This is a genomic window from Escherichia sp. E2748, from assembly GCF_005781125.1.
Lineage (GTDB): Bacteria > Pseudomonadota > Gammaproteobacteria > Enterobacterales > Enterobacteriaceae > Escherichia.
This window is the reverse complement of record NZ_VATP01000028.1, coordinates 57,224-114,894: the sequence shown is the minus strand read 5'-3', so window position 1 is coordinate 114,894 and position 57,671 is coordinate 57,224. Positions and strand designations below refer to the sequence as shown.

The following is a 57,671-nucleotide window of genomic DNA, read 5'->3' as shown; positions in this document are numbered from 1 at the left end:
CCAGGAGAGATAACAGGTTCTGCTATTCTGTTTTAACGGCAGCGGTAATATCTGTAATTCTAAAGATTCGGCGAACTCTTCAGCCAGCCAACGAGGCGCAATAGCGACCAGGTGAGTCTGCGACACCACGCTAAGGACGCTCATCATTGCCATGCCCTGATAAGCAATACTGGCTTGCTTATCTACTGTGTCGTACCACGGTTGACTAAATGAGGCGAAACGATCAAGCGAAACCGCCGCATGTTGTTCGTTATAAACATCATGTTTCAGTAATGGACCTTTAATATGCGGATGGTTCTTACTGGCTACCAGCACCATTTCATCTTTAAATAACGGCACACTGGTAAATTCAGGGCGGTGGAAATCTTCATAACTTATAACGAACTCCGTTTCCTGATAGCGCAACTGATGTTCAGTGTTCTGATTTAATGAAGACTTGAACATAACATGTATATTTGGCGCAATCTGCTCAATGTGATTATAAATCTGCGAGGTCAGAATGCTGTCTAACGGGCTGCAAACACAGAGATGGAATACCCGCTCGCTACTGGCAGGCTCAAAACCTGAACCCGGTAATTCGTTTTGCACTAATTGCAGCGCCTGGCGCACAGAGCCAAAAAGCTGAAATGCGCGGGCAGTCGGTTGGATACCACGACCATAACGAACAAACAACTCGTCATTAAACATCACTTTCAGGCGTGCAACAGCGTTACTGACCGCAGGTTGCGACATTCCCAGAACATGAGCGGCACGAGTAATATTCTGCTCCTGCATCACGGCATCGAAAACAGTTAATAAGTTTAGATCGACCATGCGCAGCTGTGGCTTACTAAAATCTGCTGGTTCTGGATGATCTGTTTTTACCTCTGGCATACTTAACTCCACTGTCACACTTAACTCCCTTTTCCTTACCGGAATGCAGAAAAAAATAATCCTGAAAAATATGATTTACCATACATATAAAATAAGAAAAAGGAAAATGAGTAAAATTAGGAAAACATAAAGATAAGAGTTCTGTTTAAAACAAAACCCACCGCCGCGCAGAGAGTCATCCACCACAGCATGATTATCTATAATGTTTTTGTCACACAAACAATATAATCATAATCACCATGAATGCTCAATCATCCGTGATATGTATAAAATCGCCACTTTAATTAAAAATTTATATATTAATCACCCATATATTCCTTATTAACTTATCAATAATATAAGCCTCATCAATAATTAAACATTCATAAAATAAATAATTACAGAAAAATCATCAGGATGGGTTAGGTAATTGATACTATCTATATGCATATCACTTATTGATTAAATGCAATAAATTATGCTGAAGTATGTCAATTAATGAAAAGTGTGATCTGGCTGACAGAAATTAATATTGTTGGTTTATGTATACACAGCACAATTAGCTAATTTGATACATGCAAAATTACCGCTGAAAAGCCGCTTTTCTTACTACAGGGTTGACATCCGTTTTTGTATCCAGTAACTCTAAAAGCATATCGCATTCATCTGGAGCTGATTTAATGACTCACATCGTTCGCTTTATCGGTCTACTACTACTAAACGCATCTTCTTTGCGCGGTAGACGAGTGAGCGGCATCCAGCATTAAGCCAGCACGCAGTCAAAAAAAACCCGCGCCATTGCGCGGGTTTTTTTATGCCCGAAGCGAGGCGCTCTAAAAGAGACAAGGACCTAAACCATGAGCCAGCAAGTTATTATTTTCGATACCACATTACGCGACGGTGAACAGGCGTTACAGGCAAGTCTGAGTGCGAAAGAAAAACTGCAAATTGCGCTGGCCCTTGAGCGTATGGGTGTTGACGTAATGGAAGTTGGTTTCCCCGTCTCTTCGCCAGGCGATTTTGAATCGGTGCAAACCATCGCCCGCCAGGTCAAAAATAGCCGCGTATGTGCGTTAGCTCGCTGCGTGGAAAAAGATATCGATGTGGCGGCTGAATCTCTGAAAGTCGCCGAAGCCTTCCGTATTCATACCTTTATTGCTACCTCCCCAATGCACATCGCCACCAAGCTGCGCAGCACGCTGGATGAAGTGATCGAACGCGCTATCTATATGGTGAAGCGCGCCCGTAATTACACCGATGACGTTGAATTTTCTTGCGAAGATGCCGGGCGTACCCCGATTGCCGATCTGGCGCGAGTGGTCGAAGCGGCGATTAACGCCGGTGCCACCACCATCAACATTCCGGACACCGTGGGCTACACCATGCCGTTTGAGTTCGCCGGAATCATCAGCGGCCTGTATGAACGCGTGCCTAACATCGACAAAGCCATTATTTCCGTACACACCCACGACGATTTAGGCCTGGCAGTAGGTAACTCACTGGCGGCGGTACATGCCGGAGCGCGGCAGGTAGAAGGCGCAATGAACGGGATCGGCGAACGCGCCGGAAACTGTTCGCTGGAAGAAGTGATCATGGCGATCAAAGTTCGTAAGGATATCCTCAACGTCCACACAGCCATTAATCACCAGGAGATATGGCGCACCAGCCAGTTAGTTAGCCAGATTTGTAATATGCCGATCCCGGCAAACAAAGCCATTGTTGGTAGCGGCGCATTCGCACACTCCTCCGGTATCCACCAGGATGGCGTGCTGAAAAACCGCGAAAACTACGAAATCATGACACCAGAATCTATTGGTCTGAACCAAATCCAGCTGAATCTGACCTCTCGTTCAGGCCGTGCGGCAGTGAAACACCGCATGGATGAGATGGGATATAAAGAAAGTGAATATAATTTAGACAATCTGTACGACGCCTTCCTGAAGCTGGCAGATAAAAAAGGTCAGGTGTTTGATTATGACCTGGAAGCGCTGGCCTTTATCGGTAAGCAGCAAGAAGAGCCGGAGCATTTCCGTCTGGATTACTTCAGCGTGCAGTCAGGTTCTAACGATATTGCCACTGCCGCCGTCAAACTGGCCTGTGGCGAAGAAGTCAAAGCAGAAGCCGCCAACGGTAACGGTCCGGTCGATGCCGTCTACCAGGCGATAAACCGCATCACTGACTATAACGTCGAACTGGTGAAATACAGCCTGACCGCCAAAGGCCACGGTAAAGATGCGCTGGGTCAGGTGGATATTGTCGCCAACTACAACGGTCGCCGCTTCCACGGCGTCGGCCTGGCCACCGATATTGTCGAGTCCTCCGCCAAAGCCATGGTGCACGTACTGAACAATATCTGGCGCGCCGCAGAAGTCGAAAAAGAGTTGCAACGCAAAGCTCAACACAACGAAAACAACAAGGAAACCGTGTGATGTCGAAGAATTACCATATTGCCGTTTTGCCCGGAGATGGGATCGGGCCGGAAGTGATGACCCAGGCGCTGAAAGTGCTGGATGCCGTGCGCAACCGCTTTGCGATGCGCATCACCACCAGCCATTACGATGTAGGCGGCGCAGCCATTGATAACCACGGACAGCCGCTGCCGCCTGCGACGGTTGAAGGTTGCGAGCAAGCCGATGCCGTGCTGTTTGGCTCGGTAGGCGGCCCGAAGTGGGAACATTTACCACCAGACCAGCAACCAGAACGCGGCGCGCTGTTGCCTTTGCGTAAGCACTTCAAATTATTCAGCAATCTGCGTCCGGCAAAACTGTATCAGGGGCTGGAAGCATTCTGTCCACTGCGTGCTGACATTGCCGCTAACGGCTTCGACATCCTGTGCGTGCGCGAACTGACCGGCGGCATCTATTTTGGTCAGCCAAAAGGCCGCGAAGGTAGCGGACAATATGAAAAAGCGTTTGATACCGAGGTGTATCACCGTTTTGAGATCGAACGCATCGCCCGTATCGCGTTTGAATCTGCCCGCAAGCGTCGTCGCAAAGTCACCTCAATCGACAAAGCCAATGTGCTGCAATCCTCTATTTTATGGCGGGAAATTGTTAATGAGATCGCCATTGAATATCCGGATGTCGAACTGGCGCATATGTACATCGACAACGCCACCATGCAGCTGATTAAAGATCCATCACAGTTTGACGTTCTGCTGTGCTCCAACCTGTTTGGCGACATTCTGTCTGATGAGTGTGCGATGATCACTGGCTCGATGGGGATGTTGCCTTCCGCTAGCCTGAACGAGCAAGGTTTTGGTCTGTATGAACCGGCGGGCGGCTCGGCACCAGATATCGCAGGCAAAAACATCGCCAACCCGATTGCGCAAATTCTGTCGCTGGCGCTGCTGCTGCGCTACAGCCTGGATGCCGATGATGCGGCTTGCGCCATTGAACGCGCCATTAACCGCGCATTAGAAGAAGGCATTCGCACCGGGGATTTAGCCCGTGGCGCTGCCGCCGTTAGTACCGATGAAATGGGCGATATCATTGCCCGCTATGTGGCAGAAGGGGTGTAATCATGGCTAAGACGTTATACGAAAAATTGTTCGACGCTCACGTAGTGTACGAAGCCGAAAACGAAACCCCGCTGTTATATATCGACCGCCACCTGGTGCATGAAGTGACCTCACCGCAGGCGTTCGATGGCCTGCGCGCCCACGGTCGCCCGGTGCGTCAGCCGGGGAAAACCTTCGCCACCATGGATCACAACGTCTCCACCCAGACCAAAGACATTAATGCCTGCGGTGAAATGGCGCGGATCCAGATGCAGGAGCTGATCAAAAACTGCAAAGAATTTGGCGTCGAGCTGTATGACCTGAATCACCCGTATCAGGGGATCGTCCACGTGATGGGGCCGGAACAGGGCGTCACCTTACCAGGGATGACCATTGTCTGCGGCGACTCGCATACCGCTACCCACGGCGCTTTTGGCGCACTGGCGTTTGGTATCGGTACTTCTGAAGTTGAACACGTGCTGGCAACGCAAACCCTGAAACAGGGCCGCGCGAAGACCATGAAAATTGAAGTCCAGGGCAAAGCCGCGCCGGGCATTACCGCGAAAGATATCGTGCTGGCAATTATCGGTAAAACCGGCAGCGCTGGCGGCACCGGGCATGTGGTGGAGTTTTGCGGCGAAGCAATCCGTGATTTAAGCATGGAAGGTCGTATGACCCTGTGCAATATGGCAATCGAAATGGGCGCGAAAGCCGGTCTGGTTGCACCTGACGAAACCACCTTTAACTATGTCAAAGGCCGTCTGCATGCGCCGAAAGGCAAAGATTTTGACGATGCCGTCGCCTACTGGAAGACCCTGCAAACCGACGAAGGTACAACTTTCGATACAGTTGTGACTCTGCAAGCAGAAGAGATCGCCCCGCAGGTCACCTGGGGAACTAACCCCGGCCAGGTGATCTCCGTGAATGACAATATTCCCGATCCGGCTTCGTTTACCGATCCGGTTGAGCGCGCGTCGGCAGAAAAAGCGTTGGCCTATATGGGGCTGAAACCGGGTATTCCATTGACCGAAGTCGCTATCGATAAAGTGTTTATCGGTTCTTGTACCAACTCACGTATTGAAGATTTACGCGCGGCGGCGGAAATCGCCAAAGGGCGAAAAGTCGCGCCAGGTGTACAGGCACTGGTGGTTCCCGGCTCTGGCCCGGTAAAAGCTCAGGCGGAAGCGGAAGGTCTGGACAAAATCTTTATTGAAGCCGGTTTTGAATGGCGCTTGCCTGGTTGCTCAATGTGTCTGGCGATGAATAACGACCGTCTGAATCCGGGCGAACGTTGTGCCTCCACCAGCAACCGTAACTTTGAAGGCCGCCAGGGGCGCGGCGGGCGCACGCATCTGGTCAGCCCGGCAATGGCTGCCGCCGCTGCTGTGACCGGACATTTCGCCGACATTCGCAACATTAAATAAGGAGCAGACCATGGCAGAGAAATTTATCAAACATACAGGCCTGGTGGTTCCGCTGGATGCCGCCAATGTCGATACCGATGCGATTATCCCGAAACAGTTTTTGCAGAAAGTGACGCGTACAGGTTTTGGCGCGCATCTGTTTAACGACTGGCGTTTTCTGGATGAAAAAGGCCAACAGCCAAACCCGGACTTCGTGCTGAACTTCCCGCAGTATCAGGGCGCTTCCATTTTGCTGGCGCGGGAAAACTTCGGCTGCGGCTCCTCGCGTGAGCACGCGCCGTGGGCATTGACCGATTACGGTTTTAAAGTGGTGATTGCGCCGAGTTTCGCTGACATCTTCTACGGCAACAGCTTCAACAACCAGCTGCTGCCGGTGAAATTAAATGATGACGAAGTGGATGAGCTGTTTGCGCTGGTGAAAGCCAATCCGGGGATTCATTTCGACGTGGACCTGGAAGCGCAAGAGGTGAAAGCGGGTGAGAAAACCTATCGGTTTAGCATCGATGCCTTCCGCCGCCACTGCATGATGAACGGGCTGGACAGCATCGGTCTGACGCTGCAGCACGACGACGCTATTGCCACTTATGAAGAGAAGCAACCAGCGTTTATGCGTTAGTTTGTACGCCGTCCGGCACTCAATCGCCAAAAAGAAAAAAGCCAGCAGGTATTCACTGCTGGCGTGGCGATTAACACCAATACTCAGTCACACATGATGTCCGCAAATCAGTATTCAGAATCACTCCCCTCCCACTGCATCAGCTCTTCAAGCATGGTTAATCGTTGTGGAACGCTTAACCAACGCAGCCAGCACAACGTCGCTGTCGCGGTAAAGTAGTGCTGATAAAACTGACACATGGGACACCTCCTTGCTTCATCGTTAAGAATTATTGACTTAATATAGGGAAAATAAAATTGCTGACTTTTGCGCAGGAGTTCCCCTTTTATGCCATCAGCTCGTCTGCAACAACAATTCATCCGCCTGTGGCAATGCTGCGAGGGTAAATCGCAGGACACGACGCTCAACGAACTGGCGGAGTTATTGAGCTGCTCCCGTCGTCATATGCGCACCCTGCTCAACACCATGCAGGATCGCGGCTGGTTAACATGGGAAGCTGAAGTTGGGCGCGGTAAACGTTCACGTTTGACCTTCCTGTATACCGGGCTGGCGCTTCAGCAACAGCGGGCAGAAGATTTGCTTGAACAGGATCATATCGACCAACTGGTGCAACTGGTTGGCGACAAAACGGCTGTGCGGCAAATGCTGATTTCCCATCTGGGGCGTAGCTTCCGCCAGGGGCGGCACATCCTGCGCGTGCTCTACTATCGTCCGTTGCGTAATCTGTTGCCTGGCAGCGCATTACGCCGTTCCGAAACGCATATCGCCCGGCAAATCTTCAGTGCGTTAACCCGCATAAATGAGGAAAATGGGGAACTGGAGGCGGACATCGCCCACCACTGGCAGCAAATTTCCCCACTCCACTGGCGCTTCTTTTTGCGCCCCGGGGTCCATTTTCATCATGGTCGTGAACTGGAAATAGACGATGTGATCGCCTCGTTGAAGCGGATCAATACGCTGCCGCTCTATTCCCACATCGCTGAAATTGTGTCGCCGACGCCCTGGACGCTGGATATTCATCTCACTCAGCCAGATCGCTGGTTGCCGTTACTGCTGGCGCAAGTTCCGGCGATGATCCTGCCGCGTGAATGGGAAACCCTCAGCAATTTTGCCAGCCACCCTATCGGTACCGGTCCGTATGCGGTAATGCGTAACAGCACTAACCAACTGAAAATTCAGGCATTCGATGATTTCTTCGGTTATCGGGCATTAATCGACGAAGTTAACGTCTGGGTCTTGCCGGAAATTGCCGATGACCCCGCTGGAGGCCTGATGCTGAAAGGGCCGCAGGGCGAGGAAAAAGAGATTGAAAGTCGCCTTGAAGAAGGTTGCTACTATCTACTGTTCGACAGTCGCACCCATCGCGGGGCGAATCAGCAAGTCAGAGACTGGATAAGCTATGTGCTTTCGCCGACCAATCTGGTTTATTTCGCCGAGGAACAGTACCAGCAACTGTGGTTTCCGGCCTATGGGCTGCTCCCCCGCTGGCACCACGCCCGCCCAACACATTGCGAAAAACCTGCCGGGCTGGAACATCTCACCCTGACCTTTTATCAGGATCATATTGAACATCGGGTGATTGCCAGGATCATGCAGCAGATTCTGGCAAGTCACCAGGTCACCCTGCAAATCAAAGAGATCAGCTACGATCAGTGGCACGAAGGTGAGATCGAAAGCGACATCTGGCTTAACAGCGCCAACTTTACGCTGCCGCTGGATTTTTCGCTGTTTGCGCATTTGTACGAAGTACCGCTGCTACAACACTGTATTCCTCTCGACTGGCAAGCCGACGCCACGCGCTGGCGCAACGGCGAGATGAACCTGGCGAACTGGTGCCAGCGGTTAGTAGCCAGCAAAGCGATGGTGCCGCTGATCCACCACTGGCTGATTATTCAGGGGCAACGCAGTATGCGCGGCCTGCGCATGAACACCCTCGGCTGGTTCGATTTTAAATCAGCGTGGTTTGCGCCACCGGATCCATGATTGCTGGTTGATAACAAAATCACTACACTAACGCCGTTCTCAACGGGGTGCCACGCGGACGCGTGCGCTGAGAAAATACCCGTCGAACCTGATCCGGATAACGCCGGCGAAGGGATTTGAGGCTCCTTCTCAAGTCCTTTGCCACTCTTTTTTGAGGTGCAAAGTGTTAAAAAAATGTCTTCCCCTGCTGTTGCTGTGCACAGCGCCTGTTTTCGCTAAACCCGTTCTGACTGTTTATACCTACGATTCCTTCGCCGCCGACTGGGGGCCTGGTCCGGTGGTCAAAAAAGCCTTTGAAGCCGACTGTAATTGCGAACTGAAACTGGTGGCGCTGGAAGATGGCGTTTCGCTTCTCAACCGTCTACGGATGGAAGGCAAAAACAGCAAAGCCGATGTGGTGCTGGGGCTGGATAACAATCTGTTAGACGCCGCCAGTAAAACCGGACTGTTTGCCAAAAGCGGTGTGGCAGCGGATGCAGTAAACATTCCCGGCGGCTGGAATAATGACACTTTCGTACCGTTTGATTACGGCTACTTCGCCTTCGTCTATGACAAGAACAAACTGAAAAATCCGCCGCAAAGCCTGAAGGAGCTGGTTGAGAGCGATCAAAACTGGCGAGTGATTTATCAGGATCCGCGTACCAGTACGCCGGGGCTTGGCTTGCTGTTGTGGATGCAAAAAGTCTATGGCGATGACGCCCCGCAAGCCTGGCAGAAGCTGGCGAAGAAAACTGTCACGGTCACCAAAGGCTGGAGCGAAGCCTACGGCCTGTTTTTAAAAGGCGAAAGCGATCTGGTACTGAGTTACACCACCTCTCCGGCTTATCACATTCTCGAAGAGAAGAAAGATAACTACGCCGCTGCGAACTTCAGCGAAGGTCACTATCTGCAGGTGGAAGTTGCCGCCCGCACCGCTGCCAGCAAGCAGCCGGAGCTGGCGCAAAAATTCCTCCAGTTTATGGTTTCTCCGGCTTTCCAGAATGCGATTCCAACTGGCAACTGGATGTATCCGGTAGCAAACGTCACGCTGCCTGCCGGGTTTGAACAATTGACCAAACCAGCAACCACGCTGGAGTTCACGCCAGCCGAAGTGGCGGCACAACGTCAGGCATGGATTAGCGAATGGCAACGCGCCGTCAGCCGTTAATTCCCGGCTGGTTAATTCCAGGTGTAAGCGCCGCTACGCTTGTGGTGGCGGTTGCACTGGCGGCGTTTCTCGCCCTGTGGTGGAACGCACCGCAGGGTGACTGGGCAACAATCTGGCAGGACAGCTACCTGTGGCATGTGGTGCGTTTCTCCTTCTGGCAGGCGTTTCTTTCGGCGCTGCTCTCTGTCGTTCCTGCGATTTTCCTCGCCCGCGCCCTCTACCGCAGGCGCTTTCCGGGGCGGCAGGCGCTGTTGCGTCTGTGCGCAATGACCTTGATCCTCCCGGTGCTGGTCGCCGTTTTCGGCATTCTTAGCGTCTATGGTCGCCATGGCTGGCTGGCATCGCTCTGGCAATCGCTTGGTCTGGAGTGGACCTTTTCGCCCTACGGCCTGCAAGGTATTTTGCTGGCGCACGTATTTTTTAATCTGCCGATGGCGAGCCGCTTATTACTCCAGGCGCTGGAAAACATTCCCGGCGAGCAGCGCCAGCTTGCTGCCCAGCTTGGGATGCGCGGCTGGCACTTCTTTCGTTTCGTCGAATGGCCGTGGTTACGGCGACAAATTCCGCCGGTTGCTGCGCTTATCTTTATGCTCTGTTTCGCCAGCTTCGCCACCGTGCTATCGCTGGGGGGCGGTCCGCAGGCGACCACTATCGAGCTGGCAATCTATCAGGCGCTGAGTTACGACTACGATCCTGCCCGCGCGGCGATGCTGGCGCTGATCCAGATGGTGTGTTGTCTTGGGCTGGTGCTGTTGAGTCAGCGACTAAGTAAGGCCATTGCGCCCGGCACCACGCTGCTGCAAGGCTGGCGCGACCCGGGCGATCGTCTGCATAGCCGCATTTGCGATACGGTATTGATCGTGCTGGCGCTGCTGCTGTTGCTGCCACCGTTACTGGCGGTGATTGTCGATGGGGTAAATCGCCAGTTGCCGGAAGTGCTGGCACAACCGGTGCTGTGGCAGGCGCTGTGGACCTCGTTGCGTATTGCGCTGGCGGCAGGTGTATTGTGCGTAGTGCTGACCATGATGCTGCTATGGAGCAGTCGCGAACTGCGGGCGCGGCAAAAAATGCTGGCGGGTCAGGCGCTGGAGATGAGCGGCATGTTGATCCTCGCCATGCCGGGGATTGTGCTGGCAACGGGCTTCTTTTTGCTGCTCAACAACACTATTGGCCTGCCACAATCTGCTGACGGCATTGTGATTTTCACCAATGCGTTAATGGCGATCCCTTACGCGCTGAAGGTGCTGGAAAACCCAATGCGCGATATCACCGCCCGCTACAGCATGTTGTGTCAGTCGCTGGGCATTGAAGGCTGGTCGCGCTTAAAAGTGGTGGAGCTGCGCGCTCTGAAACGTCCGCTGGCGCAGGCGCTGGCCTTTGCCTGCGTGTTGTCGATTGGTGATTTTGGCGTGGTGGCGTTGTTCGGTAACGATGATTTCCGCACCCTGCCGTTTTATCTCTACCAGCAAATTGGCTCCTATCGCAGCCAGGACGGCGCGGTCACCGCGTTAATTCTGCTGCTGCTCTGTTTTCTGCTGTTTACCGTGATTGAAAAACTACCGGGGCGAAATGTTAAAACTGACTGATATCACCTGGCTTTACCACCATTTGCCGATGCGTTTTAGCTTAACGGTGGAGCGCGGCGAGCAGGTGGCGATCCTCGGGCCAAGCGGCGCGGGTAAAAGTACCCTACTGAATTTGATCGCCGGTTTTCTGACGCCAGCCAGCGGTTCGCTGACTATCGACGGCGTTGATCACACCACGACGCCGCCGTCACGCCGTCCGGTATCGATGCTGTTTCAGGAGAACAACCTGTTCAGTCACCTGACGGTCGCGCAGAACATCGGGCTGGGGCTTAATCCAGGACTGAAACTGAACGCGGCACAGCAGGAGAAAATGCATGCTATCGCACGCCAGATGGGGATTGATAATTTAATGACGCGGTTACCGGGCGAGCTTTCCGGCGGTCAACGACAGCGCGTGGCTCTGGCGCGTTGCCTGGTGCGCGAACAGCCGATTTTATTGCTCGATGAACCGTTCTCGGCGCTCGATCCGGCGTTACGTCAGGAGATGTTGACGCTGGTCAGTACAAGCTGCCAGCAGCAAAAAATGACGTTATTGATGGTGTCGCACAGTGTGGAAGATGCGGCGCGGATAGCCACGCGCTCGGTGGTGGTCGCCGACGGGCGCATCGCCTGGCAGGGTATGACCGATGAGTTGTTGAGTGGTAAGGCGAGTGCTTCGGCGCTGTTGGGAATTACAGGTTAATATGCACTGTCGGATGCGGCGTGAACGCCTTATCCGACGTTTTGTCCGCATCAGGCGCCCCGCACAAGACTATCCTCTAAACCCCAACCACTTTACGCAATATATCGATATACACCGGCATCAACGGATGGCGAATTAACACCACCAGCGCCACAACACCAACACCAGAAATTAGCGGCGCCAGCCACAGCAGATGACCACGCGACAAATAATGACTTAAACGATCGGTTACCTTGCCGCTGCGCCATAATCGCCAGCACAACCAACCGCCAACCCACAAAAACACCGCCGTCGCCAGCAGCAACCATTTAAACTCGCCACTCTGCATTCCGGCAGGAATATCGATCGCCGCGCCCGCCAGAATCCCCGGCAGGAAGTAAAACGGAGGCCATAACAGGCAGCCGATAATATTTGGCGTGATAAATTTCGCCACAGGCAGATCCAGCATCCCCGCCACCATTGGCACTAGCGGGCGCGTCGGCCCGACAAAGCGTCCGACCAGAATGGTAAACATGCTGTGTTGATGCAGCGCATGCTCGGTCTTATCGAGTAACGCTTTGTTTTTCTTAAGAAATGACCAGCGATGCAGCGGCTTTTTAAACCGCCAGCCCAGCCAGAAGGAGATCCAGTCGCCCATCAGGCAGCCAACAATCCCCGCCAGCCAGGCGTGCCAGAAACTTAACTCGCCGCTACCTATCAGCGCCCCCAGCCCCGCCATCAGCACCGTACCGGGCAGAATCAAACCGACCAGCGCCAGTGACTCCAGAAAGGCCACCAACACCACCGCCATCAATGAATACACAGTGGATTGGGTAATAAAGTGTTCCAGCAATGCTTGCATAATGTGCCTGTCAAATGGACGAAGCAGGGATTCTGCAAACCCAATGCTACTCCGTCAAGCCGTCAATCGTCTGATTCGTTACCAATTATGACAACCTGAGAGCTACATCATTCACTTTTTCTTCACAACCGGCACGAAACTCGCTCGGGCTGGCGCCTGTACATTTTTTAAATACCCGCGAGAAATAGAGTTGATCATCAAAGCCAACATTGCGTCCGACTGTGGCGATAGGCATACGAGTCGTGCTCAATAGCAGCTTCGCCTGACTGATGCGTTGATCTTCGCGCCAGCTTAAGACACTAATCCCTAATTGCTGGCGGAACAGATGCGACAGACGCGACGGAGACAAGCAGACATGCTGTGCGACACTGGCGATATCAAAATTGCTGTCCGCAAGGTGATCGCTGATGTACTGACAAGCCTCACGTACCCGATTATCCATTGGCGGATGTAGCGACTCATTAATGACTTCCATGCGCCGCAGTAACAATTGCTCAAGAAGATTTATCGCCAGCAACTCCGAATAGCGCCCTTCCACTTGTCCGGCATTGATAATTTGCCCGAACAAATCGCTGAAATGCGGCTGATGCGCTTCGTTCGGGCGAAAGAAACCGGTATTGGCAAATATCGACGGCCAGTTAAGCCATTCGTGCCAGTAAGCGCGGGGGCGAAAGTAAACCCACTGGTGATACCATTCGCGGGCCTCCGGATGACGACCGTAGTGATGAATTTCTCCCGGCGGGAATAGCAAAATATCGCCTGGTCGGCAGACAAATTCTCGCCCCTGGTTTTTCACTATGCCCTGTCCGCGAATGGTGAGATTGAGAATATAGCCTTTCATTCCCAGCGGTCGGTCGATAAAAAAATCGAGATAACCGTTGGCCTCAATCGGCGTTAAACCCGCCACCAGATGGGCGTTGAACGAGTAACCCGGCAGCAAGGGATCATTTTGCGCTTCAGCCATACTTTTCATACTCCCGCCATTCAGAGAAGAAACCAATTGTCCATATTGCATCAGACATTGCCGTCACTGCGTCTTTTACTGGCTCTTCTCGCTAATCCAACCGGCAACCCCGCTTGTGAAAAGCATTTTGTAACAAAGGGGGGCAATAGCCATAACAAAAACGCGTAACAAAAGTGTCTATAATCACGGCAGAAAAGTCCACATTGATTATTTGCACGGCGTCACACTTTGCTATGCAATAGCATTTTTATCCATAAGATTAGCGGATCCTGCCTGACGCTTTTTTTCGCAACTCTCTACTGTTTCTCCATACCCGTTTTTTTGGATGGAGTGAAACGATGGCGATTGCAATTGGCCTCGATTTTGGCAGTGATTCTGTGCGAGCTTTGGCGGTGGAATGCGCCACCGGTGAAGAGATCGCCACCAGCGTAGAGTGGTATCCCCGTTGGCAGGAAGGGCAATTTTGTGACGCCCCGAATAACCAGTTCCGTCATCATCCGCGTGACTACATTGAGTCAATGGAAGCAGCGCTGAAAACCGTGCTGGCAGAACTTAGCGCCGAACAGCGCGCAGCGGTGGTCGGGATTGGCGTGGACACCACCGGCTCCACGCCTGCACCAATCGACGCCGACGGCAACGTGCTTGCGCTGCGCCCGGAGTTTGCCGAAAACCCGAACGCGATGTTCGTTTTGTGGAAAGACCACACGGCGGTTGAAGAAGCGGAAGAGATCACCCGCTTGTGTCATACACCGGGCAAAACTGACTACTCTCGCTATATTGGCGGTATTTATTCCAGCGAATGGTTCTGGGCAAAAATCCTGCATGTGACTCGCCAGGATAGCGCCGTGGCGCAATCTGCCGCATCGTGGATTGAACTGTGCGACTGGGTACCCGCCCTGCTCTCCGGCACCACACGCCCGCAGGATATTCGCCGCGGACGTTGCAGCGCCGGGCATAAATCTCTGTGGCATGAAAGCTGGGGCGGTTTACCTCCAGCCAGTTTCTTTGACGAACTGGACCCGATCCTCAATCGCCATTTGCCTTCCCCGCTGTTCACTGACACCTGGACTGCCGATATTCCGGTGGGCACCTTATGCCCGGAATGGGCGCAGCGTCTCGGTCTGCCTGAAAGCGTGGTGATTTCCGGCGGCGCGTTTGACTGCCATATGGGCGCAGTCGGCGCAGGCGCACAGCCTAACGCACTGGTAAAAGTTATCGGTACTTCCACCTGCGACATTCTGATTGCCGACAAACAGAGCGTTGGCGAGCGGGCAGTTAAAGGCATTTGCGGTCAGGTTGATGGCAGCGTGGTTCCTGGATTTATCGGTCTGGAAGCTGGTCAGTCGGCATTTGGTGATATCTACGCCTGGTTTGGTCGCGTACTCGGCTGGCCGCTGGAACAGCTTGCCGCCCAGCATCCGGAACTGAAAGAGCAAATCAACGCCAGCCAGAAACAACTGCTTCCGGCGCTGACCGAAGCATGGGCCAAAAATCCGTCTCTGGATCACCTGCCAGTGGTACTCGACTGGTTTAATGGTCGTCGCACGCCAAACGCTAACCAACGCCTGAAAGGGGTGATTACCGACCTGAACCTCGCTACCGACGCTCCGCTACTGTTCGGCGGTTTAATTGCCGCTACCGCTTTTGGCGCGCGCGCAATTCAGGAGTGCTTCACTAACCAGGGGATCGCCGTAAACAACGTGATGGCGCTGGGCGGCATCGCGCGGAAAAACCAGGTGATTATGCAAGCCTGCTGCGACGTGCTGAATCGCCCGCTGCAAATTGTTGCCTCAGATCAGTGTTGCGCGCTCGGTGCAGCGATTTTCGCTGCCGTCGCCGCGAAAGTGCATGCCGACATCCCATCAGCCCAGCAAAAAATGGCCAGTGCGGTAGAGAAAACCCTGCAACCACGTACCGAACAGGCACAACGCTTTGAACAGCTTTATCGCCGCTATCAGCAGTGGGCGATAAGCGCCGAACAACATTATCTTCCAACTTCCGCCCCGGCACAGGCTGCCCAGGCCGTTCCGACTCTATAAGGACACGACAATGACGATTTTTGATAATTATGAAGTGTGGTTTGTAATTGGCAGCCAGCATCTGTATGGCCCGGAAACCCTGCGTCAGGTCACCCAACATGCCGAGCACGTCGTTAATGCGCTGAATACGGAAGCGAAACTGCCCTGCAAACTGGTGCTGAAACCGCTGGGTACCACGCCGGACGAAATCACCGCAATTTGCCGCGATGCCAATTACGACGATCGTTGCGCGGGTCTGGTGGTATGGCTGCACACCTTCTCCCCGGCCAAAATGTGGATCAACGGCCTGACCATGCTCAACAAACCGTTGCTGCAATTCCACACCCAGTTTAACGCGGCGCTACCGTGGGACAGCATCGACATGGACTTTATGAACCTGAACCAGACTGCACATGGCGGTCGCGAGTTCGGTTTCATCGGTGCGCGTATGCGTCAGCAACATGCCGTCGTTACCGGTCACTGGCAGGATAAACAAGCACATGAGCGTATCGGCTCCTGGATGCGTCAGGCGGTATCTAAACAGGATACCCGTCATCTGAAAGTCTGCCGTTTTGGCGATAACATGCGTGAAGTGGCGGTCACTGACGGCGATAAAGTTGCCGCACAGATCAAGTTCGGTTTCTCCGTCAATACCTGGGCGGTTGGCGATCTGGTGCAGGTGGTGAACTCCATCAGCGATGGCGATGTTAACGCGCTGGTCGATGAGTACGAAAGCAGCTACACCATGACACCTGCCACACAAATCCACGGCGAAAAACGACAGAACGTGCTGGAAGCGGCGCGTATTGAGCTGGGGATGAAGCGTTTCCTGGAACAAGGTGGCTTCCACGCGTTCACCACCACCTTTGAAGATTTACACGGTCTGAAACAGCTTCCTGGCCTGGCCGTACAGCGTCTGATGCAGCAAGGCTACGGCTTTGCGGGCGAAGGCGACTGGAAAACTGCCGCCCTGCTTCGCATCATGAAGGTGATGTCAACCGGTCTGCAGGGCGGCACCTCCTTTATGGAGGACTACACCTATCACTTCGAGAAAGGTAATGACCTGGTGCTCGGCTCCCACATGCTGGAAGTCTGCCCGTCGATCGCCGTAGAAGAGAAACCGATCCTCGACGTTCAGCACCTCGGTATTGGTGGTAAAGATGATCCTGCCCGCCTGATCTTCAATACCCAAACCGGTCCGGCGATTGTCGCCAGCCTGATTGATCTCGGCGATCGTTACCGTCTGCTGGTTAACTGCATCGACACGGCGAAAACACCGCACTCCCTGCCGAAACTGCCGGTGGCGAATGCGCTGTGGAAAGCGCAACCGGATCTGCCAACTGCTTCCGAAGCGTGGATCCTTGCTGGTGGTGCGCACCACACCGTCTTCAGCCATGCGCTGAACCTTAACGATATGCGCCAGTTCGCCGAGATGCACGACATTGAAATCACGGTGATTGATAACGACACCCGCCTGCCAGCGTTTAAAGACGCGCTGCGCTGGAACGAAGTGTATTACGGATTTCGTCGCTAAGTAGCCGCATCAGGTATGTAACGCCTGATGCGACGCTGCCGCGTCTTATCAGGCCTACGCGCTGAGATTTTGTAGGCCGGATAAGCAAAGCACATCCGGCATTCAGCGCCTGATGCAACGCTGGCGCGTCTTATCAGGCCTACACGCTGCGATTTTGTAGGCCGAATAAGCCAAAGCGCATCCGGCATTCAACGCCTGATGCGACGCTGTCGCGTCTTATCTGGCCTACACGCTGCGATTTTGTAGGCCGGATAAGCAAAGCGCATCCGGCACGAAGGAGTCAACATGTTAGAAGATCTCAAACGTCAGGTTTTAGAAGCCAACCTGGCGCTCCCAAAACACAACCTGGTCACTCTGACCTGGGGCAACGTCAGCGCCGTTGATCGCGAGCGCGGCGTCTTTGTGATCAAACCTTCCGGCGTCGATTACAACATCATGACCGCCGACGATATGGTCGTGGTCAGCATCGAAACCGGTGAAGTGGTTGAAGGTACGAAAAAGCCCTCCTCCGACACGCCAACTCACCGACTGCTCTATCAGGCATTCCCGTCCATTGGCGGCATTGTGCACACGCACTCGCGCCACGCCACCATCTGGGCGCAGGCGGGCCAGTCAATTCCGGCAACCGGTACCACCCACGCCGACTATTTCTACGGTCCCATTCCCTGCACCCGCAAAATGACCGACGCAGAAATCAACGGCGAATATGAGTGGGAAACCGGTAACGTCATCGTCGAAACCTTTGAAAAACAGGGTATCGATGCAGCGCAAATGCCCGGCGTTCTGGTCCATTCTCACGGTCCGTTTGCGTGGGGTAAAAACGCCGAAGATGCGGTGCATAACGCTATCGTGCTGGAAGAGGTCGCTTATATGGGGATTTTCTGCCGCCAGCTGGCCCCGCAGCTCCCTGATATGCAGCAAACCTTGCTGGATAAACACTATCTGCGTAAGCATGGTGCAAAGGCGTATTACGGGCAGTAACGACTGTATAAAACCACAGCCAGTCAAACGAAACCAGGCTATACTCAAGCCTGGTTTTTTATTGGATTTTCAGCGTGGCGCAGGCAGGTTTTATCTTAACCCGACACTGGCGGGATACCCCTCAAGGGACCGAAGTTTCTTTCTGGCTGGCAACGGACAACGGGCCGTTGCACGTTACGCTTGCGCCGCAAGAGTCCGTGGCGTTTATTCCCGCCGATCAGGTTCCCCGCGCTCAGCATATTTTGCAGGGTGAACAAGGCTTTCGCCTGACACCGCTGGCGTTAAAGGATTTTCACCGTCAGCCGGTGTATGGCCTTTACTGTCGCGCCCATCGCCAGTTGATGAGTTACGAAAAGCGCCTGCGTGAAGGTGGCGTTACCGTCTACGAGGCCGATGTGCGCCCACCAGAACGCTATCTGATGGAGCGCTTCATCACCGCTCCGGTGTGGGTCGAGGGAGATATGCGCAATGGCGCTATCGTTAATGCCCGTCTGAAACCGAATCTCGACTATCGTCCGCCACTCAAGTGGGTTTCTATTGATATTGAAACCACTCGCCACGGTGAGCTGTACTGCATCGGCCTGGAAGGTTGCGGGCAGCGCATCGTTTATATGCTGGGGCCAGAGAATGGCGATGCCTCCGCGCTCGATTTCGAACTGGAATACGTCGCCAGCCGCCCGCAGCTGCTGGAAAAACTTAACGCCTGGTTTGCAAATCACGATCCCGATGTGATCATCGGCTGGAACGTGGTGCAGTTCGATCTGCGAATGCTGCAAAAACATGCCGAGCGTTACCGTATTCCACTGCGTCTGGGGCGCGATAACAGCGAGCTGGAGTGGCGCGAGCACGGCTTTAAAGACGGCGTCTTTTTCGCCCAGGCCAAAGGTCGGCTAATTATCGACGGTATCGAGGCGCTGAAATCCGCGTTCTGGAATTTCTCTTCATTCTCGCTGGAAACTGTCGCTCAGGAGCTATTAGGCGAAGGAAAATCTATCGATAACCCGTGGGATCGAATGGACGAAATTGACCGTCGTTTCGCCGAAGATAAACCCGCGCTGGCGACTTATAACCTGAAAGATTGCGAGCTGGTGACGCAGATTTTCCATAAAACAGAAATCATGCCGTTTTTGCTCGAACGAGCAACGGTGAACGGCCTGCCGGTAGACCGCCACGGAGGTTCAGTAGCGGCGTTTGGTCATCTCTATTTTCCCCGTATGCACCGCGCGGGTTATGTCGCGCCTAATCTCGGCGAAGTGCCGCCGCACGCCAGCCCTGGCGGCTACGTGATGGATTCGCGGCCAGGGCTTTATGATTCGGTACTAGTACTGGACTACAAAAGCCTGTACCCGTCAATCATCCGCACTTTTCTGATTGATCCCGTCGGGCTGGTAGAAGGCATGGCGCAGCCTGATCCAGAGCACAGCACCGAAGGTTTTCTCGATGCCTGGTTCTCGCGGGAGAAACATTGCCTGCCGGAGATTGTGACTAACATCTGGCACGGGCGCGATGAAGCCAAACGTCAGGGCAACAAGCCGCTGTCACAGGCGCTGAAGATCATTATGAATGCCTTTTATGGCGTGCTTGGCACCACTGCCTGCCGCTTCTTCGATCCGCGCCTGGCGTCGTCGATCACCATGCGTGGTCATCAGATCATGCGGCAAACCAAAGCATTGATTGAAGCGCAGGGCTACGACGTGATCTACGGCGATACCGACTCAACGTTTGTTTGGCTGAAAGGCGCACATTCGGAAGAAGAGGCGGCGAAAATCGGTCGTGCACTGGTGCAGCACGTTAACGCCTGGTGGGCGGAAACGCTGCAAAAACAACGGCTGACCAGTGCGCTGGAACTGGAGTATGAAACCCATTACTGCCGTTTTCTGATGCCGACCATTCGTGGAGCCGATACCGGCAGCAAAAAACGCTACGCCGGGCTGATTCAGGAGGGCGACAAACAGCGGATGGTGTTTAAAGGGCTGGAAACCGTGCGTACCGACTGGACGCCGCTGGCCCAGCAGTTTCAGCAGGAGCTGTACTTGCGCATCTTTCGCAACGAGCCATATCAGGAGTACGTGCGTGAAACTATCGACAAACTGATGGCGGGCGAACTGGATGCGCAACTGGTTTACCGTAAACGGCTTCGCCGTCCGCTGAGCGAATATCAGCGTAATGTACCGCCACATGTACGCGCTGCACGCCTTGCCGATGAAGAAAACCAAAAACGCGGTCGCCCCTTGCAATACCAGAACCGTGGCACCATTAAGTACGTATGGACCACCAACGGCCCGGAGCCGCTGGACTATCGACGTTCGCCGCTGGATTACGAACACTATCTGACCCGCCAGCTTCAACCTGTGGCGGAAGGAATACTCCCCTTTATTGAGGATAATTTTGCTACACTTATGACCGGGCAACTTGGGCTATTTTGAGCAAAAAAAGAGTTCGTCAGATACCATTTTGATGCGTGACGAATGCCTTGCCATCCAGTACCATAGCGCCCTTTCCATTCCTGGACCTGAATAACACCACTACCACATTAGCCTGGTAGCGGGTAGTTATTGCCTGCAATTAAAGATATAGAGCCAAACACATATGCCTTTTACACTTGGTCAACGCTGGATCAGCGATACAGAAAGCGAATTAGGACTTGGAACCGTTGTCGCGGTGGATGCGCGAACTGTCACATTACTTTTCCCATCTACTGGTGAAAACCGTCTGTACGCACGCAGTGATTCCCCAGTGACCCGCGTGATGTTCAACCCTGGTGATACCATTACCAGCCATGACGGCTGGCAGATGCAAGTCGAAGAAGTAAAAGAAGAAAATGGCTTGCTGACCTATATCGGTACTCGCCTGGATACTGAAGAGTCCGGCGTGGCCCTGCGTGAAGTCTTCCTTGATAGCAAACTGGTGTTCAGCAAACCGCAGGACCGTCTGTTTGCCGGGCAGATTGACCGTATGGACCGCTTTGCGCTGCGTTATCGCGCGCGTAAGTATTCCAGCGAACAGTTCCGTATGCCGTACAGCGGCCTGCGCGGTCAGCGTACCAGTCTGATCCCGCACCAGCTCAACATCGCTCATGATGTTGGTCGCCGCCACGCGCCGCGCGTTCTGCTGGCTGACGAAGTGGGTTTAGGGAAAACCATTGAAGCCGGGATGATCCTGCATCAGCAGTTGCTCTCTGGCGCTGCTGAACGTGTGCTGATTATCGTACCGGAAACTTTACAGCATCAGTGGCTGGTGGAAATGCTGCGCCGTTTCAACCTGCGCTTTGCGCTATTTGATGATGAGCGTTATGCCGAAGCTCAGCACGATGCTTACAACCCGTTCGACACCGAACAGCTGGTGATTTGCTCGCTGGATTTTGCCCGTCGTAGCAAACAGCGTCTGGAACACCTCTGTGAAGCCGAATGGGACCTGCTGGTGGTCGATGAAGCGCATCACCTGGTGTGGAGCGAAGACGCGCCGAGTCGCGAATATCAGGCTATTGAACAACTGGCAGAGCACGTGCCGGGCGTTCTGCTGCTGACCGCAACCCCGGAACAGCTGGGAATGGAAAGCCACTTCGCCCGTCTGCGTCTGCTGGACCCGAACCGTTTCCACGATTTCGCGCAGTTCGTTGAAGAGCAGAAAAATTATCGTCCGGTTGCAGACGCCGTTGCCATGCTGCTGGCAGGTAACAAACTGAGCAATGACGAACTGAACATGCTTGGCGAGATGATCGGCGAGCAGGATATCGAGCCGCTGTTGCAAGCAGCAAACAGCGACAGCGAAGATGCACAGAGCGCCCGTCAGGAACTGGTTTCGATGCTGATGGATCGCCACGGCACCAGCCGCGTGCTGTTCCGTAACACGCGTAACGGTGTGAAAGGCTTCCCGAAACGCGAGCTGCACACTATTAAGCTGCCGCTGCCGACGCAGTATCAGACGGCTATTAAAGTCTCCGGCATTATGGGCGCACGTAAAAGTGCGGAAGATCGCGCTCGCGATATGCTCTACCCGGAGCGTATTTATCAGGAATTTGAAGGCGATAACGCCACCTGGTGGAACTTCGATCCGCGCGTTGAGTGGCTGATGGGCTACCTGACCAGCCATCGCTCTCAGAAAGTGCTGGTGATCTGCGCCAAAGCGGCCACTGCGCTGCAACTGGAGCAGGTACTGCGCGAACGTGAAGGTATTCGCGCCGCGGTGTTCCACGAAGGCATGTCGATTATCGAACGTGACCGCGCTGCCGCCTGGTTTGCTGAAGAAGACACCGGTGCGCAGGTACTGCTGTGCTCGGAAATCGGTTCTGAAGGACGTAACTTCCAGTTCGCCAGCCACATGGTAATGTTCGATCTGCCGTTCAACCCGGATCTGCTGGAGCAGCGCATTGGTCGTCTGGATCGTATCGGCCAGGCGCACGATATTCAGATCCATGTGCCTTATCTGGAAAAAACCGCTCAGTCGGTACTGGTGCGCTGGTATCACGAAGGTCTGGATGCATTCGAGCACACCTGCCCGACCGGACGCACTATTTACGATAGCGTATACAACGATCTGATTAACTATCTGGCTTCACCGGATCAAACCGAAGGCTTTGACGATCTGATCAAAAACTGCCGCGAGCAGCATGAAGCGCTGAAAGCACAGCTGGAACAGGGTCGTGACCGCCTGCTGGAAATCCATTCCAACGGTGGCGAAAAAGCCCAGGCACTGGCAGAAAGCATTGAAGAGCAGGATGACGATACTAACCTGATCGCCTTCGCCATGAACCTGTTCGATATCATCGGTATCAATCAGGACGATCGCGGCGACAACATGATCGTGCTGACGCCGTCCGATCATATGCTGGTGCCGGACTTCCCTGGTCTGTCGGAAGATGGCATCACCATCACCTTTGATCGTGAAGTGGCGCTGGCGCGTGAAGATGCGCAGTTTATTACCTGGGAGCATCCGCTGATCCGCAACGGTCTGGATCTGATCCTCTCTGGCGATACTGGTAGCAGCACGATTTCACTGTTGAAAAACAAAGCATTGCCGGTAGGTACACTGTTGGTAGAGCTGATTTACGTGGTTGAAGCCCAGGCGCCGAAGCAGTTGCAGCTTAACCGCTTCCTGCCGCCGACACCGGTACGTATGCTGCTGGATAAAAACGGCAACAACCTGGCAGCGCAGGTTGAGTTTGAAACCTTTAACCGTCAGCTTAACGCGGTTAACCGTCACACCGGCAGCAAACTGGTTAACGCCGTGCAGCAGGATGTTCACGCTATCCTTCAGCTGGGTGAAGCGCAGATCGAGAAATCTGCCCGTGCATTGATTGATGCGGCGCGTAACGAAGCCGACGAAAAACTGTCTGCCGAGCTGTCTCGTCTGGAAGCGCTGCGTGCGGTGAACCCGAACATTCGTGACGACGAACTGACCGCCATTGAAAGCAACCGTCAGCAGGTAATGGAAAGCCTGGATCAGGCAGGCTGGCGTCTGGATGCCCTGCGTTTGATCGTTGTGACGCATCAGTAACGGAGCCGAAAATGGGGATGGAAAACTACAATCCACCGCAGGAACCCTGGCTGGTTATCCTGTATCAGGATGACCACATTATGGTGGTCAACAAGCCGAGCGGTTTGTTGTCTGTACCGGGTCGTCTGGAAGAGCACAAAGACAGCGTGATGACGCGCATTCAGCGTGATTATCCGCAGGCAGAATCGGTGCATCGTCTGGATATGGCTACCAGCGGGGTGATTGTAGTGGCGCTGACCAAAGCCGCGGAGCGGGAATTAAAACGCCAGTTCCGCGAGCGCGAGCCGAAAAAGCAGTATGTGGCCCGCATCTGGGGGCATCCATCCCCCGCAGAAGGTCTGGTGGATCTGCCGCTGATTTGCGACTGGCCAAACCGCCCGAAACAGAAAGTCTGTTACGAAACGGGTAAACCTGCGCAGACGGAGTATGAAGTGGTGGAGTATGCGGCGGATAACACGGCAAGAGTGGTGTTAAAGCCGATTACCGGGCGTTCACATCAATTGCGTGTGCATATGCTGGCGCTGGGTCATCCGATTCTCGGCGATCGTTTTTATGCTTCACCAGAAGCGAGAGCAATGGCACCGCGTTTGTTGCTACATGCAGAGATGTTGACGATTACCCATCCGGCATATGGCAATAGTATGACGTTTAAAGCGCCAGCGGATTTTTAATCGTCACGCTGGCGAAGTTCGGTAGGCCGGAGAAGGCGTTCACGCCGCATCCGGCAATTTTGCGCCGATTGCCTGATGCGACGCGGGCCGCGTCTTATCTGGCCTACACTTTGAAACTTATTTAAATCCTTTCTGCTGCTTAATCAGCTCATACGCCTGCTGAATTTCCTGTGCTTTCTGCTTCGCCATCTCCATCATCTCAGGCGGCAAACCTTTCGCCACCAGCTTATCTGGATGGTGTTCACTCATCAGCTTACGGTAGGCGCGTTTAATGGTGGTCGCCTCATCCGTTGGCTTCACGCCCAGCACATTACAGGCATCTTCCAGCGTCGGGCCACGCTGCGCTTGCTGCCAGTTACCACCGCCGGACTGCTGCTGATAACCGCCGCCAAACTGTGCACCGCCCTGCATCATGCGCAGAAACTGATCAAACTGGGCGCGGGAGATCCCTAATTCTTCAGCAATGACATACAGCACCGCTCGCTCATTTGGATGCAGCGAACCATCAGCAAACGCAGCCTGAATCTGGATCTCCAGAAACATGCGAATTAAATCAAAACGCCCGAAGCAGACACTGCGGAACTGACGCATCTTTTCGCGCAGTGGGTAATTGTCTGATTTTCCCACCCGGAACGCATTTTGCGCCGCAGTACGGGAAGCACCATGCAGATTCATTCGCTCCATCAGCTGGCTGGCGATATGAATATCAGCCTCGGTAACGCGACCTTTGGATTTGGTTAAATGCCCCATCACTTCAAAAGTGGTGGCAAAAAACAGCGCCTGACGCTCGCGCTGGTTGGCGAACCACGCCATCTTGCGGCTACGGGCTTTATCAAACATATGGCCAATTAACAGGCCTAACACTACGCCCCAAAAGCCGCCGCCCATCAGTAAGGCCACGGCCACGCCAATGATTTTTCCCCAATACTGCATATATTCCCCAAATGGACTTACGGAAACCAGCGCTATCTCCCACAATATAAAGGTGCTTTTACCGTTTTCCGGCTGCGGTCAATTGTGGGACATCGCCTATAATTTGCATTATCATACCTGTCATTCAATGCCGTGCCTAACACCACAGACGCTATTCGGACAGGATTAACACTAGCGTAGAGATGACGAGTACGTTAGTCTCTGACCGTTTGTCACGCGCAACGTTACCGATGATGGAACAATAAAATCAACGTATGAAAAAACGTATCCCCACTCTCCTGGCCACCATGATTGCCACCGCCCTTTATAGTCAACAGGGACTGGCAGCCGACCTCGCCTCACAGTGCATGTTGGGCGTGCCAAGCTATGACCGTCCTCTGGTACAGGGCGATACCAATGACCTACCCGTGACGATTAATGCTGACCATGCAAAGGGGAACTACCCCGATGACGCCGTGTTTAGCGGCAGCGTGGATATCATGCAGGGTAACAGCCGTCTGCAGGCCGATGAAGTACAGCTTCATCAAAAAGAGGCGCCAGGACAACCGGAGCCGATACGTACCGTCGATGCGCTCGGTAATGTCCATTACGACGATAACCAGGTGATCCTCAAAGGGCCAAAAGGCTGGACGAATCTGAACACCAAAGACACCAACGTCTGGGAAGGTGATTATCAGATGGTGGGGCGTCAGGGGCGCGGTAAAGCAGACCTGATGAAACAGCGTGGCGAAAACCGCTACACCATTCTGGATAACGGTTCTTTTACCTCCTGTCTGCCGGGTTCTGATACCTGGAGCGTGGTGGGTAGCGAAATTATTCATGACCGCGAAGAACAAGTCGCGGAGATCTGGAACGCCCGTTTTAAAGTGGGTCCGGTTCCGATCTTTTACAGCCCCTATTTACAGTTGCCGGTGGGTGACAAACGCCGTTCTGGTTTCTTGATCCCGAACGCCAAGTACACCACCACCAACTACTTTGAGTTCTACCTGCCGTATTACTGGAACATCGCGCCAAATATGGATGCCACCATCACGCCGCATTATATGCATCGTCGTGGCAACATTATGTGGGAAAACGAATTCCGTTATCTCACCCAGGCCGGCGCAGGCTTGATGGAACTGGACTATCTGCCTTCGGATAAAGTCTATGAAGATGAACATCCAGAAGATAGCAATTCACGCCGTTGGTTGTTCTACTGGCAACACTCCGGAGTGATGGACCAGGTTTGGCGCTTTAATATCGACTACACCAAAGTCAGCGACCCGACCTATTTCAATGATTTTGACAATAAATATGGTTCCAGTACCGATGGTTATGCCACGCAAAAATTCAGCGTGGGCTATGCGGTGCAGAACTTTGACGCCACGCTTTCGACTAAACAATTCCAGGTTTTTGATGATACCAGTGGCAACAGCTATGCCGCTGAACCACAGTTAGACGTCAACTACTACCATAACGATCTCGGCCCGTTTGATACCCGAGTTTATGGTCAGGCAGTGCATTTTGTTAATACAAACAGCAATATGCCGGAGGCTACTCGCGTTCATCTGGAGCCGACGATCAACCTGCCGTTATCTAACAACTGGGGCAGTATCAATACCGAAGCGAAGCTACTGGCTACCCATTATCAGCAGACCAATCTCGACTGGTATAACAGCAACCCACAAAACAATAAGTTGGCAGATTCTGTTAACCGCGTAATGCCGCAATTTAAAGTTGACGGCAAAATGGTCTTCGAACGTGATATGGAAATGCTGGCGCCGGGTTACACACAGACGCTGGAGCCACGCGCACAATACCTGTATGTGCCGTATCGCGATCAGAGCGACATCTATAACTATGACTCCTCATTGCTGCAATCCGACTACTCGGGCCTGTTCCGGGACCGGACTTATGGCGGTCTTGACCGTATTGCTTCCGCGAACCAGGTCACGACCGGTATCACAACTCGCGTATATGATGATGCAGCCGTTGAACGTTTTAATATTTCCGTTGGTCAAATCTACTATTTCACGGAGTCTCGCACCGGCGATGACAACATAACATGGGAGAATGACGACAAAACGGGCTCACTGGTATGGGCAGGCGATACCTACTGGCGCATCTCCGAACGCTGGGGATTGCGTGGCGGCATTCAGTACGATACTCGTCTGGATAACGTAGCCACCAGCAACACCAGCATTGAATACCGTCGGGATGAAGACCGTCTGGTACAGCTGAACTACCGCTACGCCAGCCCGGAATATATTCAGGCTACGCTGCCTAAATACTATTCCACTGCCGAGCAGTATAAGAATGGCATTTCGCAGGTGGGTGCAGTCGCTAGCTGGCCAATCGCCGATCGTTGGTCGATTGTCGGGGCGTACTACTACGACACCAACGCGAACAAGCAAGCCGACTCAATGTTAGGTGTGCAATACAGCTCCTGCTGCTATGCGATCCGCGTCGGTTATGAGCGTAAGCTGAACGGTTGGGATAACGATAAACAACATGCGATATATGACAACGCAATCGGCTTTAACATCGAACTTCGCGGCCTGAGTTCCAACTACGGTCTGGGTACGCAAGAGATGCTGCGTTCGAACATTCTGCCGTATCAAAACTCTTTGTGATTTGTTGATTTACCACGTAATCCGCAGTGCGGTTAATTGAAATGGAAAAAGTATGAAGAACTGGAAAACGCTGCTTCTCGGTATCGCCATGATTGCGAATACCAGTTTCGCTGCCCCCCAGGTAGTCGATAAAGTCGCAGCCGTCGTCAATAACGGCGTCGTGCTGGAAAGCGACGTTGATGGATTAATGCAGTCGGTAAAAATGAACGCTGCCCAGGCAAGGCAGCAACTTCCTGATGACGCTACGCTGCGCCACCAAATCATGGAACGTTTGATCATGGATCAAATCCTCCTGCAGATGGGGCAGAAAATGGGGGTTAAAATCTCCGATGAGCAGCTTGATCAGGCGATTGCCAACATTGCCAAACAGAACAACATGACGCTGGATCAGATGCGCAGCCGTCTGGCTTACGATGGTTTGAACTACAACACCTATCGTAATCAGATCCGCAAAGAGATGATTATCTCGGAAGTGCGCAACAACGAAGTGCGTCGTCGCATCACTATCCTGCCACAGGAAGTTGAAGCTCTGGCGCAGCAAGTCGGTAATCAAAATGATGCCAGCACTGAACTGAACTTAAGCCACATCCTGATCCCGCTGCCGGAAAACCCGTCTTCTGAACAGGTGAATGAGGCAGAAACTCAGGCGCGTGCCATTGTCGATCAGGCACGTAACGGTGCAGACTTCGGCAAACTGGCTATCGCTCACTCTGCCGATCAGCAAGCGCTGAACGGCGGCCAAATGGGCTGGGGTCGCATTCAGGAGCTGCCGGGGATCTTCGCCCAGGCATTAAGCACCGCGAAGAAAGGCGACATTGTTGGCCCAATTCGTTCCGGCGTTGGCTTCCACATTCTGAAAGTTAACGACCTGCGCGGCGAAAGCAAAAATATCTCGGTGACCGAAGTTCATGCTCGCCATATTCTGCTGAAACCGTCGCCTATCATGACTGACGAACAGGCCCGCGTGAAACTGGAACAAATTGCTGCGGATATCAAGAGCGGTAAAACCACATTTGCTGCCGCAGCAAAAGAGTTCTCTCAGGATCCTGGCTCTGCAAATCAGGGCGGCGATCTCGGTTGGGCTACGCCAGATATTTTCGATCCAGCCTTCCGTGATGCGTTGACCCGCATGAATAAAGGTCAAATGAGTGCACCGGTTCACTCTTCATTCGGCTGGCATTTAATCGAACTGCTGGACACCCGTAACGTCGATAAAACCGATGCGGCGCAAAAAGATCGTGCATACCGCATGCTGATGAACCGTAAGTTCTCGGAAGAAGCAGCAAGCTGGATGCAGGAACAACGCGCCAGCGCTTATGTGAAAATTTTGAGCAACTAATGGTTAAACCCCAACGTGTTGTGATCACTCCCGGCGAACCCGCCGGGATTGGCCCGGACTTAGTTGTCCTGCTCGCACAACGAGAGTGGCCGGTAGAACTGGTTGTTTGTGCCGATGCCACTCTCCTTACCGACCGGGCAGCGATGCTCGGTTTGCCGCTTAACCTCCGCCCTTATTCCCCCAACTCTCCTGCACAACCGCAATCTGCGGGAACGCTGACGCTACTTCCCATTGCACTACGTGTACCTGCCACTGCGGGACAATTAGCAGTTGAGAATGGGCATTACGTGGTGGAGACGCTGGCACGCGCGTGCGACGGTTGCCTTAACGGCGAATTTGCTGCGCTGATCACAGGTCCGGTGCATAAAGGCGTTATCAACGACGCAGGCATTCCGTTTACCGGTCATACCGAGTTTTTCGAAGAGCGTTCACAGGCGAAAAAAGTGGTGATGATGCTGGCAACCGAAGAACTTCGCGTGGCGCTGGCAACAACGCATTTACCGCTGCGCGATATTGCTGACGCCATCACCCCTGCGCTTCTGCACGAAGTGATTGCTATTTTGCATCACGATTTGCGAACCAAATTTGGTATTGCCGAACCGCGCATTCTGGTCTGTGGCCTGAATCCGCACGCGGGCGAAGGCGGTCATATGGGCACGGAAGAGATAGACACCATCATTCCCGTTCTCGACGAACTGCGGGCACAGGGGATGAAACTCAACGGGCCGTTGCCTGCCGATACCCTGTTTCAGCCGAAATATCTCGACAACGCCGACGCCGTGCTGGCGATGTACCACGATCAGGGTCTTCCCGTGCTAAAATACCAGGGCTTCGGGCGCGGTGTGAACATTACGCTGGGCCTGCCCTTTATTCGCACATCAGTGGACCACGGCACCGCGCTTGAACTGGCGGGACGTGGCAAAGCCGATGTCGGCAGTTTTATTACGGCGCTTAATCTCGCCATCAAAATGATTGTTAATACCCAATGAATAATCGAGTCCACCAGGGCCATTTAGCCCGTAAACGCTTCGGGCAAAACTTTCTCAACGATCAGTTCGTGATCGACAGTATTGTTTCTGCCATTAACCCGCAAAAGGGCCAGGCAATGGTCGAAATCGGCCCCGGTCTGGCAGCTTTAACCGAACCGGTTGGCGAACGACTGGACCAGCTGACAGTCATCGAACTTGACCGTGATCTGGCAGCGCGCCTGCAAACGCATCCGTTCTTAGGCCCGAAACTGACGATTTATCAGCAGGATGCGATGACCTTCAACTTCGGTGAACTGGCAGAGAAAATGGGCCAGCCGCTGCGTGTTTTCGGCAACCTGCCGTATAACATTTCCACGCCGTTAATGTTCCATCTGTTTAGCTATACTGATGCCATTGCCGACATGCACTTTATGTTGCAAAAAGAGGTGGTGAATCGTCTGGTTGCAGGACCGAACAGCAAGGCGTATGGTCGATTAAGCGTCATGGCGCAATACTATTGCAACGTGATCCCGGTGCTGGAAGTGCCGCCATCAGCCTTTACACCACCACCCAAAGTGGATTCCGCCGTCGTACGTCTGGTTCCGCACACGACGATGCCTTATCCGGTTAAAGATATTCGCGTGCTGAGTCGTATCACCACTGAAGCCTTTAACCAGCGTCGTAAAACCATTCGTAATAGCCTCGGCAACTTGTTTAGCGCCGATGTGTTAACGGGAATGGGGATCGACCCAGCGATGCGAGCGGAAAATATCTCTGTCGCGCAATATTGCCAGATGGCGAACTATCTGGCGGAGAACGCGCCTTTGCAGGAGAGTTAACGATGATCAATTCGCCCCGAGTGTGTATTCAGGTTCAAAGCGTCTACATTGAGGCACAATCTTCACCTGATAATGAACGTTACGTTTTTTCTTATACCGTAACCATACGCAACCTGGGGCGAGCGCCAGTGCAGTTGTTGGGGCGTTACTGGCTGATCACTAACGGCAATGGCCGTGAAACAGAAGTCCAGGGCGAAGGTGTGGTGGGCGTCCAACCGCATATCGCGCCTGGCGAAGAGTACCAGTATACCAGCGGCGCGATTATCGAAACGCCGCTGGGCACCATGCAGGGTCACTACGAAATGATTGATGAGAACGGCGTTCCCTTTATCATCGACATTCCCGTATTCCGACTCGCCGTTCCAATATTCATTCATTAAAAAATTATGGCGACATACCTTATTGGCGATGTTCATGGCTGTTACGATGAACTGATCGCATTGCTGCATAAAGTGGAATTTACCCCTGGGAAAGATACTCTCTGGCTGACGGGCGATCTGGTTGCGCGCGGTCCTGGTTCGCTTGATGTTCTGCGCTATGTGAAATCCTTAGGCGACAGCGTACGTCTGGTGCTGGGCAATCACGATCTGCATCTGCTGGCCGTGTTTTCAGGCATAAGCCGCAACAAACCAAAAGATCGTCTCACGCCGCTACTGGAAGCGCCTGATGCCGATGAACTGCTTAACTGGCTACGTCGTCAGCCTTTGTTGCAAATCGATGAAGAGAAAAAGCTGGTGATGGCCCACGCGGGGATCACGCCGCAGTGGGACTTACCGACCGCGAAAGAGTGCGCACGTGACGTAGAAGCGGTACTGTCAAGCGACTCTTACCCCTTCTTCCTCGATGCCATGTACGGCGATATGCCGAACAACTGGTCACCAGATTTGCGTGGTCTGGCGCGATTACGTTTTATCACCAACGCCTTTACCCGTATGCGCTTTTGCTTTCCAAACGGTCAACTGGATATGTACAGCAAAGAATCGCCGGAAGAAGCCCCTGCCCCGCTGAAACCGTGGTTTGCGATTCCTGGCCCTGTCGCTGAAGAGTACAGCATCGCCTTTGGTCACTGGGCATCGCTGGAAGGCAAAGGTACGCCGGAAGGTATTTACGCGCTGGATACTGGCTGCTGCTGGGGTGGTACATTAACCTGCCTGCGCTGGGAAGATAAACAGTATTTTGTCCAGCCGTCGAACCGGCATAAGGATTTGGGCGAAGCGGCGGCGTCTTAAACACAGCCTGATACAGGAAGGCCGGATAAGACGCGACCGGCGTCGAATCCGGCACTAGCCGTAAATTCTATACAAAATTACCGCCGCTCCAGAATCTCAAAGCAATAGCTGTGAGAGTTCTGCGCATCAGCGTCGTGGAATTCGCTGAACACCGATTCCCAGTCATCCGGCTCGTAATCCGGGAAATGGGTGTCGCCTTCCACTTCCGCGTCGATATGCGTCAAATACAGTTTTTGCGCTTTCGGCAGGAACTGCTCATAAACGCGACCGCCGCCAATCACCATAATTTCTGGAACATCACCACATGCCGCGATGGCTTCATCCACCGACTTCACCCACGTTACGCGATCGTCCGTACCCGGCTGGCTGCTGATGACAATATTTTTGCGTCCAGGTAGCGGGCGACCGATGGATTCCCAGGTATGGCGGCCCATAATCACAGGTTTATTTAAGGTGTTGCGTTTAAACCAGGCGAGATCGGCAGGCAGATTCCACGGCATGGCGTTTTCCATGCCAATAACGCGATCTACCGCTAGCGCCGCAATCAAACTGATCATTGAAATTTCCCGATAAAAAAAATTGTCGTCACTATACGTAAAGCGTAAACCTTCGTCGACTGGCGAGAGGATGATGTTGAGGAAAATTTTTATTTTGCTGGCGAGTCCATAATCTGTTCGTGGACTCGCCGCATTACAATGAAATAAAAACAAATAGTTAGCTGTAAAGCGTGTGCTACATCACACTTTCTGATTACGATGGCTTAGTTTCCGGTTCATCCGCCATATTACCGGTATGTTTCCCCTCTTCAGTACCCTGCCAGCCATGCCGTTGGATGAGTGACAGATGTTCCCGGTCCTCGGTGATGATCTCGCTTAACATCGCGCTGGTGCGTTTATAGACCGCCGCGCGGGCTTTGGTATCGTTTTCGCCCATTGCCATCTCTTCCACCATTTCAATATTAAAGCGGCGGAACACATCGGCGCGTTCTCGCGCTTCATACGGCCCCAGACCTAAACTTTCCAGCGCCAGACGCCCGGTTTTCAGCGCACCTTCAAAGGTTTCACGCTCCGGCTTTTCAACGCCTGCCTGGCGCAAACGAATGTAGTGGTCGACATCGCGGGCGCGGGCAATAATCTGCAAATGCGGGAAATGTTCTTTCACCATCTCCGTCAGTTGCAGGTTGGTTTGCGGATCATCAATAGCGTTAATCAGCACTTCCGCTTTCGCCGCTCCGGCAGATTCCAGTAAATCCATCCGCGTGGCGTCGCCGTAAAACACTTTCATGCCGAATTTACGCAGCGTTTCGATATGGTCCGGGTCGTGATCGAGCACCACCATTTTCACCCCGCTGGAGAGCAGTAAACGCCCGGTGATCTGCCCAAAACGACCGAATCCGGCAATGATTACCCGCGGCTGTTCTTCGTCGATCTCATCGGCTTCACGCGCCTCTTCAGTAGAAGATTGCTCAAGGCGATTGAGGATCACCAGCAGGATCGGCGTTGCCGCCATCGACAGCGCCACCGCCAGAGTCAGCGATTTCGCCCACTCCGGCTCCAGCACATTCGCCATTTGCGCTGCACCAAATACCACAAAGGCAAACTCACTGCCCTGCCCTAACAGCACCGCAAACCAGCGACGCTGTTTATTTGGCACCTGCAACGGTCGGGCAATCAGCCACAGCATGGCAATTTTGATGATGAGGAAACCAAGCAGCAAAATAACAATGCGCAACGGATTTTCAAGCAGCGTGCCAAAGTCTATCGACATGCCAACACCGATAAAAAACAGCCCCAGCAGCAAACCTTTAAACGGTTCGATATCGCTTTCCAGCGCATGACGATATTCCGAGCTTGCCAGCAGTACGCCCGCCAGAAACGCGCCCATCGCCATCGACAAGCCGACCTCTTCCAGCAGCAAACCAAAGCCAAACACGAGGAATAACGCCACAGCACTAAACACTTCCCGCAAGCCAGAGCGGGCAACAAAACGCAGCGCCGGACGCGTGACATAGCGCCCCAGCAGTACCACCAGCACCAGCGCGCCCGCCACTTTTAACGCCGACAGGGCAAATGCGCCCATCGTCGTCGAGGCACTGCTCGCTGCCAGTAGCGGAATCATCGCCACCAGCGGGATCGCCGCGATATCCTGGAACAGCAGCACCGCAAAGGCACTGCGGCCCATCTGCGTCATCATCAGATTGCGCTCATTCATCGCCTGCATGGCAATCGCCGTAGAGGAGAGCGCCAGCGTCATGCCGATCAGTTCCGCTACCTGCCAGCGCAGCCCAAGTAACATGCAGAACAGCCCCAGCAGGCCGCCGCAAATCACCATCTGCAATGCGCCACCGCCGAACACCGCCGCACGCAGCTTCCACAGCCTTTGTGGATCGAGTTCGAGGCCAATAATAAACAGCATCAGCACCACGCCGATTTCAGCAAAGTGCAGGATAGATTCGGCATCGGTCACCAGTCGCAGCCCCCACGGGCCAATAATGCAGCCGGCGATCAGATAGCCAAGTACCGATCCCAGACCGAGGCGTACCGCAATGGGTACAATCAGCGCCGCCGATCCAAGATAGATCAGCGCCTGAATCAGCGTATGACTATCCATGATGTGCCTCCTGCCATTCCAGCAGACGTTGTTTATAGTGACGCGCCTGCCCTTCGAGGGTTTCGTCATCACAAATAAAGGTGCAGTGCATGGCAAACGGTGGCAGCCAGTTCAGCCCGCAGTAGATTGCCGTCGACTGTAGCGGCTGCGACAGCACATCAAAGCCCGGATGCGCACCAATCTCAAAATGGCTTTCCCCGCCGCCGGTCGTCACCGCCCACAGCAAATGTTTGCCATGCAGCGCCGTGCCGCCGTGACCGTAAGCCCAGCCGTGCGAGAAGACTTTATCGATCCAAAGTTTAAGGAGCGGTGGAATGCTGTACCACTGCATCGGGTGCTGCCAGACGATCAGATCGGCGCGAGACAGCGCCTCCTGCTCGGCGGCAATATCGATATTGAAGTCAGGATAGAGTTGATAAAGAGAGCGAATTTCGACGCCTTCCAGCGTCCTTGCCTGTTCAAGCATCCGTTTATTCGCATGGGAATGATGCGGATACGGATGCGCATAAATTATGAGGATCATAGTTATTAGCCCGCGTGTTTACGCCTTTGTTTTCCCACAAAGTGTAGTCATATATTCACGCGGCTTATAGTCAATAATATTGATTCAGAAAAGAGAGAAATCTGAATAAATTACCCCGCTCGCTGCCTGCGAATCGTCATATTGCTGGTCTGCGCCAGTGACATCCCACGTGTTTCCGGGGCAAACGCTACGGAAATCAACAAGCCAAATAGCGAGATCCCCGCCCCCATCAGCATGGTGCTACTGATGCCGTAATTATTGATAAAGATTGGCAGCGCCCAGGTCGAAACAATGGTGCCAATACGGCTTAATGACATAATCACGCCCACGGCTGAAGCACGAATATCCGTCGGGAAGAGTTCATTAGGATAGAGCCACTGCAAATTACCCGGCCCGCCAGAGAAAAAGGCATATACCGCAAAGGCCATGACCACCAGCCAGATCCCCATATCCGGGATCAGCCCCAAAACCGCCAGCGCCAGCGTCATCATGGCAAAGCTGCCAATCAACAATGGACGCCGTCCGGCAGTGTTTAACCACAGCATCGGCGGAATACAGCCGAGCATAAAGAACAGGCTAATCACCACATTCCCCAGCGCCGCGTTTTTGCCAACACCCAATCCCAACAAACCAACGATTTGCGGGCCAAAGGTGTAAATGGCGAACATGGGGATCACCTGGCAGGTCCAGATGGCGGCAACAAACAGAACAAAAGGAAAATGGCGGCGATTAAACAGATCGCGAAAACGGGTTTGCTGCGGCTGCTCTTCCTCGAAAGCCACCGGTTCGCCAAACAGTTTGATCATCATCTCTTCGCACTCTTTCACTCGCCCTTTGCGTAACAACCAGCGGGGAGATTCAGGCAGTTCGAATCGACCAATCAAAATCAACAAACAGGGGATCGCTGCGCTGCCCAGCATCCAGCGCCAGCCGCCTTCCACATCATAAAGCCAGTAGCCGACCAGATCGGCACAGGTCGCGCCGACATACCACATGGCGGCGATAAAGCTGATGGAAAACGCCCGCTGACGGGTGCTGGAGAACTCGGTGATCATTGAGGTGGCGATGGGATAATCTGCGCCGATAACAATGCCGATGAGTACCCGCATCACCAACAGTTCGACGGGGGATGAGACAAACATCGTCGCCACCGATATCACGCCGATGGCGATGATATCAATGAGGAACATTTTGCGCCGTCCGACTTTATCGGAGATATAGCCAAACAGCGATGTGCCAACGAACAGCCCGGCGAGCGTTCCCGCGCCCAGCAAGCCAATCCAGTCAGCGTCCAGCTTCAGCGCCGGCGTCAGTTGCTCCAGCGCCACGCCAATCATTACCAGTACATAACCATCCAGAAACGGCCCCCCGCTTCCCCACAGCAAAATGCGGCGGTGAATAGAGGAGAATTTGAGATCGTCAAAGTTTCTGGACGGTTGCATGGGTTATTCCTGTTTTTTTGCAATGAGAGTCAGTACGGCGTTACGTATCAAACCAACATCAGCCGTAACGAAACTCCACACCAAAGGTACCGCGCGGGTATTCCCACTGTTCCAGCGCCGACCCCAGCCCCAGAATGCGACAGGTGCCGCACTCCAGACATCCGGCGTAATCGAAGCGCACACTGCCGTCATCCTGCTTCTTGTACAGACCTGCGGGGCACGCTTTCACCAGCAGCTCCAGCGCCTGTTTATCGGCATCGGCCTTCACAACAATGTGCGGATGCTCTTCATCGACATTGAATTTATTGACGCCCAGTTTGACGTCCACATTGACGGGAGAAGTCATAAAACGGTCACTCCTTTCATGCCATCCTTGATCAGATTGATGAAGCCCACCTTCTTGCCGTGGCGGAGGATTTTCTTGCGCATCAGTTCCGGCGCGCTGCCGTCAATGGTGAACAGGTCACGCGCCACGCCCACCGCCAGTTCCGGGTAGCCGCTAAACATGCGTGGATTATCAAGGAACGCCGGTAGTTTCTGGTACATGCGCATATCGCGCAGCGGGCCACTCTCCAGATGCTGACGATATTCCGCGAGTTTTTGCTTACTGAAATCGTCGCTTTTCATCGCTGAAAGCACGGTTTTTGCTGCGGCTTCCCCAGCGGCAATCGCCAGATCCATACCGCGAATGGTAAAACCGAGGTTCATACACATTCCGGCGGCATCACCGGCAATCAATACGCCATCACCGACCAGCTCCGGCAGCATGTTGATACCTGCTTCCGGCACTACGTGAGCGGAATATTCCACCAGCTTGCCACCCGCGATCAGCGGTGCAACGGCCGGATGCTGTTTGAAATCCTCCAGCATCTGCGGCACCGATTTTTTTGCGTCATGCAGATGATGCAGACCACAAACCAGCCCCAGCGACAGGGTATTTTCATTGGTATAAAGGAAGCCGCCGCCCATCAGGCCATCTGTGGGGGAACCCGCAAACAGGCAAGCCGCGCCCTGATTACCCTGCAACTGAAAACGGTCTTCGATAACCGACTTCGGTAACTCGATCAGTTCCTTCACGCCAACCGCCACATCCGTCGGTTTGACGCGTTTTGCCATCCCCAACTTTTCGGCAAGGATGGAATTCACCCCGTCAGCAAGGATCACCGTTTTCGCTTCAATCACATCGCCATCGGCTTCTACGCCGACAACTTTGCCATCGCGCTGTACGAGGTTATCGACGCGAATCCCGGTAATTAACTGCGCGCCCGCGTCTTCGGCCTGCTCCATCAACCAGGCATCAAATTTACTGCGCAAAACGGAGTAAGAACGCTGGGATGGCGAGGTTTCATCACCATTGCAGTAGTCCATGGTCATCGCTGACTTTTCCGTCATAAACGCGAGTTTTTCATGGGTGATCAGGCGTTCTACGGGGGCGGATTCGGCGAAACCAGGAATAATGTGTTCCAGACTGTGGGCATAGAGACGCCCGCCGGTGACGTTCTTGGCACCCGCGGAATTGCCACGCTCGATAACTAACACTTGCGCCCCTTCGCGGGCGAGCACCAGTGCGGCAACCGAACCGGCAAGCCCTGCACCGACGATGATGGCGTCAAAGATATCTTCGGACATAAGAGCTCCCTGTCAGCGGCAGGGCCGAAATGCAGCCCTGCCAGAGTGGATCAACGCGCTAAAGCTGCGGTCAGCGCCGGAAGGATCTTCACGGCGTCGCCAACAATGCCGTAATCCGCATACTGGAAGATCGGCGCATTTTTATCTTTATTGATGGCGAAAATGGTTTGCGACGCGTTAGCGCCAACCATGTGCTGGATCTGCCCGGAGATCCCCACCGCCAGATACAGTTCAGGTTTCAGCATCAGGTTGGAGATACCGACATAGCGTTCGTGCTCCATCCATTTTTCGTTTTCCGCCACCGGACGAGAACAGGCCAGCTCCGCACCTATCGCCTTGCAAAGCTGTTCTGCCAGCGCAATGTTCTCTTTGCTGCCAATACCGCGACCGACGCTGACCACCAGGCGGGCTTTGTCGAGATCGACGCTGTTGCTCTGGCGCGCCTGGGTTGCCGTGCGGGTAATCGCCACAGCCGGAGCCTGCCACTCCACAGTGTGCGTTTCGCCAGTACGTGACGCGTCTGGCTGAGCCGCATCAAACGTGCCGCTGCTGATGGTCAGTACCGCATACGGCGTGGCAATGCGTTCTTCGCCAATTGCCAGGCCGCCGTAAACCATGTGTTTCACCGTCGCTTTACCGTCCTGTACGCTGACGGTGCTGGCATCGTTAGAAACTGCCGCTTTGAGGCGATAACCCAGTTTTGCCGCCAGTAATTTGCCGCGACGGGTGTTTGGCAGCAGTACCAGGCCGTCTGCGCCGTGCTGGCGAATAGTGTCAGCCATGACACTGGCGTAATCTTCGATCATCCGATCGTCCGGTTTGCCGCTTAATTTCCAGACATGATTAGCGCCGAGCTGGATTGCCTGTACGCCATCGGCATCATTGAGAACAAAGGCATTGATTTGATTAGCTAAAGCCTGCGCACCGTTCATCAGTTCCGGCAGACGTGAAGGGGTATCGCTGAATACCCAGACTTGAGAAAACGTGTTCATAGCATCCCCTGTAATTAAATGACTTTGCGAAGATTTTCAGCAAATGCGGCGATCTGTTCTTCGCCGTCGCCTTCAATCACGATGCGCTGACGCTCGCGCTGTTTCGGCGCGGCAACCTGTTGTTCAGACCACGCAACCTCCGCGTTAAAACCGATATCCGCCGCCGACCACACCTGGACTGGCTTTTTCGCCGCGCCGAGAATGGATTTCATCGAAGGAATTTGTGGGGAGTTGATATCAGTGGAAACAGCAATAACCGCAGGCAGCGGAATGCTTAACGTTTCTGTTTCATCTTCCAGTTCGCGCTCAACGGTGAGGGTATCTGCCGTCAGGGAGATAATTTTGCTGACGCCGTTAACTGCCGGAATATTGAGGATTTCGCCCACCAGCAGACCAACCTGCTGGGCATAAAGGTCGGAAGAACCGTCGCCGCACAGGATCAGATCAAAGCCAGCTTTCTGTGCCGCGGCAGCCAATGCAGCCGCCGTTTGTTGCGGCAGTGCCTGCTCGAACTGGTCATCAATCACCACAATCAGTTCATCCGGGCCGCGCGATAGCACATCTTTACGCCCTTTGGCGTTGGTCAGGGCTTTACCGCCCACACTTAAGGCCGTCACCTGCGCCTCTGCCGCCTGCTGTTTTAACTGGCAAGCCGCTTCAATAGCGTTCAAATCGTATTGGCTTATTTTCGCATCGGCTTTACTGAAGTCTAACGAACCATCAGCATTATTGACCGCAATATCCTGTTCATCAGGCACGCACTTATAGCAAGTAATAATCTTCATTGCATCTCCAGAAATCATGAAGGAAACGTCGTTCATATCGGTGGTGTTAATTACAGATAGCACGTCCTTTAATTCGGGAATAAAACTTTAATCACCAATATTGAAAATGTCACACGCAGATAAATCCAACTTTCAATATTGTTAAGCTCCTCACCAATATTGAAAACATGGCGTAGCAAAGAGAAATTTTCAATATTGTTTTATGGATCACCAATATTGAAAGTCAGATGCTATTTTTTTACTCACAATCAAATCCATCACATTGATTAATAATGGATATTTACACAAAGACACTCTGTTTTTACCCGATGAAAAACTGTGATTTACATCACAGAATGCAGCCAATTGAATACCCATTATGAGTTAGCCATTAACGCGTCCACGAGGTTAATAATAATTATATTAAATGTTAACAAAAATAAAACAAACGGGAACGCAAAATAAATATTCGTTTTCACAGTGGAATTAACTCATGACAAAAGAAAAGAGTAAAACGGGAATAGAACCGAAGGTGTTCTTTCCGCCATTAATAATCGTTGGCATACTTTGTTGGCTTACCGTAAGGGATCTGGATGCGGCGAATGTCGTTATTAATGCTGTATTCAGTTACGTCACCAATGTATGGGGATGGGCATTTGAATGGTATATGGTGGTGATGCTTTTCGGCTGGTTCTGGCTGGTGTTTGGCCCGTATGCCAAAAAGCGTTTAGGTAACGAACCACCAGAATTTAGTACCGCCAGTTGGATCTTTATGATGTTCGCCTCCTGTACGTCAGCCGCCGTACTGTTCTGGGGATCGATTGAGATCTACTACTACATCTCCACACCGCCATTTGCTTTAGCGCCAAACTCTACTGGCGCGAAAGAACTGGGGCTGGCCTACAGTTTGTTCCACTGGGGACCGCTACCGTGGGCCACTTACAGCTTCCTTTCCGTCGCCTTCGCGTACTTCTTCTTTGTCCGCAAAATGGATGTGATTCGCCCCAGCTCCACTCTGGTGCCGCTGGTCGGTGAAAAACATGCCAAAGGCTTGTTTGGCACTATCGTCGATAACTTCTATCTGGTGGCGCTGATCTTCGCAATGGGCACCAGTCTGGGTCTTGCCACGCCGCTGGTGACCGAGTGTATGCAGTATCTGTTTGGTATTCCGCATACCCTGCAACTGGACGCCATTATCATTACCTGCTGGATCATCCTCAACGCTATCTGCGTCGCCTGTGGTCTGCAAAAAGGGGTAAAAATCGCCAGCGATGTGCGCAGCTATCTGAGTTTCCTGATGCTTGGCTGGGTATTCATCGTCAGCGGCGCCAGCTTCATCATGAACTACTTCACCGACTCGGTGGGGATGTTGCTGATGTATCTGCCGCGCATGTTGTTCTATACCGATGCCGTTGGCAAAGGCGGCTTCCCGCAGGGCTGGACCGTGTTCTACTGGGCATGGTGGGTAATTTATGCCATCCAGATGAGTATCTTCCTGGCGCGTATTTCCCGTGGTCGTACCGTGCGTGAACTGTGCTTCGGTATGGTGATGGGGCTGACAGCATCCACCTGGATCCTGTGGACCGTACTCGGTAGTAACACTCTGCTGTTGATGGATAAAAACATCATCAACATTCCAAACCTGATCGAACAGTATGGTGTGGCGCGCGCCATCATCGAAACCTGGGCCGCTCTGCCGCTCAGCACTGCCACCATGTGGGGCTTCTTCATTCTCTGCTTTATTGCCACCGTTACCCTGATTAACGCCTGCTCTTACACCCTGGCGATGTCCACTTGCCGCGAAGTACGCGATGGCGAAGAGCCGCCGCTGCTGGTGCGTATCGGCTGGTCAGTGTTGGTTGGTGTTATCGGCATTGTTCTGCTGGCGCTCGGCGGCCTGAAACCGATTCAAACCGCCATCATCGCCGGAGGATGCCCGCTGTTCTTCGTCAACATTATGGTGACGCTCTCCTTTATTAAAGACGCGAAACAGAACTGGAAAGATTAATTAACCCCCAAAATATCAAGAGGTTGAAAGATGGATTTTAATTTAAATGATGAGCAGGAACTGTTTGTCGCCGGTATCCGCGAACTGATGGCCAGCGAAAACTGGGAGGCCTATTTTGCCGAGTGCGACCGTGACAGCGTCTACCCGGAACGTTTTGTCAAAGCACTGGCGGATATGGATATCGACAGCCTGCTGATCCCGGAAGAGCACGGTGGTCTGGATGCGGGGTTTGTTACCCTCGCCGCCGTGTGGATGGAACTGGGTCGTTTGGGGGCGCCAACCTACGTGCTGTACCAGTTGCCAGGCGGATTTAACACCATCCTGCGTGAAGGCACACAAGAGCAGATCGACAAGATTATGGCGTTTCGTGGTACCGGTAAGCAGATGTGGAACTCAGCGATTACCGAACCAGGAGCTGGCTCTGACGTGGGTAGCCTGAAAACGACTTATACCCGTAGAGATGGTAAGATTTATCTTAATGGTAGTAAGTGTTTTATTACCAGCAGCGCCTACACCCCGTACATCGTGGTGATGGCGCGCGACGGGGCTTCTCCGGACAAACCTGTCTACACCGAATGGTTTGTCGATATGAGCAAACCGGGCATCAAAGTGACCAAACTTGAGAAGCTCGGTCTGCGTATGGATAGCTGCTGTGAAATCACCTTTGACGATGTGGAACTGGACGAGAAAGACATGTTCGGTCGGGAAGGTAACGGCTTTAACCGCGTCAAAGAAGAGTTCGACCATGAACGTTTCCTGGTAGCCCTGACCAACTACGGTACGGCGATGTGCGCCTTTGAAGATGCGGCGCGCTACGCCAACCAGCGCGTGCAATTTGGCGAGGCGATTGGTCGTTTCCAGTTGATTCAGGAAAAATTCGCCCACATGGCGATCAAATTAAACTCCATGAAAAACATGCTGTATGAAGCAGCGTGGAAAGCAGACAACGGCACCATCACCTCTGGTGATGCAGCGATGTGCAAATACTTCTGCGCTAATGCGGCATTTGAAGTGGTGGATAGCGCAATGCAGGTGCTGGGCGGTGTCGGGATTGCGGGCAACCACCGCATCAGCCGCTTCTGGCGTGACCTGCGTGTAGACCGCGTCTCCGGGGGATCTGACGAAATGCAGATCCTGACGCTGGGTCGTGCGGTGCTGAAGCAATACCGCTAAGTCCGTGCACTGCCTGATGCGACGCAGATGCGTTTTATCAGGTCTACGGAAGCACGAATGTAGGCCGGATAAGGCGTTTACGCCGCATCCGGCAGTCATGCGCTACACAATTTTTCAGGAGCTAATAATGGATCATCTACCCATGCCGAAATTCGGGCCGCTGGCCGGATTGCGCGTTGTCTTCTCCGGTATCGAAATCGCCGGGCCGTTCGCCGGGCAAATGTTCGCAGAATGGGGGGCGGAAGTTATCTGGATCGAGAACGTCGCCTGGGCCGACACCATTCGCGTTCAACCTAACTACCCGCAGCTCTCCCGCCGCAATTTACACGCGCTGTCGTTAAATATTTTCAAAGATGAAGGCCGCGAAGCGTTTCTGAAATTAATGGAAACCACCGATATCTTCATCGAAGCCAGTAAAGGTCCGGCCTTTGCCCGTCGTGGCATTACCGATGAAGTCCTGTGGCAGCACAACCCGAAACTGGTTATCGCTCACCTGTCCGGTTTTGGTCAGTACGGCACCGAGGAGTACACCAATCTTCCGGCCTATAACACCATCGCCCAGGCGTTTAGTGGTTATCTGATTCAGAACGGTGATGTTGACCAGCCAATGCCTGCCTTCCCGTATACCGCCGATTACTTTTCTGGCCTGACAGCCACCACGGCGGCGCTGGCAGCACTGCATAAAGTGCGTGAAACCGGTAAAGGCGAAAGTATCGACATCGCCATGTATGAAGTGATGCTGCGTATGGGCCAGTACTTCATGATGGATTACTTCAACGGCGGCGAAATGTGCCCGCGCATGACCAAAGGTAAGGATCCCTACTACGCCGGTTGCGGTCTGTACAAATGCGCCGACGGCTACATTGTGATGGAACTGGTGGGCATTACTCAGATTGCAGAATGCTTTAAAGATATTGGCCTCGCACATCTGCTCGGCACGCCGGAAATCCCGGAAGGCACCCAGCTTATCCACCGTATCGAATGCCCTTACGGACCACTGGTAGAAGAGAAACTCGATGCCTGGCTGGCGGCGCACACCATCGCGGAAGTTAAAGAACGCTTTGCTGAACTGAATATCGCCTGCGCCAAAGTGCTGACCGTACCGGAACTGGAAAGCAATCCACAGTATGTGGCTCGTGAATCCATCACCCAGTGGCAAACGATGGATGGTCGCACCTGCAAAGGGCCAAACGTGATGCCGAAATTCAAAAATAACCCAGGCCAAATCTGGCGCGGAATGCCATCACATGGCATGGATACGGCTGCCATTTTGAAAACTATCGGCTACAGCGAAAACGACATTCAGGAGTTGGTCAGCAAAGGTCTGGCCAAAGTTGAGGACTAAACGCGTGGCGCCAGTCGGCTTGCCTGACTAGCGCCCGCCCAATAACAAACGAACAAAATGGATAGAGGTGCAATGGATATCATTGGCGGACAACATCTACGTCAAATGTGGGACGATCTGGCGGACGTTTACGGTCATAAAACGGCGCTGATTTGTGAATCCAGCGGCGGAGTCGTTAACCGGTATAGTTATCTTGAGTTAAATCAGGAGATTAACCGCACGGCAAACCTGTTTTATACGCTGGGGATTCGCAAAGGCGACAAAGTTGCTCTACATCTCGACAACTGCCCGGAATTTATTTTTTGCTGGTTCGGGCTGGCAAAAATTGGCGCAATTATGGTGCCGATTAACGCCCGCCTGTTGCGCGAAGAAAGCGTGTGGATCCTGCAAAATAGCCAGGCGTGCCTACTGGTGACCAGTGAGCAATTCTATCCTATGTATCAACAGATTCAGCAGGAAGGTGCCACGCAGTTGCGGCACATTTGCCTGACAGATGTGGCGCTTCCCGCTGATGATGGTGTGAGTTCGTTTACTCAACTGAAAAATCAACAACCTGCCACCTTGTGCTATGCACCGCCGCTAACGACCGACGATACGGCGGAAATTCTCTTTACCTCCGGTACCACTTCCCGACCGAAAGGGGTGGTGATTACCCATTACAACCTGCGCTTCGCTGGATATTACTCTGCCTGGCAGTGCGCACTGCGTGACGATGACGTCTACCTGACGGTAATGCCTGCGTTTCATATCGATTGCCAGTGTACTGCGGCGATGGCGGCGTTTTCTGCCGGAGCCACCTTTGTGCTGGTCGAGAAATACAGCGCCCGCGCCTTCTGGGGACAGGTACAGAAGTATCGCGCCACCGTTACCGAATGTATTCCGATGATGATCCGTACGTTGATGGTGCGACCGCCTTCAGCGAGCGATCAGCAACACCATCTGCGGGAAGTAATGTTTTATCTCAACCTGTCGGAGCAGGAAAAAGATGCGTTTTGTGAACGCTTCGGCGTTCGCTTGCTGACCTCTTATGGGATGACGGAAACCATTGTTGGCATTATCGGCGATCGCCCTGGCGATAAACGACGCTGGCCGTCGATTGGTCGGGCGGGGTTTTGCTACGAAGCGGAGATTCGCGACGATCACAATCGTCCGCTCCCGGCTGGTGAGATCGGTGAAATCTGCATTAAAGGCGTACCGGGAAAAACCATCTTCAAAGAGTACTTTCTCAACCCGCAAGCCACTGCGAAAGTGCTGGAAGCCGATGGCTGGCTGCATACCGGCGATACCGGATACCGCGACGAAGAGGGCTTTTTTTATTTCGTCGATCGCCGCTGCAATATGATCAAACGCGGTGGGGAGAATGTCTCTTGCGTAGAGCTGGAAAATATTATCGCCGCGCACCCGAAAATTCAGGACATCGTGGTTGTTGGTATTAAAGATTCGATTCGCGATGAAGCCATCAAAGCGTTTGTGGTGCTGAATGAAGGTGAAATATTGAGCGAAGAGGAATTCTTCAACTTCTGCGAACAGAATATGGCGAAATTTAAAGTGCCCTCTTATCTGGAGATCAGAAAAGATCTGCCACGTAATTGCTCGGGGAAAATAATCAGAAAGGCGCTGAAATAAACACTACAGCAGGGTACTACTCTGTCTGGTAATAATCACGTTCAACAATAATATGCATTTTTTTGCAGGGCCGTTGTCGTCCCTGAAAAAGCAAAAATGGAGAAAAGGAATGAGTGAATCATTACATCTGACCCGCAACGGATCAATTCTGGAAATTACCCTAGATCGCCCAAAAGCGAATGCTATTGATGCGAAAACCAGCTTTGAAATGGGCGAAGTATTTCTAAATTTCCGTGACGATCCGCAATTACGTGTCGCCATTATTACCGGTGCCGGAGAGAAATTCTTTTCCGCAGGCTGGGATTTAAAAGCAGCAGCAGAAGGCGAAGCACCGGATGCTGACTTTGGTCCGGGTGGTTTTGCGGGCTTAACCGAAATGTTCAATCTGGATAAACCGGTCATCGCAGCCGTGAACGGCTACGCCTTTGGCGGCGGCTTTGAACTGGCGCTGGCGGCAGATTTTATTGTTTGTGCCGATAACGCCAGCTTCGCCCTGCCGGAAGCCAAACTGGGCATCGTTCCTGACAGCGGCGGTGTGCTGCGTCTGCCGAAGATCCTGCCGCCTGCCATCGTCAATGAAATGGTGATGACCGGCAGAAGAATGGGCGCAGAAGAGGCGCTGCGTTGGGGGATAGTCAACCGCGTAGTTAGCCAGACGGAACTGATGGATAACGCCCGCGAACTGGCGCAGCAACTGGTTGACAGCGCCCCGCTGGCGATTGCGGCGCTGAAAGAGATCTACCGCACCACCAGCGAAATGCCAGTAGAAGAAGCGTATCGCTATATTCGCAGCGGCGTGTTGAAACACTACCCATCAGTTCTGCATTCGGAAGATGCCCTTGAAGGGCCGCTGGCGTTTGCCGAGAAGCGCGATCCGGTGTGGAAAGGACGTTAACAACCGTGAGCTATTACGCCTTTGAGGGGTTAATTCCGGTGGTTCACCCGACGGCGTTTGTCCATCCCAGTGCAGTATTGATTGGCGATGTGATTGTGGGGGCCGGAGTCTACATCGGCCCCCTCGCCTCGCTGCGTGGTGACTACGGGCGTTTGATCGTGCAAGCGGGAGCCAATATTCAGGATGGCTGCATTATGCATGGCTACTGCGACACTGACACCATCGTTGGAGAAAACGGCCATATCGGGCACGGCGCGATCCTGCATGGTTGTGTGATTGGTCGCGATGCATTGGTCGGGATGAACAGCGTGATTATGGATGGCGCGGTCATTGGCGAAGAGAGCATTGTTGCCGCCATGAGTTTTGTCAAAGCAGGCTTTAGCGGCGAGAAACGCCAGTTGTTGATGGGTACGCCAGCCCGCGCTGTACGCAGTGTGAGTGACGACGAGTTACACTGGAAGCGGTTAAATACCAAAGAATATCATGATCTTGTCGGGCGTTGTCATGCATCGTTACATGAAACGCAGCCGTTGAGGCAAATGGAGGAAAATCGCCCCCGTTTGCAGGGGACGACGGATGTGACGCCGAAACGGTAACATCGTCAGATGCGGCATAAACGCCTTATCCAACCCGGCAGGAAAGCACCCGTAGGCCGGATAAGATGCGCCAGCATCGCATCCGGCAATAGCTGTCGGATGCGGCATAAACGCCTTATCCAACCCGGCTGGAGGGCACCCGTAGGCCGGATAAGATGCGCCAGCATCGCATCCGGCGACCAGGTCGCACGGTATCAACGAAATGACATTAACGACGCATACTCTTTGACAACATCATCTGCCACTTCTGCTCGCGGTTAAGTTCCGTGAGCGGAACGGTAGGAATACGTGGCGTCTTTCTTACGCCGACTAATTTATCCCGGCTGTTATTGCGCAGGCGCGCGTAAATTTGCTCATCGATATCGACCACTTTTACCAGTCGCTGGCACTGGCATCCCCGCCCTTCCAGCTTATTAGGGATCATCTTAACTTCGCAGCTTATTTCTGCGACTTCCGACAGAATATAAGTCAGGGTATTAACCGCCTTGCTGTGTTCAATATCGAAATGAATAGAGATCTCTCTTGCTATCACCCACCGGTTTTCAGCCATCATCCATTCGGCGATTAACAAATAGAGTGGTTTTTCAACACATCCTTCACACATACGAACTCCAGTTTCACAAATTAAAAGACTGGCTATGACTCGTTTTGCAGCAATTAAACAAGGCCATATTAAAATTGTGGATATATCGATAGTATGCAACCTAACGAAGGATTAGTGTGAGCAAAATCCTGCTTACGCCATCAAAAATATGAATTCCAACAAAGTTTTGTCTTACAGATAAAAAAACGGTCCTCTTTCGAGAACCGTATTAGTTATTCGATCAAATTGGCGAATAAAACATATCCGCCATCACACGCTATTATTTGATCTGTGCGTGCATTTCCTGCACCGAAATAACTTTTTCGGTCGCATCGGCATTCAGCGCCATCGCGGTGGCGAAACCGCCGTTCAGGGTGGTGTCGTAATGCACTTTATATTGCAGCGCACTGCGACGGATCACGCGGGAGTCTTCAATCGCGCGACGACCTGAGGTGGTGTTGATGATGTAGGTATATTCGCCATTCTTGATACGGTCCTGAATATGCGGACGACCTTCATGCACCTTGTTCACCAGACGCGGATTAATGCCTGCTTCGCCCAGCACAATCGCCGTGCCGTGGGTTGCATCCAGCTCGAAGCCCTGTTTCAGCAGTTTTGCCGCCAGGTCCACCACGCGTTCTTTGTCGCCTTCACGCACGGAGAGCAGCGCACGGCCCTGTTTCTTCATGGTGGAGTTACTGCCCAGCTGCGCTTTGGCGAACGCTTCAGCGAAGGTGCGACCCACGCCCATCACTTCCCCGGTGGAGCGCATTTCTGGCCCTAACAGCGGGTCAACGCCCGGGAATTTGTTGAACGGCAGCACCACTTCTTTCACCGAGTAGTACGGCGGGATAACTTCTTTAGTCACGCCCTGCTCAGCCAGCGATTTGCCTGCCATCACGCGCGCCGCCACTTTTGCCAGCGGCACGCCGGTGGCTTTGGAGACGAACGGAACGGTACGCGCCGCACGCGGGTTAACTTCAATCAGGTAGACTTCGTTGTTTTTCACCGCAAACTGCACGTTCATCAGGCCGCGCACCTGCAATTCGAAGGCCAGTTTCTGCACCTGCTGGCGCATCACATCCTGAATTTCCTGACTTAAGGTGTACGCAGGCAGAGAACATGCGGAGTCACCGGAGTGCACGCCCGCCTGCTCGATGTGCTCCATAATGCCGCCAATCAGCACCATTTCGCCGTCGCAGATGGCATCCACGTCAACTTCAACCGCATCATCAAGGAAGTGATCCAGCAACACTGGCGCATCGTTAGACACGCTGACCGCCGTCTGGAAGTAGCGACGCAGGTCAGCTTCGTCATAGACGATTTCCATCGCCCGACCGCCGAGAACGTAAGACGGGCGCACCACCAGCGGGTAGCCAATCTCTTTTGCCTTCTCAACCGCCATTTCAATAGCGGTAACGGTGGCGTTCGCCGGTTGTTTCAGTTTCAGACGGTCAACCGCATGCTGGAAGCGTTCACGGTCTTCCGCACGGTCGATAGCATCCGGGCTGGTACCAATAACCGGTACGCCAGCGGCTTCCAGCGCGCGCGCCAGTTTCAGCGGGGTCTGACCACCGTACTGGACGATAACGCCTTTCGGCTTCTCGATACGCACGATTTCCAGTACATCTTCCAGGGTTACCGGCTCGAAGTATAGACGGTCGGAGGTGTCGTAGTCGGTGGAGACGGTTTCCGGGTTACAGTTAACCATAATGGTTTCGTAACCGTCTTCACGCAGCGCCAGCGAGGCGTGCACGCAGCAGTAGTCGAATTCGATACCCTGACCGATACGGTTCGGGCCGCCGCCAAGCACCATGATTTTTTCACGGTCGGTAGACGGATTCGATTCGCACTCTTCTTCATAAGTGGAGTACATATAAGCGGTGTCGGTGGCAAATTCTGCCGCACAGGTATCCACGCGCTTATAAACCGGGTGCAGATCATACTGGTCGCGCAGCTTGCGGATTTCCGCTTCGCGAACGCCCGCCAGTTTAGCCAGACGCGCATCGGCAAAGCCTTTGCGTTTCAGCTGGCGCAGGAAGTCAGCGTTCAGGCCAGTGATGCCCACTTCTGCGACTTTCTCTTCCAGACGCACCAGCTCTTCAATCTGTACCAGGAACCAGCGGTCAATGTTGGTCAGGTTGAAGACGCCGTCCACAGACAGGCCCGCACGGAAAGCATCGGCGATGTACCAGATACGCTCTGCGCCTGCATCTTTCAGTTCGCGACGGATTTTGGTTAACGCTTCCGGGTCATCCAGGCTCACTTTCGGGTCAAAGCCAGTTGCGCCGACTTCCAGGCCGCGCAGCGCTTTTTGCAGGGATTCCTGCTGCGTGCGACCAATCGCCATCACTTCGCCAACCGATTTCATCTGAGTGGTCAGACGGTCGTTCGCACCAGCGAATTTCTCGAAGTTGAAGCGAGGAATTTTAGTCACCACGTAGTCGATGGACGGCTCAAAGGAGGCCGGAGTACGTCCGCCTGTGATGTCGTTCATCAGTTCGTCGAGGGTGTAACCCACCGCCAGTTTCGCTGCCACTTTGGCAATCGGGAAACCAGTGGCTTTCGACGCCAGCGCCGAAGAACGGGACACGCGCGGGTTCATTTCGATAACAATCAGGCGACCGTTTTTCGGGTTCACCGCAAACTGGACGTTGGAACCACCGGTTTCAACACCGATTTCACGCAGCACTGCCATCGAGGCGTTACGCATGATTTGATATTCTTTGTCGGTCAGCGTTTGCGCTGGCGCGACAGTGATGGAGTCACCGGTGTGGATGCCCATTGCATCGAAGTTTTCGATAGAGCAGACGATGATGCAGTTGTCGTTTTTATCACGCACCACTTCCATCTCGTACTCTTTCCAGCCAATCAGCGACTCATCAATCAGCAGCTCTTTGGTCGGGGAGAGATCCAGACCGCGGGCGCAGATTTCTTCAAACTCTTCGCGGTTATAAGCGATACCGCCACCGCTACCGCCCATGGTAAAGGATGGGCGAATAATGCACGGGAAGCCCACGTCAGCGGCAACCGCCAGCGCTTCTTCCATCGTGTGTGCAATACCGGAACGCGCAGTTTCCAGACCGATTTTCTTCATCGCTACGTCGAAACGGCGGCGGTCTTCTGCTTTATCAATCGCATCGGCGGTAGCACCAATCATGGTGACACCGAACTCTTCCAGCACACCCTGACGCTCCAGCTCCAGCGCGCAGTTCAACGCCGTCTGACCGCCCATCGTTGGCAGCACTGCGTCCGGGCGCTCTTTTTCAATAATCTTGCGTACCACTTCCCAGTGAATCGGCTCGATGTAGGTCGCATCAGCCATTTCCGGGTCGGTCATGATGGTCGCCGGGTTGGAGTTCACCAGAATAACGCGGTAACCCTCTTCGCGCAGGGCTTTACATGCTTGCGCGCCAGAGTAGTCAAACTCACACGCCTGACCGATAACAATCGGGCCCGCACCCAGAATCAGGATACTTTTTATATCTGTACGTTTTGGCATGACTCTTTTACTCCTGATTACTTAGCGGTTTTACGGTACTGCTCAATTAACTCGATAAAGTGGTCGAACAACGGCGCTGCGTCGTGCGGACCAGGGCTAGCTTCAGGGTGACCCTGGAAGCTGAACGCCGGTTTATCGGTGCGATGAATCCCCTGTAACGTACCGTCGAACAGGGATTTATGTGTAACACGCAGGTTTGCAGGTAATGTTGCTTCATCCACCGCAAAACCGTGGTTCTGGGCGGTGATCATCACCACGTTTTTCTCCACATCTTTCACCGGATGGTTGCCGCCGTGGTGACCAAATTTCATTTTGACAGTCTTCGCACCGCTCGCCAGCGCCAGCAACTGATGGCCGAGGCAGATGCCGAATACCGGAATATCGGTTTCGAGGAATTTCTGGATGGCAGTAATAGCGTAATCGCACGGGGCCGGGTCGCCAGGACCGTTGGAGAGGAAGATGCCGTCTGGATTCATTTTCAGCACATCTTCCGCAGAAGTTTGCGCCGGAACGATGGTCAGGCGGCAGCCTCTGTCCACCAGCATCCGCAGGATGTTGCGCTTGGCACCGAAATCGTAGGCCACGACGTGGAACGGCAGCTCGTCTTCTTTTTTCGCTTCTGGCAGGCCGCCGGTCAGCGTCCAGCTCCCTTGTGTCCAGCTATAGGCTTCTGCGGTAGTCACTTCTTTTGCCAGATCCATGCCGTTCAGACCTGGGAACGCGCGGGCTTTTTCTAACGCCAGCGCCGCATCCGGGTTATCGCCTGCGATAATGCAGCCATTCTGTGCGCCTTTCTCGCGCAGTAAACGCGTCAGCTTACGGGTATCGATATCGGCAATCGCCACGATGTTATGGCGCTTCAGGTAAGAAGAGAGGTCTTCGGTATTACGGAAGTTGCTGGCAATCAGCGGCAGGTCGCGAATCACCAGACCTTGTGCATGTACCTGAGAAGATTCTTCATCGGCGTCATTAGTGCCGACATTGCCAATATGGGGATAAGTAAGAGTAACGATTTGACGAGAATAGGAAGGATCAGTGAGGATTTCTTGATAACCGGTCATTGAAGTATTGAAAACGACTTCCCCAACCGCCGAACCTGTTGCCCCTATGGCCCGACCGTGAAACTGGGTTCCGTCTTCCAGAACCAATAGCGCTGACTTAATCAAAACACCCTCCAGAGAATATTCACTCACTTTATTTGCATATTAATTCACAATGATGACGCAAATCAATGCAAATCTGCTTACCGACGAATTTCTGGCAAACGGCGGCATTCTGGAGATATGGGCGCTAAAAGTCAACTCAATCGCGGTATTTATTATATGATTTTATGCGTCATGCATATTTTTATGGCATTAAGCGACAAAAAGATCACCTAACGTAGTCAGGAAAACGCTTGCACAGCGAGAAGAATGTAAAAACAAAATTCACTCGGAAAAAAGTGGACCAGATGGTCAAAATTTACATTAAAACAACAAAAATCACAGACAAAACTTTATATTTTTAGCAATTTGTATCAACAATTAATAAAAAACCACAAAATAAAAGGGCTAAAAATTAAAGCCCTTTACAATCAATAAATTAGATATGTTACTTTTGCATCAATACAAATGTTTTGTGGTTATAATCTATTGAGATCCAGCACATCTCGCATATCAAAAAGACCATTTTCCTTGCCATTTAGCCACAATGCCGATCTTACCGCACCGTTAGCAAATGTCATGCGGCTGGACGCCTTATGGGTAATCTCCAGACGTTCGCCGATATCGGCAAACATGGCGGTATGTTCACCCACAATGTCACCCGCACGTACAGTGGCAAAACCAATGGTGCCAGGAACACGTTCACCAGTATGGCCTTCACGACTGTAGACCGCGCAATCTTTCAGGTCTTTGTCCAGTGCATGAGCAATCGCCTCCCCCATCGCCAGCGCAGTGCCTGACGGCGCATCGACTTTATGTCTATGATGTGCTTCGATAATTTCAATATCGGTGTAGTCACCCATTACCTGAGTGGCTTTCTCCAGCAGCTTAAGCATGACGTTAACGCCAACGCTAAAATTGGCGGCAAAGACAATCGCAATATCTGTGGCAGCGTCACGAATCGCTTGTTTGCCAGCGTCATCAAAACCCGTTGTACCAATCACCATCCCTTTACCATGCTGGCGACAAAAAGCGAGATGGTTCAGCGTACCTTCCGGACGGGTAAAATCGATAAACACATCAAAATCATCTTTTACCGCGTCGAGGCTGCTTTGCACGGTAACGCCTGTTTTTCCGACTCCGGCCAGTTCACCAGCGTCGCTGCCCAGTAAAGAAGATCCTTCGCGCTCCAGCGCCGCGCCCAGCTGCACGCCTTCTAATGCCAGCGCCGCCTGAATCAACTGGCGGCCCATACGCCCCCCGGCTCCCGCGATGGCAACGCGGATGTTTGCATTATGCATAGCTATTCTCTTTTGTTAATTTGCATAGACCGTTTTCAGAGTAACCAGCGCATCGCTACGCCGCCAGCCAAAAACGCTGATAATTAGAAATTAATGATAAACAGGGAGGGATATCAGTGAAAGGCATGACGCAGAAAGTGATGCGTCATACCATCTGTCATTATGCCTGGTCTTGTGACTTTGACGGCAGGCAGCAAAGTATAAGCAGAATTACGCCCGTAACAGGGATCAACACGACAATAATGACCCACCACCCTGGATATCCGATATCGTGCATCCTTCTGACGGCTAGCGCCATCGCCGGTACGGCAAAAATCAACGTTAAAATAAATGATGCGGGCAGCGCAAAAAAAATGAAAACACCATAGTCATTGTTCATTGTTTCCGCAAACCACCAGCATAAAAGCGGTAGCAGACAGATAACGACACTACCGATCATAAATGACCAGAACTCAAAACGGGTGGCGACACCTTCATAATTAAAGATGTTTTTCCACCCTTCCAAATACGCTTCTCCATACGTCATAGAACACTTCCTTGTTTTCTGATTAGTTCGCCAGGGCCAGCACTTCCGCCACCCACTGCTGAAAGCCTTTCACATCCAGATCCAGCGCCACCTGCACGTTTGCAGGTTTACTCAGGCAACCATCAATATCAACAACCGTAGTACCTGAGGTAAATTCGCCCTGCGTTTCCACTGCCACAAAACACGGCTTGAGAGTGAATAAGTCCGGGCGCACCAGCCAGGCGATAGCGCAGAGATCGTGCATACGCAGGCCGCTTTGCATACTGCCGCTACGGTAGTGACTAAACAAGGCGTGCAGCATTTTTCCGGTACGATTCAACTCCGGCAATGTAGCAAGATAATCAGGAGCTAACACCGCCTGATTGGTGACATCCAGACCGCACATGACGATTTCGATGCCGCTACGGAAGACGCACGCAGCCGCTTCTGGATCGGCAGCGATATTAAACTCGGCGTTTGGTGTGCAGTTGCCGCGTCCGGCAGAACCACCCATGATCACCAGACGGCAAATATGCGGTTTGCATTCCGGGCATTGTGAAAGTAACAGCGCAATATTGGTTAACGGGCCGATGGCTACCAGAGTAACAGGCTCAGGCGCACGCAGCAGGGCATCACGAATCGCCAGAAACGCGGGTTTGTCCAGTGGGCTTCTGTTGTGCTCGACAAAGTCGTAGCCAGCCATTCCCGATTCACCGTGCACAGATGCTGCATTACGCGGTGCGCGTACCAGCGGCACGGCAGCTCCCTGGGCAAGCGGAATCTCCGCATTCCAGAAATGCAGCAGTTGCAGGGCGTTGCGGGTAGTTTTCTCAACCGAGACATTACCTGCGACGGTGGTCATCAGTTGCAGGTCGAGTTCGGGGGCAAAAATCGCGGCGGCAATGGCGACGGCATCGTCAATGCCGGGGTCTGTATCGAGGAAAATGGGTAAGCGCATGTTTTCTCCATAAAAAATGCCGGTAACAAGACCGGCATTTTCGCATAACTTAGGCTGCTAATGACTTAATCGACTTCACGAATATCGACACGCAGCTCTTTCGGCACTTCGAAAACAATGTTTTCTTCACGGCCTTCCAGCGGAATGGCTTCACCACCGCCCAGCTGTTGCAAACGTGCCACCACATTCTGCACCAGAATATCCGGAGCCGATGCGCCCGCAGTCACGCCGACGCATTTAACCTCTTTCACCCACTCTTCCTGGATATCTTTCGCATCGTCAATCAAAAACGCGCGTTTGCCCATCCGCTGAGCCAGCTCCGCCAGACGGTTGGAGTTGGAGGAGTTTTTCGAACCGACCACCAACACCACTTCTGCCTGCTCTGCCAGGGCGCGTACCGCTTCCTGACGGTTGGTGGTGGCGTAGCAGATATCATCTTTGCGCGGCCCGACAATTTTCGGGAAGCGTTTACGCAGCGCGTCGATGACATCAGACGTGTCATCCACCGATAGCGTGGTCTGGGTCATAAAGGAGAGTTTCTCTTCGTTTTTGACCGTCAGTTTCCACACGTCGTCCGGCGACTCGACCAGATACATTCCCCCTTCCGGGTTACTGTACTGGCCCATCGTACCTTCCACTTCCGGATGCCCGGCGTGGCCGATGAGAATCGACTCTTCGCCACGACGGCTGGCGCGCGCGACTTCCATATGCACTTTGGTCACCAGCGGACAGGTCGCGTCAAATACCGTCAAATCGCGACTTTTCGCTTCGTTGCGGACTGCCTGAGAAACACCGTGTGCGGAAAAAATCAGGATCGCGCCGTCCGGCACTTCGCTGATCTGCTCAATAAAGATAGCCCCACGCTCGCGCAGGCTATCGACCACGTAGCGGTTATGTACCACTTCGTGACGGACATATATCGGTGCGCCGTAAATGGCCAGCGCGTTTTCAACAATGCTGATAGCGCGGTCTACCCCGGCACAAAAACCACGCGGGTTGGCCAACAGGATCTGCATGTTACGCCTCCAGTGCCGGATCGATTTCCAGCACTTCAATATCAAAATGAACGGTCTGCCCGGCCAGCGGATGGTTGAAATCAACGGTAATGGAGTCACCGTTAATTTCGCGGATCACGCCAGGCATCTCACTGCCATCCATTGCGGTAAAAAGCATGATTGCGCCAATTTCTGGCTCGCCTGCATCCATAAACTCACGGCGGGAGAAGTACTGAATCAGGTCCGGTGACGGCACGCCAAACGCCGCATCTGGCTCCAGCGAGAAGGTGGTTTTATCGCCCACTTTCAGCCCCAGCAGATGTTGCTCCAGCCCTTCGGAAAGAGAAGCATCACCCAGGCGGAATAGCGCCGGTTTACCGTTGTTGCGGGTAGACTCGGCGGTGGTGCCATCGTCGAGTTTTAGCGTGAAGTGCACCAGGACGGCGCTATTGCTCTGTACAGATTCAGACATGCAGGTTTGCTCTTATATTTTGAGGATTTTTGCCGGATGCGCCTACGATTTCGCAGCAATCTGTAGGCCGGATAAGATGCGTTAGCATCGCATCCGGCAGGGTTTATTATTGTTTTTTCGCTTTAGAAGGCAAAAAACCTTCCAGCACAATCAGTGCCGCACCGACACAAATGGCAGTATCGGCAAGGTTGAAGGTGGCGAAGTGCCAGTCGCCGACGTAGAAGTCGATCATATCGACAACGAAGCCATGCCACAGGCGGTCGAACAGATTGCCCAGCGCGCCGCCAATAATCAGCGCGTAAGCGATATTGTTTAGCTTTTGCGTGGCCTTCGAGCGATACATCATCACCACCAGGGTAACGCTAATACCAATTGCTATACCGGCAAAGAACCAAC

General features: G+C 53.1%; 49 protein-coding genes and 1 riboswitch (2 of these 50 running past the window's edge). Of the genes, 27 read left to right on the top strand and 22 right to left on the bottom strand.

Annotation, left to right across the window (positions count from 1 at the left end):
• On the bottom strand, nucleotides 1-873 hold the 5' portion of the coding sequence (leuO, locus tag FEK42_RS19810; protein WP_130204908.1) for a transcriptional regulator LeuO. The gene continues 72 nt to the left of window position 1, outside the view; only the first 873 of its 945 coding nucleotides appear in the window; the start codon lies at nucleotides 871-873; the stop codon falls past the left edge of the window.
• Nucleotides 874-1,532: 659 nt separating this feature from the next.
• On the opposite strand from leuO, the gene leuL reads away from it, so the two are divergent.
• From leuL to leuD, 5 genes are all read left to right on the top strand, one after another.
• Nucleotides 1,533-1,619 (top strand): leu operon leader peptide, encoded by an 87-nt coding sequence (leuL, locus tag FEK42_RS19805; RefSeq protein WP_001300467.1) that lies wholly within the window; start codon nucleotides 1,533-1,535, stop codon nucleotides 1,617-1,619.
• A gap of 90 nt (nucleotides 1,620-1,709) precedes the next feature.
• A complete protein-coding gene (gene leuA / locus FEK42_RS19800; RefSeq protein ID WP_000082807.1) occupies nucleotides 1,710-3,281 on the top strand; it encodes a 2-isopropylmalate synthase in 1,572 nt (523 codons plus the stop codon).
• Nucleotides 3,281-4,372, top strand: a complete 1,092-nt coding sequence (gene leuB / locus FEK42_RS19795) for a 3-isopropylmalate dehydrogenase (RefSeq protein ID WP_130204904.1) — start codon at nucleotides 3,281-3,283, stop codon at nucleotides 4,370-4,372. The genes leuA and leuB overlap by 1 nt, the downstream gene beginning before the upstream one ends.
• Before the next feature lie 2 nt (nucleotides 4,373-4,374).
• Complete coding sequence (gene leuC / locus FEK42_RS19790; RefSeq protein WP_138211932.1) at nucleotides 4,375-5,775, top strand: 3-isopropylmalate dehydratase large subunit; 1,401 nt, start codon at nucleotides 4,375-4,377, stop codon at nucleotides 5,773-5,775.
• 10 nt (nucleotides 5,776-5,785) lie between these two features.
• On the top strand, nucleotides 5,786-6,391 hold the full coding sequence (gene leuD / locus FEK42_RS19785) for a 3-isopropylmalate dehydratase small subunit (protein WP_130259626.1): 606 nt from the start codon (nucleotides 5,786-5,788) through the stop codon (nucleotides 6,389-6,391).
• Between the two features lie 107 nt (nucleotides 6,392-6,498).
• Here leuD and sgrT read toward each other — a convergent pair whose 3' ends face one another.
• A complete protein-coding gene (sgrT, locus tag FEK42_RS19780) occupies nucleotides 6,499-6,630 on the bottom strand; it encodes a glucose uptake inhibitor SgrT (RefSeq protein ID WP_135491908.1) in 132 nt (43 codons plus the stop codon).
• A gap of 88 nt (nucleotides 6,631-6,718) precedes the next feature.
• On the opposite strand from sgrT, the gene sgrR reads away from it, so the two are divergent.
• The 4 genes from sgrR to thiQ all read left to right on the top strand — a co-directional run bounded on the left by sgrR (nucleotide 6,719) and on the right by thiQ (nucleotide 11,789).
• Nucleotides 6,719-8,374, top strand: a complete 1,656-nt coding sequence (gene sgrR, locus FEK42_RS19775) for a DNA-binding transcriptional regulator SgrR (RefSeq protein ID WP_135491907.1) — start codon at nucleotides 6,719-6,721, stop codon at nucleotides 8,372-8,374.
• A gap of 33 nt (nucleotides 8,375-8,407) precedes the next feature.
• Nucleotides 8,408-8,507, top strand: a riboswitch (TPP riboswitch).
• A gap of 30 nt (nucleotides 8,508-8,537) precedes the next feature.
• Nucleotides 8,538-9,521, top strand: coding sequence for a thiamine ABC transporter substrate binding subunit (gene thiB / locus FEK42_RS19770; protein ID WP_131161255.1), 984 nt, complete (start codon nucleotides 8,538-8,540; stop codon nucleotides 9,519-9,521).
• On the top strand, nucleotides 9,497-11,107 hold the full coding sequence (thiP, locus tag FEK42_RS19765) for a thiamine/thiamine pyrophosphate ABC transporter permease ThiP (protein WP_135491906.1): 1,611 nt from the start codon (nucleotides 9,497-9,499) through the stop codon (nucleotides 11,105-11,107). The genes thiB and thiP overlap by 25 nt, the downstream gene beginning before the upstream one ends.
• A complete protein-coding gene (gene thiQ / locus FEK42_RS19760) occupies nucleotides 11,091-11,789 on the top strand; it encodes a thiamine ABC transporter ATP-binding protein ThiQ (protein WP_135491905.1) in 699 nt (232 codons plus the stop codon). Before thiP ends, thiQ begins: the two co-directional genes overlap by 17 nt.
• A 76-nt stretch (nucleotides 11,790-11,865) precedes the next feature.
• Here the strand turns inward: thiQ and FEK42_RS19755 are convergent, their stop codons facing one another.
• Both FEK42_RS19755 and araC read right to left on the bottom strand, forming a co-directional pair.
• A complete protein-coding gene (locus tag FEK42_RS19755) occupies nucleotides 11,866-12,630 on the bottom strand; it encodes a DedA family protein (protein ID WP_130217442.1) in 765 nt (254 codons plus the stop codon).
• Between the two features lie 85 nt (nucleotides 12,631-12,715).
• A complete protein-coding gene (araC, locus tag FEK42_RS19750) occupies nucleotides 12,716-13,594 on the bottom strand; it encodes an arabinose operon transcriptional regulator AraC (protein WP_130205064.1) in 879 nt (292 codons plus the stop codon).
• A gap of 338 nt (nucleotides 13,595-13,932) precedes the next feature.
• Between araC and araB the strand changes: the two genes are divergently transcribed.
• The 6 genes from araB (at nucleotide 13,933) to rluA (ending at nucleotide 24,294) form a co-directional block, all read left to right on the top strand.
• Complete coding sequence (araB, locus tag FEK42_RS19745) at nucleotides 13,933-15,633, top strand: ribulokinase (protein WP_135491904.1); 1,701 nt, start codon at nucleotides 13,933-13,935, stop codon at nucleotides 15,631-15,633.
• A gap of 10 nt (nucleotides 15,634-15,643) precedes the next feature.
• The gene (gene araA / locus FEK42_RS19740; protein WP_135491903.1) at nucleotides 15,644-17,146 is read left to right on the top strand and encodes an L-arabinose isomerase; all 1,503 of its coding nucleotides are present in this window, start codon (nucleotides 15,644-15,646) and stop codon (nucleotides 17,144-17,146) included.
• A gap of 285 nt (nucleotides 17,147-17,431) precedes the next feature.
• Nucleotides 17,432-18,127, top strand: coding sequence for an L-ribulose-5-phosphate 4-epimerase (gene araD, locus FEK42_RS19735; RefSeq protein ID WP_130204885.1), 696 nt, complete (start codon nucleotides 17,432-17,434; stop codon nucleotides 18,125-18,127).
• A 74-nt stretch (nucleotides 18,128-18,201) separates the two neighbouring features.
• Nucleotides 18,202-20,553 carry a DNA polymerase II gene (polB, locus tag FEK42_RS19730; protein ID WP_135491902.1) on the top strand — a complete coding sequence of 784 codons (2,352 nt, stop codon included), beginning with the start codon at nucleotides 18,202-18,204 and terminating at the stop codon, nucleotides 20,551-20,553.
• 163 nt (nucleotides 20,554-20,716) lie between these two features.
• Nucleotides 20,717-23,623, top strand: a complete 2,907-nt coding sequence (gene rapA, locus FEK42_RS19725) for an RNA polymerase-associated protein RapA (protein WP_001117011.1) — start codon at nucleotides 20,717-20,719, stop codon at nucleotides 23,621-23,623.
• Nucleotides 23,624-23,634: 11 nt separating this feature from the next.
• Entirely contained in the window at nucleotides 23,635-24,294 is a 660-nt protein-coding gene (rluA, locus tag FEK42_RS19720) for a bifunctional tRNA pseudouridine(32) synthase/23S rRNA pseudouridine(746) synthase RluA (RefSeq protein ID WP_094317352.1), read from the top strand.
• Between the two features lie 117 nt (nucleotides 24,295-24,411).
• Here rluA and djlA read toward each other — a convergent pair whose 3' ends face one another.
• Nucleotides 24,412-25,227: a co-chaperone DjlA gene (djlA, locus tag FEK42_RS19715; protein WP_130204881.1), complete on the bottom strand. Its 816-nt coding sequence runs from the start codon at nucleotides 25,225-25,227 to the stop codon at nucleotides 24,412-24,414.
• Between the two features lie 254 nt (nucleotides 25,228-25,481).
• On the opposite strand from djlA, the gene lptD reads away from it, so the two are divergent.
• From lptD to apaH, 6 genes are read left to right on the top strand one after another with little or no spacing between them, the layout of a single operon-like run.
• Nucleotides 25,482-27,839, top strand: a complete 2,358-nt coding sequence (lptD, locus tag FEK42_RS19710; protein ID WP_135491901.1) for an LPS assembly protein LptD — start codon at nucleotides 25,482-25,484, stop codon at nucleotides 27,837-27,839.
• Between the two features lie 52 nt (nucleotides 27,840-27,891).
• Complete coding sequence (surA, locus tag FEK42_RS19705; RefSeq protein ID WP_105289210.1) at nucleotides 27,892-29,178, top strand: peptidylprolyl isomerase SurA; 1,287 nt, start codon at nucleotides 27,892-27,894, stop codon at nucleotides 29,176-29,178.
• Complete coding sequence (pdxA, locus tag FEK42_RS19700) at nucleotides 29,178-30,167, top strand: 4-hydroxythreonine-4-phosphate dehydrogenase PdxA (protein WP_135491900.1); 990 nt, start codon at nucleotides 29,178-29,180, stop codon at nucleotides 30,165-30,167. The genes surA and pdxA overlap by 1 nt, the downstream gene beginning before the upstream one ends.
• Nucleotides 30,164-30,985 carry a 16S rRNA (adenine(1518)-N(6)/adenine(1519)-N(6))-dimethyltransferase RsmA gene (gene rsmA, locus FEK42_RS19695; RefSeq protein ID WP_130204875.1) on the top strand — a complete coding sequence of 274 codons (822 nt, stop codon included), beginning with the start codon at nucleotides 30,164-30,166 and terminating at the stop codon, nucleotides 30,983-30,985. Before pdxA ends, rsmA begins: the two co-directional genes overlap by 4 nt.
• 2 nt (nucleotides 30,986-30,987) lie before the next feature.
• Nucleotides 30,988-31,365, top strand: a complete 378-nt coding sequence (gene apaG, locus FEK42_RS19690) for a Co2+/Mg2+ efflux protein ApaG (RefSeq protein ID WP_130204873.1) — start codon at nucleotides 30,988-30,990, stop codon at nucleotides 31,363-31,365.
• Nucleotides 31,366-31,371: 6 nt separating this feature from the next.
• Nucleotides 31,372-32,214 carry a bis(5'-nucleosyl)-tetraphosphatase (symmetrical) ApaH gene (gene apaH / locus FEK42_RS19685; protein WP_130204871.1) on the top strand — a complete coding sequence of 281 codons (843 nt, stop codon included), beginning with the start codon at nucleotides 31,372-31,374 and terminating at the stop codon, nucleotides 32,212-32,214.
• 77 nt (nucleotides 32,215-32,291) lie between these two features.
• Here apaH and folA read toward each other — a convergent pair whose 3' ends face one another.
• The 8 genes from folA to FEK42_RS19645 form a co-directional block, all read right to left on the bottom strand.
• Nucleotides 32,292-32,771 (bottom strand): type 3 dihydrofolate reductase, encoded by a 480-nt coding sequence (gene folA, locus FEK42_RS19680; RefSeq protein ID WP_130204869.1) that lies wholly within the window; start codon nucleotides 32,769-32,771, stop codon nucleotides 32,292-32,294.
• 193 nt (nucleotides 32,772-32,964) lie between these two features.
• Complete coding sequence (gene kefC / locus FEK42_RS19675; RefSeq protein ID WP_135491899.1) at nucleotides 32,965-34,824, bottom strand: glutathione-regulated potassium-efflux system protein KefC; 1,860 nt, start codon at nucleotides 34,822-34,824, stop codon at nucleotides 32,965-32,967.
• Entirely contained in the window at nucleotides 34,817-35,347 is a 531-nt protein-coding gene (kefF, locus tag FEK42_RS19670; protein ID WP_135491898.1) for a glutathione-regulated potassium-efflux system oxidoreductase KefF, read from the bottom strand. Before kefF ends, kefC begins: the two co-directional genes overlap by 8 nt.
• A 110-nt stretch (nucleotides 35,348-35,457) precedes the next feature.
• Nucleotides 35,458-36,789 carry an MFS transporter gene (locus FEK42_RS19665; protein ID WP_130204863.1) on the bottom strand — a complete coding sequence of 444 codons (1,332 nt, stop codon included), beginning with the start codon at nucleotides 36,787-36,789 and terminating at the stop codon, nucleotides 35,458-35,460.
• 58 nt (nucleotides 36,790-36,847) lie between these two features.
• Nucleotides 36,848-37,135 (bottom strand): ferredoxin-like protein FixX, encoded by a 288-nt coding sequence (gene fixX / locus FEK42_RS19660; RefSeq protein ID WP_000203741.1) that lies wholly within the window; start codon nucleotides 37,133-37,135, stop codon nucleotides 36,848-36,850.
• Entirely contained in the window at nucleotides 37,132-38,418 is a 1,287-nt protein-coding gene (locus FEK42_RS19655) for an FAD-dependent oxidoreductase (RefSeq protein ID WP_130217466.1), read from the bottom strand. Before FEK42_RS19655 ends, fixX begins: the two co-directional genes overlap by 4 nt.
• Before the next feature lie 50 nt (nucleotides 38,419-38,468).
• Nucleotides 38,469-39,410 carry an electron transfer flavoprotein subunit alpha/FixB family protein gene (locus FEK42_RS19650; RefSeq protein ID WP_135491897.1) on the bottom strand — a complete coding sequence of 314 codons (942 nt, stop codon included), beginning with the start codon at nucleotides 39,408-39,410 and terminating at the stop codon, nucleotides 38,469-38,471.
• Nucleotides 39,411-39,424: 14 nt separating this feature from the next.
• Nucleotides 39,425-40,195 carry an electron transfer flavoprotein FixA gene (locus tag FEK42_RS19645; protein WP_135491896.1) on the bottom strand — a complete coding sequence of 257 codons (771 nt, stop codon included), beginning with the start codon at nucleotides 40,193-40,195 and terminating at the stop codon, nucleotides 39,425-39,427.
• A gap of 472 nt (nucleotides 40,196-40,667) precedes the next feature.
• On the opposite strand from FEK42_RS19645, the gene caiT reads away from it, so the two are divergent.
• The 6 genes from caiT (at nucleotide 40,668) to caiE (ending at nucleotide 47,817) form a co-directional block, all read left to right on the top strand.
• Nucleotides 40,668-42,182 (top strand): L-carnitine/gamma-butyrobetaine antiporter, encoded by a 1,515-nt coding sequence (gene caiT, locus FEK42_RS19640; protein WP_130221654.1) that lies wholly within the window; start codon nucleotides 40,668-40,670, stop codon nucleotides 42,180-42,182.
• Between the two features lie 30 nt (nucleotides 42,183-42,212).
• The gene (gene caiA, locus FEK42_RS19635) at nucleotides 42,213-43,355 is read left to right on the top strand and encodes a crotonobetainyl-CoA dehydrogenase (RefSeq protein ID WP_130217474.1); all 1,143 of its coding nucleotides are present in this window, start codon (nucleotides 42,213-42,215) and stop codon (nucleotides 43,353-43,355) included.
• A 127-nt stretch (nucleotides 43,356-43,482) separates the two neighbouring features.
• Nucleotides 43,483-44,700: an L-carnitine CoA-transferase gene (caiB, locus tag FEK42_RS19630; protein ID WP_130204851.1), complete on the top strand. Its 1,218-nt coding sequence runs from the start codon at nucleotides 43,483-43,485 to the stop codon at nucleotides 44,698-44,700.
• 72 nt (nucleotides 44,701-44,772) lie between these two features.
• On the top strand, nucleotides 44,773-46,326 hold the full coding sequence (gene caiC, locus FEK42_RS19625; protein WP_135491940.1) for a crotonobetaine/carnitine-CoA ligase: 1,554 nt from the start codon (nucleotides 44,773-44,775) through the stop codon (nucleotides 46,324-46,326).
• Nucleotides 46,327-46,435: 109 nt separating this feature from the next.
• Entirely contained in the window at nucleotides 46,436-47,221 is a 786-nt protein-coding gene (caiD, locus tag FEK42_RS19620; RefSeq protein WP_135491895.1) for a crotonobetainyl-CoA hydratase, read from the top strand.
• A gap of 5 nt (nucleotides 47,222-47,226) precedes the next feature.
• Nucleotides 47,227-47,817 carry a carnitine operon protein CaiE gene (gene caiE, locus FEK42_RS19615; protein ID WP_131161266.1) on the top strand — a complete coding sequence of 197 codons (591 nt, stop codon included), beginning with the start codon at nucleotides 47,227-47,229 and terminating at the stop codon, nucleotides 47,815-47,817.
• A gap of 208 nt (nucleotides 47,818-48,025) precedes the next feature.
• Here caiE and caiF read toward each other — a convergent pair whose 3' ends face one another.
• The 9 genes from caiF to lspA all read right to left on the bottom strand — a co-directional run.
• Complete coding sequence (gene caiF, locus FEK42_RS19610) at nucleotides 48,026-48,421, bottom strand: carnitine metabolism transcriptional regulator CaiF (RefSeq protein WP_135491894.1); 396 nt, start codon at nucleotides 48,419-48,421, stop codon at nucleotides 48,026-48,028.
• 259 nt (nucleotides 48,422-48,680) lie between these two features.
• Entirely contained in the window at nucleotides 48,681-51,902 is a 3,222-nt protein-coding gene (gene carB / locus FEK42_RS19605; RefSeq protein ID WP_130204843.1) for a carbamoyl-phosphate synthase large subunit, read from the bottom strand.
• 17 nt (nucleotides 51,903-51,919) lie between these two features.
• Complete coding sequence (gene carA, locus FEK42_RS19600; RefSeq protein WP_000597260.1) at nucleotides 51,920-53,068, bottom strand: glutamine-hydrolyzing carbamoyl-phosphate synthase small subunit; 1,149 nt, start codon at nucleotides 53,066-53,068, stop codon at nucleotides 51,920-51,922.
• Between the two features lie 455 nt (nucleotides 53,069-53,523).
• Nucleotides 53,524-54,345: a 4-hydroxy-tetrahydrodipicolinate reductase gene (gene dapB / locus FEK42_RS19595; protein ID WP_130259610.1), complete on the bottom strand. Its 822-nt coding sequence runs from the start codon at nucleotides 54,343-54,345 to the stop codon at nucleotides 53,524-53,526.
• A 160-nt stretch (nucleotides 54,346-54,505) separates the two neighbouring features.
• A complete protein-coding gene (locus FEK42_RS19590) occupies nucleotides 54,506-54,871 on the bottom strand; it encodes a DUF805 domain-containing protein (RefSeq protein WP_130204839.1) in 366 nt (121 codons plus the stop codon).
• A 22-nt stretch (nucleotides 54,872-54,893) separates the two neighbouring features.
• A complete protein-coding gene (gene rihC / locus FEK42_RS19585) occupies nucleotides 54,894-55,808 on the bottom strand; it encodes a ribonucleoside hydrolase RihC (protein ID WP_135490764.1) in 915 nt (304 codons plus the stop codon).
• Between the two features lie 65 nt (nucleotides 55,809-55,873).
• On the bottom strand, nucleotides 55,874-56,824 hold the full coding sequence (ispH, locus tag FEK42_RS19580) for a 4-hydroxy-3-methylbut-2-enyl diphosphate reductase (RefSeq protein ID WP_001166395.1): 951 nt from the start codon (nucleotides 56,822-56,824) through the stop codon (nucleotides 55,874-55,876).
• 1 nt (nucleotide 56,825) lies between these two features.
• The gene (gene fkpB, locus FEK42_RS19575; protein WP_000004655.1) at nucleotides 56,826-57,275 is read right to left on the bottom strand and encodes an FKBP-type peptidyl-prolyl cis-trans isomerase; all 450 of its coding nucleotides are present in this window, start codon (nucleotides 57,273-57,275) and stop codon (nucleotides 56,826-56,828) included.
• A gap of 106 nt (nucleotides 57,276-57,381) precedes the next feature.
• Nucleotides 57,382-57,671, bottom strand: partial view of a signal peptidase II gene (gene lspA, locus FEK42_RS19570; protein WP_000083385.1) — the 3' portion only. It continues 205 nt past the right edge of the window; the window shows 290 of its 495 coding nt (coding positions 206-495); its start codon lies beyond the right edge, outside the window — the gene reads right to left on this strand; its stop codon occupies nucleotides 57,382-57,384.

What these genes read in the sequence shown, in the direction of transcription:
- leuL (WP_001300467.1), top strand. Translation starts at nt 1,533, where the DNA reads ATGACTCACATCGTTCGCTTTATCGGTCTACTACTACTAAACGCATCT.
- leuA (WP_000082807.1), top strand. Translation starts at nt 1,710, where the DNA reads ATGAGCCAGCAAGTTATTATTTTCGATACCACATTACGCGACGGTGAA.
- leuB (WP_130204904.1), top strand. Translation starts at nt 3,281, where the DNA reads ATGTCGAAGAATTACCATATTGCCGTTTTGCCCGGAGATGGGATCGGG.
- leuC (WP_138211932.1), top strand. Translation starts at nt 4,375, where the DNA reads ATGGCTAAGACGTTATACGAAAAATTGTTCGACGCTCACGTAGTGTAC.
- leuD (WP_130259626.1), top strand. Translation starts at nt 5,786, where the DNA reads ATGGCAGAGAAATTTATCAAACATACAGGCCTGGTGGTTCCGCTGGAT.
- sgrT (WP_135491908.1), bottom strand. Translation starts at nt 6,630, where the DNA reads ATGTGTCAGTTTTATCAGCACTACTTTACCGCGACAGCGACGTTGTGC.
- sgrR (WP_135491907.1), top strand. Translation starts at nt 6,719, where the DNA reads ATGCCATCAGCTCGTCTGCAACAACAATTCATCCGCCTGTGGCAATGC.
- thiP (WP_135491906.1), top strand. Translation starts at nt 9,497, where the DNA reads ATGGCAACGCGCCGTCAGCCGTTAATTCCCGGCTGGTTAATTCCAGGT.
- thiQ (WP_135491905.1), top strand. Translation starts at nt 11,091, where the DNA reads ATGTTAAAACTGACTGATATCACCTGGCTTTACCACCATTTGCCGATG.
- FEK42_RS19755 (WP_130217442.1), bottom strand. Translation starts at nt 12,630, where the DNA reads ATGCAAGCATTGCTGGAACACTTTATTACCCAATCCACTGTGTATTCA.
- araC (WP_130205064.1), bottom strand. Translation starts at nt 13,594, where the DNA reads ATGGCTGAAGCGCAAAATGATCCCTTGCTGCCGGGTTACTCGTTCAAC.
- araB (WP_135491904.1), top strand. Translation starts at nt 13,933, where the DNA reads ATGGCGATTGCAATTGGCCTCGATTTTGGCAGTGATTCTGTGCGAGCT.
- araA (WP_135491903.1), top strand. Translation starts at nt 15,644, where the DNA reads ATGACGATTTTTGATAATTATGAAGTGTGGTTTGTAATTGGCAGCCAG.
- araD (WP_130204885.1), top strand. Translation starts at nt 17,432, where the DNA reads ATGTTAGAAGATCTCAAACGTCAGGTTTTAGAAGCCAACCTGGCGCTC.
- rapA (WP_001117011.1), top strand. Translation starts at nt 20,717, where the DNA reads ATGCCTTTTACACTTGGTCAACGCTGGATCAGCGATACAGAAAGCGAA.
- rluA (WP_094317352.1), top strand. Translation starts at nt 23,635, where the DNA reads ATGGGGATGGAAAACTACAATCCACCGCAGGAACCCTGGCTGGTTATC.
- djlA (WP_130204881.1), bottom strand. Translation starts at nt 25,227, where the DNA reads ATGCAGTATTGGGGAAAAATCATTGGCGTGGCCGTGGCCTTACTGATG.
- lptD (WP_135491901.1), top strand. Translation starts at nt 25,482, where the DNA reads ATGAAAAAACGTATCCCCACTCTCCTGGCCACCATGATTGCCACCGCC.
- surA (WP_105289210.1), top strand. Translation starts at nt 27,892, where the DNA reads ATGAAGAACTGGAAAACGCTGCTTCTCGGTATCGCCATGATTGCGAAT.
- pdxA (WP_135491900.1), top strand. Translation starts at nt 29,178, where the DNA reads ATGGTTAAACCCCAACGTGTTGTGATCACTCCCGGCGAACCCGCCGGG.
- rsmA (WP_130204875.1), top strand. Translation starts at nt 30,164, where the DNA reads ATGAATAATCGAGTCCACCAGGGCCATTTAGCCCGTAAACGCTTCGGG.
- apaG (WP_130204873.1), top strand. Translation starts at nt 30,988, where the DNA reads ATGATCAATTCGCCCCGAGTGTGTATTCAGGTTCAAAGCGTCTACATT.
- apaH (WP_130204871.1), top strand. Translation starts at nt 31,372, where the DNA reads ATGGCGACATACCTTATTGGCGATGTTCATGGCTGTTACGATGAACTG.
- folA (WP_130204869.1), bottom strand. Translation starts at nt 32,771, where the DNA reads ATGATCAGTTTGATTGCGGCGCTAGCGGTAGATCGCGTTATTGGCATG.
- kefC (WP_135491899.1), bottom strand. Translation starts at nt 34,824, where the DNA reads ATGGATAGTCATACGCTGATTCAGGCGCTGATCTATCTTGGATCGGCG.
- kefF (WP_135491898.1), bottom strand. Translation starts at nt 35,347, where the DNA reads ATGATCCTCATAATTTATGCGCATCCGTATCCGCATCATTCCCATGCG.
- FEK42_RS19665 (WP_130204863.1), bottom strand. Translation starts at nt 36,789, where the DNA reads ATGCAACCGTCCAGAAACTTTGACGATCTCAAATTCTCCTCTATTCAC.
- fixX (WP_000203741.1), bottom strand. Translation starts at nt 37,135, where the DNA reads ATGACTTCTCCCGTCAATGTGGACGTCAAACTGGGCGTCAATAAATTC.
- FEK42_RS19655 (WP_130217466.1), bottom strand. Translation starts at nt 38,418, where the DNA reads ATGTCCGAAGATATCTTTGACGCCATCATCGTCGGTGCAGGGCTTGCC.
- FEK42_RS19650 (WP_135491897.1), bottom strand. Translation starts at nt 39,410, where the DNA reads ATGAACACGTTTTCTCAAGTCTGGGTATTCAGCGATACCCCTTCACGT.
- FEK42_RS19645 (WP_135491896.1), bottom strand. Translation starts at nt 40,195, where the DNA reads ATGAAGATTATTACTTGCTATAAGTGCGTGCCTGATGAACAGGATATT.
- caiT (WP_130221654.1), top strand. Translation starts at nt 40,668, where the DNA reads ATGACAAAAGAAAAGAGTAAAACGGGAATAGAACCGAAGGTGTTCTTT.
- caiA (WP_130217474.1), top strand. Translation starts at nt 42,213, where the DNA reads ATGGATTTTAATTTAAATGATGAGCAGGAACTGTTTGTCGCCGGTATC.
- caiB (WP_130204851.1), top strand. Translation starts at nt 43,483, where the DNA reads ATGGATCATCTACCCATGCCGAAATTCGGGCCGCTGGCCGGATTGCGC.
- caiC (WP_135491940.1), top strand. Translation starts at nt 44,773, where the DNA reads ATGGATATCATTGGCGGACAACATCTACGTCAAATGTGGGACGATCTG.
- caiD (WP_135491895.1), top strand. Translation starts at nt 46,436, where the DNA reads ATGAGTGAATCATTACATCTGACCCGCAACGGATCAATTCTGGAAATT.
- caiF (WP_135491894.1), bottom strand. Translation starts at nt 48,421, where the DNA reads ATGTGTGAAGGATGTGTTGAAAAACCACTCTATTTGTTAATCGCCGAA.
- carB (WP_130204843.1), bottom strand. Translation starts at nt 51,902, where the DNA reads ATGCCAAAACGTACAGATATAAAAAGTATCCTGATTCTGGGTGCGGGC.
- dapB (WP_130259610.1), bottom strand. Translation starts at nt 54,345, where the DNA reads ATGCATAATGCAAACATCCGCGTTGCCATCGCGGGAGCCGGGGGGCGT.
- FEK42_RS19590 (WP_130204839.1), bottom strand. Translation starts at nt 54,871, where the DNA reads ATGACGTATGGAGAAGCGTATTTGGAAGGGTGGAAAAACATCTTTAAT.
- rihC (WP_135490764.1), bottom strand. Translation starts at nt 55,808, where the DNA reads ATGCGCTTACCCATTTTCCTCGATACAGACCCCGGCATTGACGATGCC.
- ispH (WP_001166395.1), bottom strand. Translation starts at nt 56,824, where the DNA reads ATGCAGATCCTGTTGGCCAACCCGCGTGGTTTTTGTGCCGGGGTAGAC.
- fkpB (WP_000004655.1), bottom strand. Translation starts at nt 57,275, where the DNA reads ATGTCTGAATCTGTACAGAGCAATAGCGCCGTCCTGGTGCACTTCACG.